Below are 48,938 nucleotides of genomic sequence, written 5' to 3' on the forward strand. Positions count from 1 at the left end.
CAATGCCTAAGGATATGGGGTGTTTGCCACTGCGTATCGGGCGCACGACGATGGGTTCACCACCGATGCGCACGTTGTTGGAAACTCTGACGCCACCCTCGCAGTTGTCGGTAACTTTGGCTTCACAGGTGCTGCGGTCGTTGCTGCGTACGGCGGGCTGGCTGTTGATGTAGACTTTGCTGGAACCTTCGGCCATGTATTCATATGTACCGGGTAGATGTGGATGCTTGGCACAGGTGATTTTGTCGTTATCTTTGGGTACTGCCCGTGGGTCGGCTGTAGCTACGGTAGGTCTGAAAATTTCTTTGGCCATTTCCCACAAGCCACTGAGTATACCTGCGGCTATGTCGAGGAATTCTGTGGGTTGTTGTGGTTGTTCGCTGTCTTCGGTCAGTTCGATGCTTGGGTCTATTGTGCCTGCGGCACGGGCTGCCGGTTTGCTGTTGATACGGGTATTGGGTGAGCCGGTGGTGATTTTGCCATCTTCGTTGAGGGGAAAGATGCTACTGACCCAGTCGGCGAGATTGGATACGACGTTATCGCCGCCAGTCATGGTCATGACGATGCCTACGACAAGGCTGAATGCCAGTCCACCGGTGGTTATGGAGCCGAAAACGAGGAAGGCTGCGGCTGCGGTAATGGCAGCATAGGTGGCGATTTCTACGGCAGCGCCAACGATGTCTGCGAGCATGGAGGTGTGTAAAAGGATGTCTCCCTCGCGGGCAGCCCAGTAGGCTTCTCCCATGGCAATCCCCTTAAATGATTGGTTTTTGGATTATGTTTGTTGGTAAGCTATTTTCTCTTTCCGAAAGGTATGCAGGTTACTTAATTGCTAATGTGGTTTGGGCAGATAAATAGAACTTACCAGCTCATGTGAGTAGGTTGTGTAATTTGCTATTCCAGTTTGCTGTAGTGATTTCTTTTGAATAAATATATCAAAAATTTACTTTAATTAATCATATTGTTCAGATTGATTCAATATTAGTTGATGTATATCAAAATATTATTTGAAATCCAGCTCAGAGTTGGTGGTCTGGCTGGATTATTAGATTTTTTTAATTTGGTATCTGGTTCTGTATTTTTTCTAAAATTAATATAAAAAACCGGTTTTATTCGATTTTGGCTTGTTTTTTGTCAATAAATTCTGTTTTGTTAAATGTTTTAATCTCGCGCTTGTGCAGGGTTGTGATGCCTGTGTGATGCTGGCGGGATATTTGTTATTTGCTGGCTGTTGATTGGTGTTTTTGTGTATGGGGTTGGTGGGAGCGAATGAATAGGAAGATTCCCGAGCTGGTGTGTCCGGCAGGTAATTTGCCGGCGTTGAAGATGGCGGTAGAGCATGGGGCGGATACGGTTTATATGGGGCTGAAGGATGCGACTAATGCGCGTAATTTTGCTGGCCTGAATTTTGACCGAAAGTCGGCCGCCGAGGGAATTGCGTATGCACATCAGAGAGGGCGTAAGGTATTAATGGCCATTAATACTTATGCGCAGGCTGGTGAGGTAAAGAAATGGCAGCAGGCGGTGGATACGGCGGCTGAGCTGGGGGTGGATGCGGTGATTCTGGCGGATATGGGTTTGCTGGCCTATGCACGTAAGACGCATCCGCAGTTGGCCTTACATATGTCGGTGCAGGGTTCGGCTACGAATTATGAGGCGATTAATCTGGCACAGGAGCTGTTTGGGATCCGGAGGGTGGTATTACCTCGGGTGCTGACTTTGCCACAGGTAGAGCAGGTGATTAAGCACACTACGGTAGAAATTGAGGTATTTGGCTTTGGCAGTTTGTGTGTAATGGTGGAAGGGCGCTGTTTGCTGTCAAGTTATGTAACGGGAGAATCGCCGAATACGTTTGGTGTGTGTTCGCCAGCGAAGTATGTGCGCTGGGAACAACATGCTGCGGGGATGGATGCGCGTCTGAATAATATTCTGATTGACCGCTACGGCGCGGATGAACCGGCAGGCTATCCTACTTTATGTAAGGGGCGTTTTCAGGTGAATGAGGAAACGTATTATGCATTGGAAGAGCCTACTAGCCTGAATGTGCTGGAGATTTTGCCGCAGTTGCTGGGGATGGGAGTAGCAGCGATTAAGGTAGAAGGCCGGCAGCGTAGTCCGGCTTATACGGCGCAGGTGACGAAGGTGTTGCGACAGGCTCTTGATCTGGCGGTGCAATGCCCTGAGCAGTTTGCGGTGAATCCGTTATGGCAGCAGGCGCTGGCAAAGGTGTCGGAAGGGCAGCAGGTAACGCTGGGTGCGTATAACCGGCCGTGGAAATAATGAAGGAATGTGAATGATGCAACAGGATAAGCTGGCTTTGTCTCTGGGGCCGATTCTGTTTTTCTGGCAGAAGCAGCAGATTGTGGATTTTTACCAGCAGATAGCTGGAGAGCCGCTGGCGACGATTTATATGGGCGAAACGGTATGTTCGCGCCGGCAGGAGCTGAAAGTGGCCGACTGGATTGATTTGGCGCGGGATGTGGCGGCCAGTGGCTGTGAGGTGGTGTTGTCTTCGCAGGTGCTGCTGGAAAGTGAATCTGATTTGAAGCGTTTGCGTAAGCTGGTAGAACAGGAGGATTTCCGGGTAGAGGCTAATGACCTGGCTGCGGTACGACTGCTGCATGCGAAAGGTATTCCTTTTGTAGCCGGACAGGCGCTGAATGTTTATAACGAGCAGACGCTGGCTTTGATGCAGTCGCTGGGGGCTTGCCGCTGGGTGGCTTCAATTGAGCTGGCGGCTGACAGGCTGGCACAGATGATTGCGGCAGTACCGGATATGGCTTGTGAGGTATTTGGCTGGGGCAAGTTGCCGCTGGCGTATTCTTCACGCTGTTTTACGGCACGGCACTACAATCTGAAAAAGGATAGCTGTGAATTCAAGTGTCTGGAACATGCAGATGGTTTGCCGCTCTATACGCGCGAGGAGCAGGCTTTTCTGACGATTAACGGTATTCAGACGATGTCTGCCGGCTGCCATTCGCTGCTGGCACGCTACCAGCAGTTGTTGGCTATGGGGGTGAAGTATTTCAGGATTTCCCCACAAGGGCAATATATGGCGGAAGTTATCTGGCTGCATCAGCAGATGCTGACTGGAACAATGGCGGAAAAAACTGCTTTGTCTGAACTGAGTAGGTATGCAGGTGGTACGCTAGTGGATGGCTACTGGCAGGGTAGGGCTGGAATTAATCAATGTGAAGAGGTGATGCATGCAGGTGCCTGATAAGGTGATGCCGGTATTTTTGAAAAAGGTGGTTGGGCTGTTGCCAATGAAGCCGCCGGCATGGTTGTTGATTAATACGCTGAATCAGTTGCTGAAAAAGCAGATTTTGCTGGCGGATATGTCTTTGCTGGCCGGACGCTGTTTTCGGATTGTGGTGGCAGATTTGGGTTTGAATTTGTGTTTCAGTGCCACTGAGGAGCGTTTTGTGGTGGCTGATGCTGCTGCGGTGGATTTGTGCCTGAGCGCAAATACGGCTGATTTTGTGAAGATGCTGCTGCGGCAGGAAGACCCGGATACGCTGTTTTTTAATCGCAGGCTGAAAATTGAGGGCGATACGGAGCTGGGGCTGGTGGTGAAAAATTTGCTCGACAGTATCGACTGGTCGACTATTCCGGTGATGAAATCGCTGGTGGGGCAGTAAGGTTTATTTGTTGCGGTAAATTAAGGTGATGTTGTTGCCGGTATCTGGCTGATACCGGCTTTTTTGTGCTGCTTTCTGGCTGTTAGTCCAGAGGACGACGGCAGGCTATCATGTAGTTGACGTCTAGTCTGTCGGTGAGGTGGTAGCGTCTGGTTAGCAGGTTGTAGGTGAAGCCGCTACTGCCCAGCCATTCGAGGCCGGCCTGTCGGCACAGGCGTGCCAGTTCGGCTGGGGTGATGAATTTGCGATGATCATGGGTACCTTGTGGCATCAGTTTTAGGATGTATTCGGCAGCTATGATGGCTTGCAGGTAGGATTTGGTGTTGCGGTTGATGGTGGAAAAGCAGACTACGCCACCGGGCTGTACTAGCTGGGCACAGGCACGCACTACGCTGCCAGGATCGGGCACGTGTTCCAGCATTTCCATGCAGGTAACGGCGCCAAAGCTGGCCGGTATTTCTGCGGCTAAATCTTCCACACTCACCATGCGGTAGCTAATGTTGCCAATCTGTTCCTGCATAGCATGCAACTGGGCAATTTTCAGAGATTTTTTGGCTAAATCGATACCGGTAACGCTGCTGGCTCCGGCTTTGGCCATGGCCTCGCTCAGAATGCCGCCTCCGCAGCCTACATCAAGTATTTTTTTGCCGGCTAGCTGGGCATAGTTGTCGATAAATTCAAGCCGCAATGGGTTGATGTCGTGCAATGGTTTGAATTCGCTGTTTTTATCCCACCATTTATGTGCCAGTTGGCTGAATTTGTCGATTTCGCTGGCGTCGACATTGGTGGATGTGGCCGGAAGATGTTCTTGTTCCTGTGCTTGGGTATTCATGGTTGCTATTCCTTTGTTGCGGTGGTTTTTACCCACAAGGCGATGATTTTGTTTTTTTCGCGCGGGCGTGCACCTGCCCAGATTTCGTGCCATTGAGCCGGTGGTGTGGCTTTGAGGTCGCGGGTAATCAGGCGATAGTCACAATCTGGATTATCTGCTTGTAGTGGAATCCAGCCGTATTGCTGCCAGGCGATGCGGGTACTGAAATTGTCGTGATTGATGCTAATGCAGGCACGCCTGTCGCTAAAGGCCTGTAGTTGATCTTCACTCAGGCTGTTTTGCATTTGTTGAACTACCGGGCGGGCTGATTTGGCTGCATCCAGCCATGGTAAGAACAGGGTAAGCAGCAGTGACCACACTAGTAAAACACCAGCTGCCCAGTTGGTGACAGCTTGCCGGCCACGAATATGCTGGCGGGTAATTGCCCACAGCCACAGTGGTGTAAGTATGCAGGCTACGATTACTGGAAAGTAGTTCACGTCGTAGCGATAGTACGGGCTGAAATATACTGCTCGTTCTGCCAGTTTGGCTGGCCAGCCATAATTCATGGCGATAAAGCCCAGCCACAGAAATACGGCCAGAAAGCCAAAGGCCATGATGCCGAACCAGTTAAGGAATGCGATGGCGCCGCGCCGCAGGGCATCAAGTTGTGCTGCACCCAATACGGCCAGTGGTGGCAGGATAAATACAAGTAAATCCTGATATTGCTGCGGCAGGAGGGCAAATACTGGCAGGCTCAGGCCTAGCCATACGATAGCCAGAATGCCCCAGCACTGGTTTTTTAGCTTGCCGCGTGATGCAGTCCAGATGGCCAGCGGCCACGCCGGAAAGGCAAACCAGAGCAGGTTTTTCAGATAATAGCCGAGGGAGAAATGTATCTCAAAATGGCGAAACCCGCCGAAAGGTGCTAATGCATGATATTGCCACCACAGATTAAATATATTGGCGGCGGTTTGATATAAGGCCAGTGGCCAGATCAGCATTAATGGTAATGCACATAATAGGGAAATCAGCAGTACCAGATGATAACGCCGGTGCCGCCACTGTGGATACAGAAGCAGGCTGAATGCTACCAATATCAGCAATAATGGCCAGAGTAGGCTGCCGGTTAGCGACAGCACTGTCCAGCCACCGCCCAGCATCATACTGGCCATCATGATGCGCTGGTTAGCCAGAGAGAAGCCATACCAGCACATGGCTGCGCCAAGGCAAAGAATAATACTGTCGTTGATAAAGTGTGCCGGTATCAGGATACCGGTACAGCCCAGTAAAATCAGTACTGCAATACGACCATAGCCGCGCCCGAGAAACTGGCGGGCGGAGCCGCCGATGCAGGCAAACGTACATACTATCAGGATGACATTGGTGAGGCGGGTGGCTTCATAAGCATCCATCTGTTTCGGGCTGAACAGGTGCTGGCACAAGGTGGCCAGCCATATATAGAGAGGTGATGCTTCCCAATTTATTTCGCCAAAAATGGTGGGAATTGCCCAGTGTGCTGTCTGCCACTGATTGACTGTGGTAAACAGATAAGGTTCACCCGGTGTCCATAAATCATGATGCAGTACGCCTGGCCACAACCATACAAATACCAGTAACAACAGTAGCCATGAACGTTTTTTGTTCATGCCTTGCGGGCTGGGTTTGTTGGGGGTATAGGTGAGCATAGGATTCTGACTGCAATAAGTAAAGCGGTAAACGGGCTTTATGTTAGCGGAAAATGCAGCAGGCAGCCAGATGTGGCTGCCTGTAGTAGCTGTGATTAATACAAGTATTGGCTTTAATCAATATATTTGCTGAGATTTACCTGTTCCAGCGGCACTTTACGGGTACGGTAGCGCAGTTTGTGATACAGGTAGAATGCGGCAAATACTGGTAGCCCCATGTAGGTAATGGCAAAGCGCTGCCATTTGAAATCACCATGCAGCAATAATTGGCTGTCTTGTCCGATAATCACCAGAATACAGAGTAATAGCGCCAGAATCGGCCCAAACGGAAACCATTTAGCGCGATAAACCAGTGAGTTGATATCGTTACCCTGCCGCACAAAGGCACGGCGGAAGCGGTAGTGGCTGATGGCAATACCCAGCCAGGCAATAAAGCCGGTAAGGCCGGAAGCAGCCACAATGTATTCGTAAGCTCCTTCATCGACACTTTCCAGTAGGAAAATAGCCAGTACTACGATCGCGGTTGCCAGCAACGCTGGCACGGGTACACCACGACGGTTTACTTCGGAGAAAGTGCGGTGTGCCATGCCACCTTTACCCATGGCATATAGCATGCGTGTGGAAGCATACAGGCCTGAGTTACCGGCAGACAGAATAGATGTGAGAATAACTGTGTTCATCACGGCAGCGGCAAAGGCCAGACCAGCGCGTTCAAATACTAGGGTAAAGGGGGATTTGGCGATCTGATCCACGTCTGCACCGAGCAGGGCATCACTGTTATAAGGAATCAGTAGACCAATCACCAGCATGGCCAGAATATAGAAAATCAGAATACGCCAGAATACTTGCTTGATTGCTTTGGGAATGCTTTCCTGCGGATTTTCTGATTCGCCAGCAGTAATGCCAATAAGCTCCGTACCCTGAAAGGAGAAGCCGGCAATCAGGAACACGCCAAGCACAGTAAAAAATCCGCCCGACCAGCCATGTCCGAGTATTGGTGCATCGCCAATGGTGAAATTGCTCAAACCCACATACTGGCCGCCCAGAATACCGAAAATGGTCAGTACGCCTACGCCCAGAAAAACGATAACTGTGACTACTTTAATCAAGGCAAACCAGTATTCGGATTCACCATAGGCACGCACGGATAAGATATTGAGCAGAAAAACCAGTGTAAAAAACAGCAGGCTCCAGCACCATGCTGGCATAAAACGCAATGGTTCCCAATAGGTAATCACTAGTGAGGCTATGGAAATATCGGCGGCAACAGTAATCACCCAGTTAAACCAGTAATTCCAGCCCAGTGCAAATCCCAGTGACGGGTCGACAAAGCGAGCCGCATAGGTGGAGAATGAACCGGAAGTGGGTAGGTAGGTGGCCATTTCACCGAGTGAGGTCATGAGGAAATACACCATAATCCCAATAGCCATATAGGCCAGTAAGGCACCGCCCGGCCCGGCATCGTGAATGGCACTGCCACTCGCCATAAACAATCCTGTACCAATACTGCCACCAATGGCAATCATTGATAGATGGCGGGTTTTCAGATGGCGTTTAACTTGGTTGGAAGAGGAGTTGGCGTCTGTCATTCTGATATTGAGTAAATATAAGCTTTAGTATGCCTGAATATTTAGCTGTATCTGCTAAGTATTCATTGCCCGAACGGCTTGAATAAGGCTCAAAAGCGCCCTGCATGCTATCCTTTGACACACTAAAGTGGATTGCAGATTAAAGTATAAACAGCATTTGCTGGGACTTTTACCCTTTTTGCATATGCTGTTTTGTTGTAAAAGTGTTCATTATAGCAAATTGTATTGTTTACTGGCATGATTATTCAGTAAGAACGTTTACCCGAGTAATATTTACCGTTATTTAGCATAATCAGATTTTCCGGCCAGCGCAGTGCGGCCAGATGCATCTGGCTGTCTGCTGGTAAAATTGCTTTTTTGCGTTCACGCCAGCGTGCGCCAATGGAAAAGTCGACGCAGAATACTTGTTGCCGCTCGCCCAGCCAGTGTGTTGATGGTTCCTGAAACAGTTCTTTGCGGTGTTCGGCTACACCTGTACCGTACCAGCTGCGCCAATAGTGTCCGATAATGACTGCCACTGGATCGCTATACTGTTGCCACCACGGTTTTCTCACCGTAAAGCGCCAGCGGCCATTGATATAGAATGGCTGCTGTGTGATGGCCTGAATCCCACTGGTGAGTGCGCGTAGCGGGTTGTGACAACTGCGCAGTAAATCGTAATGTGCTACACCCGGCTGAAATGTCATGGGGTAATGTTCATTTTCCAGTTCTGCATTCAGTTGCTGCTTTTCCTGCATATAGTGTTCGTACCATTCGGTATGGCGGAAATCATCGAAAAAGCGGTCTTCCCAGTAGTGATACTGTTTAACCAGTGAGGTTTCGCTACACTGGAAAAGTTTATTGATACTGTCTGGCAACCATGCGGCATGGACAATACGCAAATCATGCCGTTGCAGAATTAATGGCCATTGTGACAAGGTATCCTGCAATTGCTTGCGCTTTGCGCTGCTGTAATGCTGCCACGGTGCGAAGCGTGCTTCATCCTGTGGCCTGTTATCAAAATACCAGCCGGAACCATCTTTAGGGTCGTCAATGAGTAAATTCAGTTCGTGATTGCCGATAATGGTAAAAGCGTTTTCTGCGGCTACTGCCTTAATTACCCAGTCTAGCACGGCCGGACTATCCGGACCGCGGTCACATAAATCACCGACAAATACCAGTTTACGACCGTGTTTATGCCGGCCAGATTCATCGTAGCCGAGAAAATGTAACAATTGCTGTAAAGCTTCCCATTCGCCATGTACATCGCCAATCACATCCAAAGCAGTATTGGCGGGCAGGGGGTGAATAAATGAGCATTTGTCAGAATACATAATATTGGTGACCTGCTTAATAGACCTGACAGCTGTCTGTGAATATATTTATTTGTTATTAAATAATATTTAATTAACTAAATCTGCTAAACATAGCACAAAAATTTTACGTATGCCAATTTTGCCGCTATAAATCCCTATTTTTGTATTATTATTACCAGTATGAATAAAAGTATTTAATTTCAGTAGTTTGTTTTTTATGGTGATTGCTGGGCTCAGTTTTGGTGCGCTATGAGTGCGGATAGCTTTTGCCAAGTTGGCCAATTTGGGCTAAAATCTGCCATTCTCTATTCGTATTGCACCTATAGCTCAGTTGGAAGAGTGTCGGTTTCCGAAGCCGGAGGTCACAGGTTCGATCCCTGTTGGGTGCACCAGATATATATTTAAGGGTTTCAGCTTGGCTGAAACCCTTATTTTTTGCAAAAAATATCATGTAATCGCTCTAATCGCTACTTCAAATGCAAATCAGAAATTGCATCGTGTAGTTGATTGGCTCGTCTGTTATTCAGCTCGGCTACACAAGCTAAACGTTGTATTTCAAGTGAATTGCCTGCTGCTCCTGCGCCCAGAGAAGAGGCAAATTTGCACTGGGTATCACGATATCTGGCGAAATCCTGATTTGCAGCTATTAAATTTGCTTTGGCCAGACTAATGTACTTGGGTTTTTCATCCCATTCGGAAAGTGTGTTAAGCGCTTTTTTCTCAGCCATTTGTAAAGCTTTCTGACTCTTTACGGCTTCCTTCTCCAGACATTCCCGCATTCCTGCCTGCGAAAAGGCGCTGCATTCCTCGCGCAAAGCCCGTTCGTCAAGAATAGTTGTAGTGGAGGCAGCAAAGCTTGTGACTGGCAATAAGGCTACCAGACATGATCCGATAAATTTTATGCAATTCATTTCTTAGCCGTTTCTTCTTAAATGTTTTAATACATAATCAAGTTTTTCTGCGTATTTCTTATCAGGATTTCTATTATATAGACTGGCTATCATTGCTGTAGATATGCTTTGCCAGCCAGAGATGACATGTTGTAGTGATGCTTTTTGATATTTCAATACCTGCTCCAGTTTAAGTTTACGCTCATCAATATCTGGATTGGATGTTCTCAATACGTCTATTATGGTACTTTTTTCTTGGCAATTTTTTCCAGAGTGTCATTGGATTCGACGGTAATCTGATAGATATTGGTGTCCGCGTCTGAATTGGTTTGGTAAGCAAATTTGGCCAATCGCTTAAGAAGATAGGCAATTCCTGCACGTATATTATGAATAGGCATGATTGTGACTGATATTTTCGTTAATTGTGACCGCTAGCTTTTTGGCGCAATTAATTTATAGTCTTCTTTAGTAGGTGATTTGTTTAATAAATCACCAGATACATTTATCTGAATACTGTATTAAATTTTAATCATAACGATTTAGTTTGTATTTTATTTCTCAATGATTAAATTCTTCGATAATGTTCTTGATATTTACTTTAGAATGCAGTTATTGATTACTGGCAAAGATTTTTAATAGTATTTTATTTATGTGGATTAAGAGAGTTTTTTGTGGCGATTTCAAAAAGAGCACAAGGGCATTTAATTGCGCTAATCACTATATTTATCTGGGGAACGACTTATATTTCTACTAAAGTGCTGTTAACGGATTTTAAGCCAATAGAAATTCTCTTTTTCCGGTTTGTGCTGGGTTATTTCACACTCTGGATTTTATCACCTCGTTTGTTTGCCTGGCAGGGGATCAGGCAGGAACTGATGTTTCTGGCTGCTGGGTTTTGTGGGGTAACCAGTTATTTTTTATGTGAAAATATTGCATTAACTTATACGACTGCCTCTAATGTGGGGGTGATTGCCAGTCTGGCACCGGTGTTTACGGCCATTTTGGCCATATTCTTTTTAAAAGCGGAAATACCTCCTGTGCGCTTTTATATTGGTTGTCTGCTGGCTATTTTGGGGGTTGCATTGATTAGTTTTAATGGCAAGTTTGTGCTCTCTCTTAATCTGCTGGGTGATTTGCTGGCGGTTATTGCCTGCTTGTTTTGGGCTGGCTATTCGATTTTGACTAAAAAGAGTAGTAGCTATGATTACAATATTATTTTGCTTACCAGACGCTTCTTTTTTTATGGTTTGATTTTAATGTTGCCGGCTTTGTATATATTTGATTTTGAATGGGGATTGTCAAGATTTGCCAAGCTAACCAATGTGTTTAATATTTTATTTTTAGGTTTGGGGGCTTCGGCAATCTGTTTTGCTTCTTGGAATTATGCGGTTAAATTGGTGGGTGCGGTTAAAATCAGTATTTATATTTATCTGGTGCCGATTATCACTATTGTGACTGCGATGCTTATTTTAAAAGAATCTTTTACCTGGATTGCTGCTGTAGGGACATTGCTTACGCTTAGTGGCGTGCTGTTATCGGAAGGTAAGATAAGAGTTAAAAGGAAATAGCCTGAATTTTAATGCTCAGAATTTAAATAGCTGAAAAAGCAAATTTGTTCTAATGCTGTTATTGTCTGAACTTATTGTTTTTATAATTAATTTAGCACAGTATTATCAGCAGTATCGTTATTGTAGATGCTGCTGAAATGCTGTGTTTTGCTGGCTTTCTTTGTGTATATTTATTGCCTGTTGATGCTATTCATTAGCAAAGCTTGCAATACAATAAGAGTCTGCTGGTTTGGGGGTATGAGGATTGGTAATTAATATGTGGGTACGCTGGCATCAACTTCTCGGGACCAAGCGTCAATGCCTCCATGGAGATTGTAGAGGTTGTCAAAGCCGGTTTCCTGTAGATACAGTGCTACCTGCATACTGCGCATACCATGATGGCAGTACAGAACGATAGGTTTGTCATCCGGTAATTCATTCTGGCGCAAGGGAATCATGTTCATGGGGATATGGTGGTGGCCGGGTATGGCAGCATACTGAACTTCGTTATCTTCGCGCACGTCGAGTAAGATAAAATCCTGATTCTGCTGTTGCCATTGCTGTAATTGTGCGGCGCTTAGTGTCTGGATAGTCATGATGATAAGTTGATGATGTGTGAAATTAATTTATGATTTGAATTGTGAAACCAGATTTGATGCTCAGGTTGCAACTGTTTCTCTTTAGGGTGCAAATGATACCCGGGTTATGCTGCATATTACAATGGCTGTTAAGTTTGCCGTGTACAGCCCATTAGCTACGGTACTATTGTGTCCGTAGAGGTTGAACTTGTGTTTAGATGGTGTGAGTAAGTAATGCGTAGCTGGTTATTTAGGCTGCCATTTGCCATCTTTACCTTTGTGGTACAGCTTTTCTACTGCTGCCCAGGCCACTTTAAATGCGATGGTTTCTGCGTCGCTGTTATCACGGCGTTTTTTCGGGTTTTGATATTCTTTAATGGCATGATTAAATGCTTCTTTGAAGATATCCTGTGCATGTTCGGGCAATGCATGCTGTACTGCTGCTGGCAGGTCGGTGCGATTTTGATAAGGCATGGTTCTGCTCCTGATAATTGGTTTATGCCTTAGTTAATACCAGAGTGATGGCTTAAGCAATAAATTTTCTAAATATATTATTGATTTTAATATTATTTAACTGTTTTGTTGCTGCTTTGTCATTGGTTTGGGTGTGGTTGCTGCGGACGTTATTATTCAGGTTGCAGTGGGAAAAAGAAAACATATTCGTTTCTATCAGGAAACAAAATATGGATGATGGGAATCGAATTATTTTTGGTGTATTTTGCGCTGAGATATGAAAAGTTTGTTTGATATCGGAGCACAGATATATGTTGATGCAACACGATATCTGGCTGGTAACGGTTATCACGCAAATGATTACAGCTAGCAGTGGCTATTGCTGCAAATAAAAAAGTTACATTGTTGTAAGTAGCAGCACAAGCTGTGGCAATAACAAGTTGTGCTGCTGATATGAACTTAATTTAATTAGAATTTAAACCGGTTTGGTGCTGATATTTCCAGACTGTGCAGGGCAGGAGCTACTGTTTCAAACAGGATGGTTTCTTTAAGCTGATTGTTTTGCCGTTCAAACAGAATGGCACGCATTACTGGTGCTTCGCCAATAATGGCTACCATGCGACCATCTTCTGCCAGTTGGTCGAGCAGGGTGGTGGGTAATGTTGGTAAGGAACCGCCGACATAAATGGCACTGAAAGGTGCACCGGGCAGTTTATCTGCGAGCCCGTCGCAGGTTTTGTAGCTGATGTTGGTGTAGTCGAGGTCGCTGAGGACAAGTTGGGCACGCTGCTGCTGTTCGGCGTCGATATCAACGGTGATGACTTTACCAGCCATTTTTGCCAGAATGGCTGTGGCATAGCCGGAGCCGGTACCAATTTCTACTACGGTATCGGTTAGATTCAACTTCAATGCCTGAATCATGCGTGCTACTACTTTGGGTTCGAGCATTTTGCCACCGTTGGCTAGTCCAAGCGCCTGATCGGTGTAGGCTACTTCCTGTTGCTGTGGCAGGACAAAGCGTTCACGTGGAATATCGGACAAAACATCCAGTAAGTCGAAATCTAATACGTCCCAAGGACGGATTTGCTGCTCAACCATGTTATAGCGGGCGGTATTGAAATCCATATCTGCTCCGAAATGCGCACACCCGCTGAACGGGTGAGTGGTAAAGAGGTTTATAAAAGCAAAGTGCTGTATTTTGGGACTATTGCACACGAATACAGCTTTGGTGAATTATAAAGCTATTTAGGTTGCGACAATAGGGTAATTGTGAATTGGTACGCTGAGAATGCGGATTAATATACTGATTAATGTATTAAAACATGAATAAATAAGGATTTATACATGTTTTTTGTTCGATTTATGATGAATGTTGTCATCTGTAGTAATGCAATCAGGAGATTTAAGCATTAGTTTAAAGCTATTAACCATGAAAGTTTTTTTATCTTTAAAAGTCCCTTTAAATTAATAGATATAATATATTGAATTTGTACCTTGCTGATTGAGAAACCGCTTTCTGTCTTTATCTTTGTTAAAGGATATATCCATATATCTACTCTAAAATATGTTATACGACGGGCATTCGCACGCATATAACATATCATAGGCGTAAATACCTATTTTTTTGCGAGGGCGTGGTGCTATTACATCCGCTTATAATAAATAATATACACAACACTACTATTGTATAAATTTTTCTCATTTTATTGAAAGAAAATATGTACAAATAATACTATGGTACTGTTGATTTATTTCTATTGGCTAATATCGTTTTTATTATAAACATTAATTGTTTAAATAGCTTTGTTGTTAATAAATTCAAAGTTATGTTTTTCACTGTTTTATGGCATTGGATCATTGTGTAAATCCCTCTACTGTTAGTATGTAGGAAAATATAGTTAGAATGGGTGTAAAAAATTTATGCTTAATTAGCAGGTAATATTATTAAAAAAATATTTATTAAATTCTAAACATTTGTTTTTAAATAATTAGTGATTGCTGTGGTTGGCAGTGTCTTTTTTTTATTTGGTCGCTAAATTAGGATGGATGTCGATTTTTAGTTTTATATTTTAGTTTTTGATTAGTTTTTTATAGGTTTTGCCATTTAATTTTATTAAACAATTAATTATATTGGTAATTGTTCTGCTATTCTTTATGGTATTTCAAGTGGCATTAAGAAGGTGGGTAATTCTCTCAATGGATAATAGAGCGGGCTTTTTGAGGCTTTGTTTACTTTGGTTATAGAAAATCGAATTTCATATTGTTTAAACCTAAAAAATGGTAAGTTGGTGATACCATTAAGATCAAGGAATTCAAGTTTGCTATAAAGTTTCTGTAGGTTTTAGAATTTTTAGAATGAGAAAATATTTGCTGTCGCTTGAAAAGTATTATCGCGGATCAGAAATAAATCGAAAGTTGACGGTTGTAAATTAATCCTGAGCAATCATGGGACGCAGACGGTAGTTTTCCGCTACAATGCCGCCATTTTGAAGCTGATGTTAATTTGTGGCATGGATGGTAAACACCGGTCATGGCCATTTGTTCAGGTTTGGCATGTTATTTGTCAGTAAGGGAAAAATATATGTGGCAGCATAAATGGGTAATTGGCAATTGGAAGATGAATGGCACTAATGCGACTAACCAGGCGCTGCTGCAAGCGTTGCTGAAACCTGTGGATGCAGCAGTGGCGCATGTATATTGTGGTGTGGCGGTGCCGAATGTTTATCTTGCTGCGGCCAGTGAGTTTGCTGCTGATACAGCATTGGCGGTTGGGGCGGAAGATGTGAGCCGTTTTGCTGCCAATGGTGCATTTACCGGAGAGGTAAATGCACGAATGCTGGCGGATGTGGGGGCACAGTTTGTGCTGATTGGTCATTCGGAGCGGCGGCAGTATTTTCAGGAAGACAATGAAGAGTTGCTGGCCAAGGTACAGAATAGTGTTGCTGCGGGCGTGCTGCCGATTCTGTGTGTGGGTGAAACACTGGCTGAACGCGAAGCCGGACAGGAGCAACAGGTGGTTAGTGCGCAACTGGCACTGCTGGCGCAGCTGGGCTTGAAAGAAGTTGTGGTGGCGTATGAACCGGTATGGGCGATTGGTACGGGTAAAGTTCCTGCTGTGGCACAGATTGAGGCTATGCATAAGTTAATTTATCAGGAAATCTTGTCTTTATGTGGGGAAGATGTTAAAATCCGCGTCCTTTATGGCGGTAGTGTCAACGCGAGCAATGCAGCTGAAATTCTGGCTGTGTCACATGTTGACGGTGCTCTGGTTGGCGGTGCCTCTTTGCAGGCTGACAGTTTTACCGCTATTATTCAGGCTGCATATGCGCCTGCTTGATAAAAGTTGATATCATGGAAGCATTTAAAACCCTTATTTTAATCGTGAATATTTTCGCGGCGCTGAGTGTCATTGTGCTGGTGCTGATGCAGCAGGGCAAAGGTGCGGATGCGGGCGCAGCATTTGGTTCCGGTAGTGCTCAGGGTGTTTTTGGTGCAGCGGGCAATGCAAATTTCCTCAGCCGCAGTACCGCAATTGCTGCCACTATATTTTTTATTAGCTGTCTGGCGCTAGGCTATATATCCACGCACCGGCATAGCGGTCTGGATTTCAGCAATGTGAAGCAACAGCAGGTGGTTGTACCGGCGAACCCGGCAGCGGCCAGTGCACCAGCCGTACCGGCGAAACCAGCACAGAAACCGTTGATACCGGAATAGAAAGTTTTTACAGTTAATTGCCGACATGGTGAAATTGGTAGACACGCCATCTTGAGGGGGTGGTGACCACAGGTCGTACGAGTTCGATTCTCGTTGTCGGCACCATATTTAAAATCAACAGTTTATATTTTTACATATGATGTATGCGTGCTAGTAGAATTGTGTAGCAGATTGTAATTTATATTGTTGGTTTAATTTGGATAATAGGGCAGCCTATAGGGGCTGCCCTTTTTGTTTGTATTGATAACGCGGTGCTGGCTCGGGTATTCAGCGGGCTGGTGTAGGCAAAGTGTTGGTGGTACCTTATGCTGGTGCAGCGGCTTGTCTGGCTGGCCGATTGTTGATGGTGTAAATTTCTGGAAATGAGTTTAGATGATGAATACTGATCCTTTTGCATATTTAGAAGACCTGGATAGTGAGGAGACTCAGGCTTTTATTCAGCAGGCAAATTCTGCTGCTCAGGCTGAGTTTGCTACGGGTACTGAGTATGCGGCGGTGCGTGATGATATCGTGACAGTATTGCGGGATGAGCAGCAGATTCCTTTTTGTCAGGAACATCGTGCACGCATGTATCATTTTTATCAGTCTGCTGAATTTCCGAAAGGTGTATACCGGGTATGTTCTGCGGCCAGTTACCGTGCCGGTTTGCCGGAGTGGGAGATTCTGTTTTCAGTTGCTGATTTTGACGCTCTGCTTAATGATGATGTGTATTTGCAAGGAGTAGCGCATTATGTGCAGGCTCCGGAACATGTGTTAATCAGTTTGAGTGCTGGTGGTGCGGATGCGGCATATACAATTGAGTTCAATCTGGCTGAAGGTAAAGTGGTTGAGGGTGGTTTTCATTTTCCGTTAAGTAAAAGCATTATCAGTTGGCGTGATACAGAAAGTGTGTGGGTATCTCCTGCATGGGATGAACGACAGTTAACTCAGGCCGGCTATCCGCGGCAGGTATGGCTGATGCAGCGTGGACAGTCTTTTGCGGAGGCGGTACCGGTATTGGAAATGCCTGCCGACGGCATGATGGTTAATGCATGGCGTTATCTGGATAGTCAGGGGGCGCCGATTGATTTGGTTGAAGCCGCGAGCGGGTTTTATCACAAGCAGTATTATCAGGTAATGGCAGATTTGAGCGTTAAGCCGCTGGCGTTGCCGGATGATTGTGAGCTGATGGGCTATCTGTATGGGCAATTGTTGGTGCAGTTACGCAGCGACTGGCAGCGTGCAAACCGGTTTTATCCGGCAGGCAGTCTGGTGGCAGTGAAGTTGCATAAAGGTGAGCTGGGCGCGGCTGAGGTGATTTTTCAGCCAGCAGCTACTCAGGCTATTGAAAGTATTGAAACCACACGACGTTTTGTCCTGGTGTCGATACTGGATAATGTGCATAGCCGTTTGCTGGCTTGGCGTTTTGCAGAAAATCGCTGGCAGGAGGTTACTGTGCCAGATCTGCCTGCCGGGGCGCTGGAAATTACTGACCAGCCATGGGGTGGTGATGTGGTGTATCTGGCCATCAGCAGCTTTCTGGAACCACTGACGCTATATACGCTGGATGTGCATCTGGGCGAGTTGTGTGTTATGCGCCGGCAGCCGCGACAGTTTGACCCTATGGATATGCAGGTGCAGCAGTTTAGTGCGGTTGCGCAGGATGGTACATTTATTCCTTATTTTCATGTTGGTAAAAATATAGATAAGGATACGCCAACTATTGTTTATGTGTATGGCGGCTTTGGTATGCCACAACTGCCTTATTATCTGGGCAGTATTGGCCGGCACTGGCTGGCGAAAGGTTATGCTTTTGTGCTGGCAAATATTCGCGGCGGTGGTGAGTTTGGGCCGGCATGGCATCAGGCTGCACGCGGGATTCACAAGCATGTCAGTGTTGATGATTTGCTGGCAGTGCTGCATGATTTGTATAGTCATCAACGCGCCAGTGCGGTGCATACGGCGATTCAGGGCGGCAGTAATGGTGGTCTAGTGGTGGCAGCAGCTTTCTGCCGGCAGCCGCAGAGTATGGGTGCGATGGTGTGTGAGGTGCCGTTAACGGATATGTTGCGCTATTCTTCTCTGTCGGCAGGGTCTTCATGGATGGATGAATATGGAAATCCTGATGATTCTATTCAAAATCAAGCATTAAGGCGAATTTCTCCCTATCATAACTTGGGTGATTCGCAACACTATCCGCCGGCACTGATTACCACTAATCTGCATGATGATCGTGTGCATCCGGCACATGCACTGAAATTTTATGCGCGTTTGTGTGAGCTAAAACAGCGAGTATGGCTGGCGGCGCCGGATACAGGTGGGCATACTGGTGGTAGTACACAGGAAAATACGGCAGCAGAGCTTGCTTTGATTATGAATTTTTTATATAAAGCTATCGTTAATAATGATTCAATATAAATCATATAGCTTGTAGCTAAAAATCAGGCTGTGCTAATATGGCTGCCGCTTGCTGTTTAATTTGTATCCGGTGATAAGTAAAAGTGCGTTGAAAATCGCTGAAATCCATGGAAAATACGGCAAAAGGCAATTTGAATGGAAAACTCTATTTTTATTAGGTACAATAATATCAACAACTAAAAAGTTGATTAATTCAATTAACCCTGTCCGCACTAGTGCTGGGCAAAGCAAAGAAAGATCTGTCAATGGATAACAATATCGAACAACGTGTAAAAAAGATTGTTGCAGAACAATTAGGTGTGAGTGAGGCAGAAGTAAAAAATGAATCTTCTTTCCAGGAAGATCTGGGTGCTGACTCACTGGACACTGTTGAATTGGTAATGGCACTGGAAGAAGCTTTTGGTTGCGAAATTCCAGACGAAGAAGCGGAAAAAATTACTACCGTACAACAAGCTATTGACTTTGTTGGCGCTCACTTGAATTAATTTCGTGTAGTGTTGGTCAAATTCAAATTCCTCTGTCGAAATTAAGGTGTATTTTTTTCGCCTGATTCGGTAGAGGTTTTTTCTTACGAGCAAATTATGAGTAAAAAAAGAGTAGTCATTACCGGCCTGGGTCAGGTATCTCCTGTGGGTAATGATGTAACCACAGCATGGCAAAATCTACTTGCAGGCAAAAGCGGCATTGGCACTATTACCCATTTTGATGCTTCGTCTTTAGTTTGCCAGATTGCCGGTGAAGTTAAGAATTTTGATGTTACTCAGTACATCAGTGCGAAAGAAGCACGACGGATGGATTCTTTTATCCATTTTGGTGTGGCTGCTGCCTTACAAGCCATTGCCGATGCTGGACTGGATGACATACCGGGTCTGGATAAAACCCGGGTAGGGGTAAATATTGGATCCGGTATTGGCGGCCTGCCCGCGATTGAGGCTACTACGCGGTCTGTTCTAGAGCATGGTGCGCGCAAAATTAATCCATTTTTTATCCCTAGTTCTTTGATTAATCTGATTGCCGGCCATGTGACGATTCTGAAAGGTTATCAGGGACCAAGCTATGGCATGGTTTCTGCCTGTACTACTGGTGCACACAGTATCGGTGATTCTGCCCGTCTGATTAAGTATGGCGATGCAGATATTATGATTGCTGGTGGTGCTGAGGGCGCTATCTGTGAGTTGGGTGTGGGTGGTTTTGCTGCCATGAAAGCGCTGTCAACCCGCAATGATGATCCAGCTACAGCGTCCAGACCCTGGGACAAGGAACGTGACGGCTTTGTTATGGGCGAGGGTGCTGGTGTGATGGTGCTGGAAGAGTATGAACATGCACGTAAGCGCGGTGCCAAAATCTATGCCGAGCTGGTGGGCTTTGGTATGAGCTCGGATGCCTATCATATTACTGCACCAAATACGGAAGGTCCGGCACTGGGCGTAACACGTGCGCTGAAAGATGGCGGCCTGAATCCGGAAGATATCGATTACGTGAATGCACATGGTACATCAACACCACTGGGTGATGTGAATGAAACCAATGCATTGAAACTGGCTTTAGGCGAACAGGCCAAAAAGCTGGTTGTGAATTCAACTAAATCCATGACTGGCCACTTGTTAGGCGGCGCAGGCGGTGTGGAAGCGGTATATACGGTAATGGCTATCCATACGCAAAAATCTCCGCCAACCATTAATATCTTTGAACAGGATATTGAGGCTGGATGTGATTTGGATTATTGTGCCAATGAAGCGCGTGATTTGCAGATTCGTGCGGCTATTTCAAATTCATTTGGCTTTGGTGGTACGAATGGTTCGCTGGCGTTTAAGCGCTTTGAGGATTAATCATTCTTAGAATCCACTATGAACACAGGTTGTCTGACGAGCAGGCAGCCTGTGTTTTTGTGTTGGTTGGTTATGCTTTAAGTTGCATAGCTTGTTGTTGTGGTGATTGCTGTTACGTAATATGTTCAGCTTAAGACTGAATTTTTGGATACAATGTGCTGCCAGTAGCTTTGGTAAATTATTTCGTGCTGCTACCTGATATTTTTAAGATGGTATGGCATTTTTACGTGTAATTTAAAATTAACTAGTGGTCAAAGTATAGGCCAGTTGTCTGCCGGTAGTTTGTTAAAGGGAATATTTGTCATGAATATTGGTGTACTGGGTGCTGGTGCGTGGGGAACGGCGCTTGCCATTCATTTTGCCTTGCATTCGCATAAGGTATGGCTATGGACACATAATGCCCGGCATGGGCAACAATTACAGCAGGAAAGGGTAAACAGGCGGTATCTGCCTGATTTTGTTTTACCGGAGAATCTTTCTGTTGTTGATAAGTTTGCACCGGCAGATCTGATTATTATTGCCACACCGGTGGCTGCGTTGCGCGAAAGTGCGCAAAAACTGGTGGCTGCTGGCTTGGGTGAGGTGCCGGTAATTGCTGCCTGTAAAGGGTTTGAGCAGCAAACCGGCTTGTTGCCGCAACAGGTATTGGCAGAAGTGATGTCGGCTAATAAATGTATCGGGGTATTGTCTGGTCCGAGTTTTGCGCAGGAGCTGGCACAGCAGTTACCTTGTGCAGTTACGCTGGCTTCGGAAAATTTTGTCTGGATTCAGGCTCTGGCAGCGACACTGAATAATACAGTTTTGCGTCTGTATGCCAATGCTGATGTGATTGGTGCGGCAGTTGGCGGTGCCGTGAAGAATGTTATGGCTATTGCTACAGGTATTGCTGATGGGCTGCACTATGGTATCAATGCACGAGTGGCATTAATGACACGCGGCATGGCAGAAATTTCACGCCTGAATCAGGCTCTGGGTGGACAGGCAGCTACTTTGATGGGGTTGTCTGGTATGGGGGATTTGATTCTTACCTGTACGGGCTCGCTATCGCGCAATCGCAGGGTAGGTTTGCTACTGGCTGAAGGAAAATCGTTGCCTGAAGCGTTAACTGAGCTTGGACATGTTGCCGAAGGTGTATATACTGTCGAAGAAGTGTGCCGACAGGCTGCTTCACTGGGAGTGGACATGCCGATTGCCACTATTTTGCAGCAGCTGTTTGAGGGTCGGACAGAAGTGCAGGCGCTGGCAGAAATATTGATGGAACGGGCGCCCAGAGCGGAATAATAATTTAAGTGTTATAACAAATAACAATTTGACTGGCGGATGGCTAAATCAGGCAACCATGCTGCGTATTTTACGGATGGAAGCGGGTAGGGAATGGAAAATCAACTAGAACAATTGGAAGGCAGTGTTAAACGGCTGGTTATACATTTTAATTCTCTTTTAGCTGAAAAGCATCAGCTGACCCAGCAGTTATCAACTGTAAAAAAACAGTTGCAACAACAGGGTGAAAATTTTCAGGCAGAACGTGAGCGGATGCGTAAACAGCATGAACAGGATAAATTTCATTTACAGGAAAGCATGCAAACTACAATTGATGAACTGATTGCTGAAAAAAAACGCTATACCACGATATTACAGGCATCCAGTGATGAATTACAGCGATTGCTGCAACGCTTACCACAGGTGCAGGAGGATTCTTAATGGATGAAATTCAGCAGGTTCGTGTGGAGATTCTCGGCCGTCCTTTCAATATAGGTACGCCCAGAAGTGAGCATGAAACGTTGATGCAGGCTGTAAAGATGCTGAATGAAAAAATTGCTGCCATTCAGAGTTCTGGACGAATTGTTGAGACAGATAAAATTGTGATTATGGCTGCGCTGAATCTGGCACACGATTTACTTAAACTTACGATGCATGGTAGTTTGGAAATCGGAGATTTTGAGCGTAAGATGCAGGACATGATCCAGTTGTGTGAAAGTACACTCACACTTGTGGTAAAATAGTTCTTTCTTCCCCTGCTGTGTTCGTAAGGACATATATTCCTTTGAACCAATAATTCGCTTTTTTTGGCGGTTGGGTAATGGTGGGCGTGAGCATTCCTTGTGAATGAACCCGAAACCATTCGATACTGCCAGCCTTGTCCTCAAGGTTCAAGCGGATGGCGTCCAACGCGGCACATGCGGGGGAAACCTGTTTCAACAGGCTGCCTGATTTCAGGCAGCCTGTTTTTCATTGGATGGTGCGTTCAGTGTATCCGGCTTGGCGATATTCATTGTGATGGTATTCTGGTTGTGAAATTTGATTGATATATATTTTGGTAGTTTTATGCTGTCAAATGTCACTAAAAGATGCTTTTTTTTCGCAAAAATCCAGATTAACTGGAATTTTCCTGTTTTTGGAAAATGCAGTTTGTGCTTATATTAAGTGCAAATGCGTAAATCTATGCTGTTTGACCTGTAAGCCAGGAATGCTTGTACAGTTATGCCCGCTTTTCTGTTGCTGAATAATAAATCAATCAGTTTTGTATCCCATATTTATTGCTGTGCGATTGAGCAAATCAGGTAAAATTAACGCTGTAACGATGTGCTTGTGCATTGGCTGAATGTGCAGAAATAGTGCCATTTGTATTTTTCACTATACTGCTGATGAAGTTGCCAGTTTAGTCCACCAGTTTTATCTCTTTTTTATTTCCGATAAACCAGACAATTATTGTTCTGGTATGAAAAGTGCTATGTCCAACAATTTTCCCTATGTTCCGTTACGTCTGCATACTGAGTTTTCTATTGAAGACGGTATTGTGCGAATTAAAGAAGCAGTCAAGCGAGCCAGTACTTTAGGAATACCGGCGCTCGGTATCAGTGATTTGATGAATGTATTTGGCATGGTGAAGTTTTATAAGGCCTGCCGTAATGCTGGTATCAAGCCCATCATGGCAGTAGATGTGCGTGTGGAAAATCCGGAGCAGCCTGACAAACCTTTTCGTCTAATGCTGGTGGTAAGAAATCATGCAGGTTATCTGCGCCTGAATGAATTGCTGACAGATGCCTATGTAGGCGAAGACCGCCACCCGCATCAGCCTCTTATTCGGCAGCAATGGCTGGCAGAAGGAGATAACAGCGGGCTGATTTGTTTGTCAGGCGCACAGTATGGTGAAATTGGGCAGGCTTTGCTGGCGCGTAAGCCAGAACTGGCGGCACAGGCCTGTGCTAAATATCAGCAATGGTTTGGCGACCGTTTTTATCTGGAAATTCAGCGCTTGCCGGAACGGCCGGAATGGGAAGCCGTGGTGGCGGGTAGTGTGGCACTTGCTGCTGAGCAACAGTTACCGGTGGTGGCCACACATCCAGTGCAGTTTATGGATGCTGAAGATTTTCAGGCACATGAGGCCAGGGTATGTATTGCCAGTGGCTATGTGCTGGCAGATAAGCGCCGTCCGCATGATTTTGTGCCTAGTCAGTATTTTGTGACACCAGAGGAGATGGTGGCGCGCTTTGCTGATATTCCTGAAGCGCTGGCTAATACGGTAGCGATTGCACAGTGTTGTAATCTGACGCTGACTCTGGGTAAACATTATCTGCCACAGTTTCCGACACCAGAGGGTATGACGCTGGACGACCTGCTGATACATCTGAGTAATGAAGGATTGCAGGAACGCATGGCTTTTCTGTATCCGGATGAAGCTGAGCGGGCACAAAAAATGCCTGAATATCAGCAGCGACTGGATTATGAGCTGGGCATTATTATCCAGATGCAGTTTCCCGGTTATTTTCTGATTGTGCAGGACTTTATTAACTGGGCCAAGCAGAACGGTTGTCCGGTGGGCCCCGGGCGTGGTTCCGGTGCTGGTTCGCTGGTGGCGTATTCGTTGAAAATTACTGATTTGGATCCGCTGCGTTATAACCTGCTGTTTGAACGTTTTCTGAATCCGGAGCGGGTTTCGATGCCGGACTTCGATATCGATTTTTGTCAGGAAAACCGTGGCCGTGTGATTCAGTATGTCCGCCATAAATATGGTGTACCTGCGGTAAGCCAGATTGTAACTTTTGGTACGATGTCGTCTAAATCTGTGGTACGTGATGTCGGGCGTGTGCTGGATTTACCTTTCGGCTTGTGTGACCGTTTGTCCAAGCTGATACCGGTAGAAGCAAATAAGCCGTTGAGTCTGACCAAAGCGCAGGAAGCCGAACCGCAGATTCAGCAGTTATTGCGTGAAGAAGAAGCAGAAGAGCTGATGACACTGGCGCTAAAGCTGGAAGACCTAACTCGCGGTTTGGGTATGCATGCCGGCGGGGTGCTGATGGCACCCGGAAAAATTGCTGATTTCTGCCCGATTTATCAGGCAAGTGGTGAGGATGCGTCTCCGGTTTCCATGTTTGACAAGGACGATGTTGAGCAGATTGGTCTGGTGAAATTCGACTTTCTTGGACTGCGCAACTTGACCATTATCGAGATGACGCAAAAATTTATTTTCGAGACTACTGGACAGAAGGTTGATGTAAATCATATTCCGCTGGATGATGCGGCTACTTACGCCAATATTTTTGCCAAAGGCAATACTACTGCGGTATTCCAGTTTGAGTCGGTAGGGATGAAGAAGATGCTGGTGACAGCACGCCCGACCAAATTTGAGGAAATTATCGCGTTTGTGGCCTTGTACCGCCCGGGGCCGATGGATCTGATTCCCGACTTTATCCGGCGTATGCACGGTGAGGAAAAGGTAGAATATCTGCATCCCAATCTGGAACCAGTACTGGATTCCACCTATGGGGTGATGGTGTATCAGGAACAGGTGATGCAGGCGGCACAGGTTTGCGGTGGCTATACGCTGGGGGGCGCCGATTTACTGCGGCGCGCCATGGGTAAGAAAAAGGTGGAGGAAATGGTGAAGCATCGTGCCATTTTCGAAGCTGGGGCGGCAGAAAAAGGTATCGATAAGCAAACGGCCAACGAGATTTTCAATTATATGGAAAAATTCGCTGGTTATGGTTTCAATAAGTCGCATGCTGCGGCTTATGCGCTGGTATCGTATCAGACTGCCTGGCTTAAATGTCATTATCTGGCTGAATATCTGGCGGGTACGATGTCCAGCGAGTTAACCAATACTGACCAGCTGAAAATCTTTGTTGATGATGGTATTGAAAATGGTATTACTTTCCTGCCACCCAGTATCAATGAATCGTTTTATCGGTTTACACCAAATAATAATAAGCAGATTCGTTATGCGCTGGGTGCGATTAAAGGTACGGGTGAGGGGGCGGTAGAGGCAATTGTGCGTGCTCGTGAAACAGGTGGTGCGTTTACTGATCTGTTTGATTTCTGCCAGCGCGTCGACCGCCAGCATCTGAACCGCCGCACTATGGAAGCTCTAGTACGAGCCGGTGCATTTGATGAACTAAATCCGAATCGTGCTCAGTTGCTGGCTAATATTGGACTGGCGATGGACAATGCAGAACAGGTGGCCGCCAATGCTAATCAGGGTGGCTTATTTGATATGGTGGAAGATGCTATAGAGCCCCTGCAAATGGAAGAAGTGGCACCATGGCCACTGGCGGTAAAACTGGCGGAAGAAAAGCAGGCAATGGGCTTCTATTTTTCCGGCCATCCTTTCGAACCTTACGCTGATAAGGTGCGCGCACTGGTGAGCAGTAAACTGGCGGCACTTAAGCCATCCAATAATAAGCAGAAAGTGGCCGGATTTGTAACTGCGGTGCGTTATATTATGGGTAAACGCGGTAAATTTGCCGTAGTGCAACTGGAAGATGGAAGTGCCAAGCAGGAGGTAGTGGTAGCTGGTCAGGCGTTGGAAGAATATGGTGCTAGTCTAAAGGCCGATCAGGTATTGATTATGGAATGCAAGGTTGCGGTAGATGAATACAATGGCGGCGATGGCTTACGCATTACTGCTGATGATGCATTTACGCTTGCTGAAGCCAGTGCCCGTTATGCGCGCAGTCTACAATTGCATATCGCTGCGGATACACCCGTTAGTCAACTGGCGGCGTTGTTACGGCCTTATTGTGAGCAGCAGGCGCATGTGCCACTGAAATTCTGCTGCCAGTATCAGCAGGCTTATGGTGAATTGCGCGCGGATAAAAGCTGGCTAATTAAGCCTGAAGCAACTTTATTCGACAGCCTGTACACATTACTGGGTGATGAAGCGGTGCAGGTAAGTTTCTGAGTGTGCTCAACGGTAGTGGCAGGTGTGCAGATTAAGCACTGCTACTACCACTATACCGATATTTTTAGCAGACTAAATGGGGTTGTAGCACAATTATTTTTTAGTATTGGTATTGTTGTTACCCATGGCACTATCCAGTTCCTGTTGCCGTGCTTTGACAACATCTTCGAGGCCTTTAATGCGTTCCTGATAACGCGCGTAATTGCGTTCGCTGCCCAGACGTACTTTTTTGCCTTCTTCCAGAGCTTTCTGCGCATCGGCGAGGTTTTTGCGAGCCGTGGCGACAGCGGCCGGATTGGGCTGGTTGCTGGCAGTTGAGTCTGTTTCTTTAGCGATGGTTGTGCTGTAGCTTGGGGCGGGTTTGTAGGCGGAAGTTGTTGAGAAATTTACGCCCAAATTGCTGGCCGGATGACAGTTCTTGCCTTTGGGAATTTCGACATAGCTGTGATTGCCACGGCTGTCGATACATTCGTATACCTGTGCCATGGCAGAAGTACTGATCAGAGTGGACAGGGCAACAGAAATTAAGCGTTTTTTCATGATTTATCCTTTGTTTGGGTTTTACATGCGGCCAAGTTCTCGCTGGATGGCCTGAATGTTTTGCTGCCGGTCAAGTACAGCACTTTGTAGCTCGGTGATATTGCCGCCTTTGCCGGTACGACTGCGGTTGAGAGCCTGTTGTGCCTGTGCCAGAGCGTTGCGTTCATTGGTCAGTTCCTGTTGCAAAATGGCACGACGGGTATTGTCGCTGCCTTTGGGAACGATGTTAACCGTGGGTTGCGGGCCGCTGTAGGCCGTGGCTACCCGGGTTGCCGGGCGCGGCCGGCTACGTATGGCTGCTGAGGGGCTGCTGCGGCGACTATCGCTGTAGCTGCCGATAGGCGGCAGATTAGCTACTGCACAGTTGCCCTTTGGTTTGGAGGTATAGACAATTTCGCCGTTTTCAAGACAGGTATAAACTTTAGCATAGGCACTGTCTCCCATGAATAGGCCGCCGGTCAATATCAGTATGGGAAGGAATTTGTTGTATGTCATTATTGAACCTTGTACATCATTAATTCACGTGTTCAGGTTGATGTCTTCTACTTGTTGTTGCCATTCAAGCCATTTTTCTTCAGTTTGGGTTAATTTTACTTTGAGCTCGGCCAATTGGGTAATGATTTGTTGTAATTTTTCCCGGTTTTCGTCAAGGTAGGCCTGTTCGCTGGCTAGAAATGCTTCACATTGTTGTTGCTGCTGTTGCCAGTTTTCCATGTCGCGCTCGGCTTTTTCGATGTTTTTTAGTAAAGGTTTGGCCAGACGGGCGCGTTCTTGTCGCTGTTGAGCTTCGATGCGTTTCTGTTCTTTGCGATTAAGGCTATCGTTGGAGTTTTGTGGCTGTTCACCATTGTGCTGTTGCTGAGTTAAACGCCACTGGCGGTAATTGCTCAGGTCGCCATCAAAATGTTTAAGTTCTCCCTGATTGAGGTAAATCAGGGCATCGGTAGTGGATTCGAGCAGGCTGCGGTCGTGGGATACGACTATCAGTGCGCCCTGAAAGCTTTGCAGGGCCAGTGTCAGGGCATGGCGCATGTCGAGATCAAGATGGTTGGTCGGTTCGTCCAGTAGTAACAGATTGGGCTTCTGCCACACAATCATGGCCAGTGCCAGACGTGCTTTTTCACCACCAGAAAAGGGAGCAATTGGCTGTAAGGCCATGTCGCCGATAAAGGCAAAGCTGCCAAGAAAGTTGCGGATTTCCTGTTCGCGCACTTCGGGTGACAGTTGCTGAATGTGCCAGATCGGGCTCTGGTCAGCACGCAGTGTTTCGAGCTGGTGTTGGGCAAAGTAGCCGATTTTGAGCTTTTCCGCGCGTACAATCTGGCCGCTTATCGGTTGCAGGCTGCCGGATATGGCTTTGATAAGAGTGGATTTACCACTGCCATTTACGCCTAGCAGGCCATAGCGGGCACCAGATTCTACCGACAGGTCGATATTGTGCAGAACGGTTTTGTCGCCATAGCCAAGGTTGATGTGTTCCAGTTTCAGCAGGGGATTGGGCAGGTGGTCGGGCTGAGCAAATTCAAAGGAGAATTCGCTGTCCAAGTGTGCTGGTGCGATGCGTTCGAGCCGTGCCAGTGCCTTAATGCGGCTTTGTGCCTGTACCGCTTTGGTGGCTTTGGCCTTGAAGCGGTCGATAAAGGATTGCAGGTGCTGGATATGTGCCTGCTGTTTGAGATAGGCTGCCTGTTGCTGTGCCAGCCGCTGTGCACGTTCCTGCTGGTAAAAATCATAGTTGCCACCATAGAGTGTAAGTTGCTGCTGTGCCAGTTCAACTGTTTGGGTGGTGGTGGCGTTGAGAAAGTCGCGGTCGTGCGAGATGATGATCTGGGTGGTGTTCAGATTGGACAGATGTTGTTCCAGCCACAGCACAGTTTCCAGATCCAGATGGTTAGTGGGTTCGTCCAGCAGGAGTAAATCGGTACGGCACATCAATGCCTGTGCCAGATTCAGGCGCATACGCCAGCCACCACTGAATGATTTTACCGGCTGCTGCTGTTCATGCTGTGAAAAGCCAAGGCCGTTGAGCAGTTTGGCAGCACGAGCCGGAGCGCTGTAGGCGCCGATTTCGTCCAGCCGTGCATGGTATTCTGCCTGTTTGAGGCCATCGTTGCAGGCTTCTGCCTGTTGCAGTAGCTGTTGTAGCTCCTGTAATTCGCCATCGCCCTGCAAGACGTAATCCAGCGCAGGGGTATCCAGTGCCGGTGTTTCCTGTTTGACGGTCGCCAGCCGCCAGTGTTTGGGCAAGCGAATGTCTCCGCTGTCGTGGCTGATTTTACCTTCCAGTAAGGCAAACAGACTGGATTTACCTGTACCGTTTTTGCCAATCAGGCCGATGCGCTGGCCAGGATAGATAGTCAGGCTGGCGTTGTGCAGAAGCTGTTTGCTGCCACGCTGTAAGCTGAGGTTTTTGATTTCGATCATATGAATCAGTGTGATGGAATAGTGCTATCGGGGTATGGCGTTACTGGACAATCTGGCTTAATGGCCAGCGTGGTTTGACGTTGAAACCGGCAGCCGGCTGGGCACTAGCCAGATGCATGGCGCCGGCAAAGGCAATCATGGCGCCATTATCAGTACAGTAGGCCATTGGCGGAAAGAATGTACGCACTTTAGGCAGGCTGCTCAGGCTCTGACGCAACTGCCAGTTGGCGCCCACGCCGCCGGCAACCACTAGCTGCTGATAGCCAGTTTGTTTTAGTGCCTGTTTGGCTTTGCTGGTGAGTACGTCTACTACGGCATCCTGAAATTCGCGGCAGATGTTATTGCGGATTTGTTCGGGCAGCTCTGTGCCGCAACCGGTTTCTGTGCGGATTTTGTTTACGGCGGTGAGTACGGCGGTTTTCAGGCCGGAAAAGCTCATATTCAGGTCGTGTGAATGCAGCATCGGGCGCGGAAAATGCAGGCTGCCCGGTTGCCCCAGTTTGGCCAGCTCGGACAGTTTTGCGCCACCCGGATAGGGCAGGCCGAGCAGTTTGGCGGTTTTATCAAATGCTTCTCCGGCGGCATCATCAATGCTTTCGCCCAGCAGAGTATAGTCGCCGATGCCTTTTACCGCCATGAATTGGGTATGGCCGCCAGAAACCAGCAGGGCGACAAAGGGAAAGGCCGGTTTTTCTTCGCTAAGCAGCGGCGATAACATGTGACCTTCAAGGTGGTGTACTGGAATGATGGGTTTGTTGAGAGCAAACGCCAGTGCGTTAGCAAAGCTGGCGCCAGCCAGCAAGGCTCCGCCCAGACCCGGCCCCTGTGTATAGGCAATGGCATCGATGTCGTGGTAGGTTTTGCCAGCCTGTTGCAGGCAGGCATTAGTAAGCGGGGTGAGACGACGGATATGGTCGCGGCTGGCCAGCTCGGGTACGACGCCACCATATTCGGCATGCATGGCAATTTGTGTATGCAGTTGATGCGCCAATAGTCCGTGCGTGCTGTCGTAGAGGGCTACGCCGGTTTCGTCACAGGATGATTCGATTCCCAATACCAACATGTTTGAATACTTGAATTTTAAGCAGTAAAGCCGATTATTTTACCTCTTTTACACGCTTTCGTGGTCAGACTGTCAGTATGGGAGAGCAAATGTTTTATAATAAGTGACTGCGTGGTTCGCAAACTTCCCACGTCAGACGGTTGGAAAATGGGTTTTTCGGCCGCTTCTGAAATCAAAACTAAGGAATCTGGATAATGAAACAACATGCTCAAGCGCTGGTGATTTTTTCCGGCGGTCAGGACTCAACTACCTGTCTGTTGCAGGCTATTGCGACTTACGGACGCGAGAATGTACAGACGATTACTTTTCAGTATGGCCAGCGTCACGCGATTGAACTGCAAAAGGCGCGCTGGATAGCGCAGGACTTAGGTGTGGCGCAAACGGTGATGGATTTATCGCTGTTGCAAAGCATTACCCATAATGCGCTGATGGATGAACAGCAGGCGATTGAGGCGCCGGCTGAGGGTCTGCCGAATACCTTTGTTGATGGGCGCAATGCGCTGTTTTTATTATATGCGGCGATTTTTGCCAAGGGGCAGGGGATTCATGATGTGATTGCCGGCGTGTGTGAAACCGATTTTTCCGGTTACCCGGATTGCCGCAATGTGTTTGTGCAGTCGATGAATGTAACGCTGAATTTGGCGATGGATTATGAATTCAGGCTGATTACGCCGCTGATGTATCTGGATAAAGCGCAGACTTGGGCGCTGGCTGATGAACTTGGATATCTGGATTATGTGCGCGAGCATACGCACACCTGTTATAACGGGGTGGAGGGCGGTTGCGGTGAGTGTCCGAGCTGTGTGCTGCGTGAACGGGGTTTACAGACTTATCTGGCGCAGAAGGCTGTTGCTTAGCATAAGCTTATTACCGCTGTTAGCTTTGGATTAAAATTTTTTACGTGAATAAGCCTGTTTTGCATGGGATTTAAATGGTACAAACGTGTGCAGACAGGAAAGGTATAGATATGAGTGATAATCTGAAAACCAGTATTATTGAATTTCCGCTGGATTTCCCGGTTAAGGTAATGGGTGCGCAGCATCCTGAGTTTGCGGCCACGGTATTGGGTGTAGTACAGCAGCATGCGCCGGCAACGGCAGCAGCAGATATCAATACCCGCCCGAGCAGTAAGGGAAATTATATTAGTGCAACGGTGGTTATCCGCGCGGAAAGTCAGGAGCAGCTGGACAATATTTATCGTGCTTTAAGTAGCCATCCCATGGTGAAGGTTGTGTTATGAAGGTGGTGCAGCTGGGCTTGCGCGCTTATCGGCCGGTTTTTGAGGCGATGCAGGATTTTACGGCGAATCGCACAGCTGAAACGGAAGATGAATTATGGGTTGTAGAACATCCGCCGGTGTTTACACAGGGGATGGCCGGCAAGCCAGAACATATTCTGGTGCATGATGAAATTGAAGTGGTGCAGATTGACCGTGGTGGACAGGTAACTTATCACGGTCCGGGGCAATTGGTAGTGTATACGCTGATTGATTTCAAGCGGCGCCATATTACCGTACGGGAGCTAGTGAGCCGGTTGGAAAACAGTATTATTGCTACACTGGCCGATTACGACATTGCGGCAGAGAATGACCCGAAACGCCCCGGTGTTTATGTAAATGGCCGGAAAATCGCTTCGCTGGGGCTACGCATCAAACAGGGTGCGGTGTATCACGGGCTGGCGCTGAATGTGAATATGGATCTGACTCCGTTTACACATATCAATCCGTGTGGCTATGCTGGTTTGCACATGACTCAAATTGCTGATCTGGCAGAGCCTTGTCCTTCGCTGGCTGAAGTTGCCGAACGTTTAACCGGCTACCTGACTTTGCAATTGAATGCACCGCCGCCTGAGCGGCCATCTATACAGAAAGTGGTACTATGAATCAAGATAACAGCCAAGGGATAAAACATAAGGGTGCGGAAAAAACTGCGCGTATTCCGATTAAGGTTGTGCCGCTAGAAGAAAAACTGAAAAAACCGGAATGGATTCGGGCGCGGTTGCCCAGCAGTCAAAAGTTTTTTGAGATCAAAAACATTGTTCGTGAGCAGAAGCTGCATACGGTATGTGAGGAAGCCAGTTGCCCAAATATTGGTGAGTGCTTCAGCAAGGGCACGGCAACGTTTATGATTATGGGCGATATCTGTACCCGCCGCTGTCCGTTTTGTGACGTGGGGCATGGCCGTCCGAATCCGCTTGATCCTCAGGAGCCGAAACATCTGGCCGCTTCGGTGAAAGCGATGAATCTGCGTTATGTAGTGATTACTTCGGTAGACCGTGATGATTTGCGTGATGGTGGGGCACAACACTTTGCAGATTGCATTAGTGCAATTCGCGAATCCAGCCCGCATACCCAGATTGAGGTGCTGGTACCGGATTTTCGTGGCCGTCTGGATACGGCGCTGGATATTCTGGCACAAACTCCACCAGATGTACTCAACCATAATCTGGAAACGGCTCCGCGACTGTATAAACAGGCGCGACCCGGGGCAGATTATCAGCATTCGTTGAAGTTGCTGAAACAGTATAAGGCGTTACGACCGGAGGTGGCGACGAAATCCGGTTTGATGGTGGGGCTGGGTGAGCGTGATGAGGAAATTCTGGAAGTGATGCAGGATTTGCGCGCCCATGATGTGGAAATGATTACCATCGGCCAGTATTTGCAGCCCAGTAACAGCCATTTACCAGTATTGCGTTATGTCACGCCGGAACAGTTTAAGGTATTTGAAAAACGTGCTTATGAGATGGGCTTTAAGCACGGGGCAATCGGGGCGATGGTACGCTCCAGTTATCATGCCGATGTTCAGGCTGAACACGCTGGTGTGGTCAGTGAATAAAATATAACGGGGGGATGCTTGCATCTCCCTTTTTTTATCTATAGGCAGTATGAGAAAAGGAAGATGACTGGATAATGGACATTATTAATTAGGTATCTGATGTTGAGGTGAAGCTCTCGGAAAATATATTTTCCGAATGCAAAAACGGGAAGACATGACAAGATTTTGGACGTACTGCCAGTATTGCAGCCATAGAGTAATGGCTGGCAGGATTTTAAAGATAGCGAAACTTTTTAGGTTGCTTGCCGGCGAATTCTTCAAGGTGAGGGGAACTCAGAATCCTGTTTATCTCGGTACTTATGATCAGGAATAAATTTATTTGAAAGGTTGTCTTAAATATAATTGAATTAAAATATTAACTGATTATTATTCTCATACAAGTGGATTGCAGATGGCATGATTTGTGCCTTCTGCAAATTTTTTTGCTTTTTAAAGCTTTATTGCCATAAATGTGTAATTTGGTGAAATATGGCATCTTTTCAGCCGAATGCCGTTTTAATATGCACAAATCTGGGTATATGTAGTGATTTAAACTAAAATTCAATGAAATTATAGAGTTTTTTTTGTCGAGCTGAACAAAAAAGTTTTTGACGCATATAGGTAAATTTTTGTATGTTTGTTATCTTGACTAATTAATTTGTGCTTTGCAGTTAGCGCAGCAAGCGAGGTTTCCTGATGTCCGGCTTATACGACCACTCTCTGGTAAAAGAAAACTGCGGTTTTGGATTAATTGCCAATATTGAAGGCGAGCCCAGCCACAAGGTGGTGCGTACCGCAATATTGGGGCTGTCACGCATGCAGCATCGCGGAGCGATTCTGTCGGATGGTAAAACGGGGGATGGCTGTGGCCTGCTGCTGCAAATGCCGAAAAAATTCTTTCAGGCGGTAGCGGAGGAAGCAGGCATTACGCTGGCAAAGAATTTTGCCGTGGGGATGATTTTTTTTCCGCGCGATGAAGCATTGATACAGGAATATAAGGCTATTATTGAGGAAGAGCTGACACGTGAAACGCTGAATATTTCATTGTGGCGGCCTGTGCCCACCAATCCGAAAATGCTCGGTGCCATTGCACTGGCAGATATGCCGCATATTGAGCAGGTATTTATCAATGCGCCCGCTGGCTGGCTGCCGCGGGATTTGGAACGGCGGCTGTTTATGACCCGCCGACGCATTGAAAAGCGCATTAATCACCGTGATTTTTATATTTGCAGCCTGTCTAATCAGGTGATGATTTATAAAGGGCTGTGCATGCCCAAGGATTTACCGCGGTTTTATCCTGATCTGGCTGATTTACGCATGCAAAGTGCGATTTGTCTGTTTCACCAGCGTTTTTCTACCAATACACTGCCGCGCTGGCAGCTAGCGCAACCATTCCGTTATCTGGCGCACAATGGTGAAATCAATACCATTTCTGGTAATCGGGCTTGGGCAAAGGCACGCTCATATAAATATCACACTCCGCTGATTCCAGATTTGCAGACGGCCGCACCATTTGTGAATGAAACTGGCTCAGATTCCAGCTCACTGGACAATATGCTGGAGCTGTTTGTAAATGGTGGTATGGATTTGTTTCGTGCCATGCGCTTATTGGTGCCGCCGGCCTGGCAACACAATCCGGATATGGATGAGGACTTGCGCGCCTTTTATGATTTTAATTCCATGCACATGGAACCGTGGGATGGTCCGGCGGGGATTGTGCTCAGCGATGGCCGCTATGCAGCCTGTACGCTCGACCGTAACGGCCTGCGGCCGGCTCGCTATGTGATTACTCAGGACAAGCTGATTACCATTGCATCGGAAGTGGGTATCTGGGATTACGCGCCGGATGAAGTAGTGGAGAAAGGCCGTGTTGGCCCGGGTGAACTGTTGGTGATAGATACGCGTGAGGGTAGGCTGATGCAATCGGCTGACATCAACACCGAACTGAAAACGCGCCATCCGTATAAGGAGTGGCTGGACAGAAATGTTCTATCACTGGTTCCGTTTGAGAAACTGCCGGATGAAGAAGTGGGCGAATCCAGTTTTTCAGCAGACAGATTGCTGGTGTATCAGAAGCTGTTTGGTTATGACTTGGAAGAACTGGAAAGTGTGGTGCGGGTGCTGGGCGAAAATGGTCAAGAAGCGGTAGGCTCGATGGGAGACGATACGCCGTTTGCGGTGTTGTCGCAGCGGCCTCGGGTGCTGTTTGATTATTTTCGCCAGTATTTTGCCCAAGTAACCAATCCACCGATAGATCCCTTGCGTGAAAAACATGTGATGAGCCTGAATACCTGTATCGGGCGCGAAATGAGTGTGTTTTTTGAAGCTGAGGGAATGTCACACCGGGTGAATTTTAAATCGCCGGTACTGCTGTACTCTGATATGCAGCAGTTGCTGCAATTATCAGCCGAATACTATCAGCATCATCATCTGGATGCAGTGTATAACCCGAATGAAACCAGCCTGAAAGAGGCTCTGGTTCGCTTATGTGATGAGGCTGTGGCCGCAGTCAGAAATGGAGCAGTGCTGCTGGTGATTTCAGACCGTAATGTCAGTCGTGATGCTATGCCGATTCCGGCTGTTCTCAGTGTTGGCGCGATTCAGCAGCGACTGGTGGAAACCAATCTGCGCTGCGATGCAAATATTATTGTTGAAACCGCTTCAGCACGTAACCCGCACCATTTTGCCGTACTGATAGGTTTGGGTGCCACGGCAGTGTATCCCTATCTGGCCTATGAGAGTCTGGCCAGAATGGTAAGCATTGGCGCGATTACCAAACCACTACGGCAGGTAATGATAAATTTCCGCAATGCCATCAATAAGGGCTTGTATAAAATTATCTCTAAAATGGGCATCTCGACTATTTCTTCCTATCGTTGTGCCTGTCTGTTTGAAGCAATCGGCTTTCATCATGAGGTGATGGAGCTGTGCTTTAAAAATATGCTTAACCGTATTGAGGGAGCAACTTTTGCCCAGCTAGACGCAGAACTGCGCTGGTTTCATAAACGTGCCTGGCAGAAAAGTCGAGGGCTGGAAATCGGCGGTTATCTGAAATACAAGCCACAGGGTGAATTTCACGCCTATAACCCCGAAGTGGTCAATACTTTGCAGGCAGCCGTCAACAGTGGCGATTATGCCCGCTATCGTTGCTATGCCGATGCTGTAAATAAGCGACCTCCCTCTATGCTGCGCGATTTGCTGCGTCTGAAAACCGAAACCGCCACACCGGTAGCGCTGGAACAGGTGGAAGCAGCGGAGAATCTGTATAAGCGCTTTGACAGTGCGGCCATGTCGATAGGGGCATTAAGCCCGGAAGCACATGAGGCACTGGCCACAGCGATGAACCGGCTGGGCGGTTTTTCTAATTCCGGTGAGGGCGGCGAAGATCCGCGCCGTTATGCCACCGAACGGGTATCGCGGATTAAGCAGGTGGCTTCCGGCCGTTTCGGGGTAACACCGGCCTATCTGATGAGTGCTGATGTTATTCAGATTAAAGTGGCGCAGGGTGCCAAACCGGGTGAAGGCGGCCAGTTACCGGGAGACAAGGTTACCCCGTATATCGCGCAACTGCGCTTTGCGGTGCCCGGTTCTACCCTGATTTCGCCACCACCGCATCATGATATTTATTCGATTGAAGATTTAGCACAACTGATTTTTGATTTAAAACAGATTAATCCGCGGGCACTGATTTCAGTAAAGCTGGTGTCTTTACCGGGTGTTGGCACTATTGCCACCGGCGTAGCCAAAGCTTATGCCGATCTGATTACCATATCCGGTTATGATGGTGGTACAGGCGCTAGCCCGATTACCAGCGTGAAATATGCTGGCAGCCCGTGGGAGCTGGGGCTGGCCGAAGCACAGCAGGCGCTGGTGGAAAATAATCTGCGCCACAAAGTGCGTCTGCAAGTGGATGGCGGCCTCAAAACCGGTCTGGATATTGTTAAAGCAGCGATTCTGGGCGCAGAAAGCTTTGGCTTCGGTACCGGGCCGATGATTGCACTGGGCTGCCGTTATCTGCGCATCTGTCACCTGAATAACTGTGCTACCGGCGTGGCCACTCAGGACGATACCCTGCGCCAGGAACATTTCCATGGTTTACCGGAAAAAGCGATGAATTATTTCAAATTCATTGCACAGGATGTGCGCGAAATCATGGCACAGCTTGGGGTAACCCAGTTAACCGATTTAATCGGCCGTACCGAGTTGCTGGAAGTCATATCCGGCATTACGCCGAAACAAAGTACGCTGGATTTAAGCAAGTTGCTGTATTCGCCGAAAGTGCCGGATGGCAGCTCGCGCTACTGTACCCAGACCAATCCACCATTTGATAGCGGCCGCCTCAACCGCACCATCATGCAGGATATTGGCGACGCGGTACAAAGCGGGGCTGATGTAGATTTAAGCTATGACATCAATAATACCGATCGCTCGGTAGGTGCCACTTTATCCGGCCAGATTGCTGCTGCTTATGGCAATCGCGGCCATGCACCACAGCGCTTTGATATATATCTGAATGGTACAGCGGGACAGAGTTTCGGTGTATGGCTGGCCGGAACGGTGAACCTGTATCTGACCGGAGATGCCAACGATTATGTGGGCAAAGGAATGGCCGGCGGCAAGATTGTGATTCATCCGCACGGCGGTACAGCATTCCAGCCGGAAGACACCACGATTATTGGCAATACCTGTCTGTATGGTGCTACCGGTGGCAAACTGTTTGCTTCCGGTAAGGCCGGTGAACGTTTTGCTGTGCGCAATTCCGGAGCCACGGTGGTGGTGGAAGGTATTGGCGACAATGGCTGTGAATACATGACCGGCGGCGTGGTGTGTGTACTGGGCAAAACCGGAATCAACTTCGGTGCCGGTATGACTGGCGGTTTTGCCTATGTGCTGGATGTGGACGGCGGTTTCCGGCAGCGCATCAATCCCGAGCTGGTGGAAGGGCTGGATATCAGCACACTAACCATGCATCAGGAAAATCTGCGTGGCCTGATTGCTGAGCATGTGGAAAATACCCACAGTCCGCTGGGGGAACGCATTCTGGCCAAATGGGACAATTATGTTAATCGCTTTGTGCTGGTTAAACCGAAAGCCAATGATGTAGATGCGCTGCTGGGACATAAACCGCGTACCGTTACCGAGTTGCGCGCTGTTACCCAGTAAGGCCGCCGGACAATGCAGGAATAATTAGAAATAGTGCAAGGAACACCAGATGAGTCAACGCGAAAATGTTTACCAGTTTATCGATGTCCCGCGTGTCGATCCCCCGAAAGAGCCGCTGACCGTGCGTCAGCATGAGTTTGCGGAAATCTATCAGCCGTTTACTACCGCACAGGCGATTGCACAGGCCGACCGCTGTCTGGCCTGCGGCAATCCGTATTGCCAGAACAAATGTCCGTTACACAATAATATTCCCAACTGGCTGCGGCTGGCGAATGAAGGGCGGATTATCGAAGCAGTGGAACTGGCGCATACTACCAACAGCCTGCCGGAGGTGTGCGGACGAGTGTGCCCGCAGGATCGTCTGTGCGAAGGTGATTGCACTCTGAATGCTGAATTTGGTGCGGTTACCATTGGTGCCATCGAAAAATACATTACTGAACAGGCTTTTGCGCAGGGCTGGCGCCCTGATATCAGCGCAGTAGAAAAAGTAGGCAAAAAAGTGGCCGTAGTGGGTGCCGGCCCGGCCGGACTGGGCTGCGCCGATGTGCTGATTCGCAACGGTGTAGACGTTACAGTATACGAACGGGCGCCAGAAATTGGTGGCCTGCTCACATTTGGCATTCCGGCTTTCAAGCTGGAAAAAGAAGTGATGATGCGCCGGCGCCATGTACTTACCAATATGGGTATTGAATTCAAGCTGGGCGTGAATGTTGGCACAGATATCACCCTGCAACAGCTAGAACAACAGTACGATGCTGTATTTTTAGGCGTAGGTACTTATCAGGGGCTGCGTGCCGGCATTGAGAATGAGGATGCCAGCGGCGTCTATCTGGCCTTGCCGTATCTGATTGGCAATACCGAAAATCTGCTGAATATTGCCAGTAAAGATTATGTTTCCATGGCCGATAAGCGCGTAGTGGTACTGGGAGGCGGTGATACTGCCATGGATTGTGTGCGTACAGCTTTGCGTCAGCAGGCAAAAGAAGTTATCTGTGCCTATCGCCGCGATGCCGCCAATATGCCCGGCTCCAAAAAGGAATTCAATAATGCGCGTGAAGAAGGCGTGCAGTTTAAATTCAATGTGCAGCCGCAGGCCGTAGTGACCAATGCAGAAGGTGCCGTTACTGGTATTCAGGTGGTGAAAACCAGTATGGGCGCAGCGGATGAACGAGGGCGCCGCCGCGCTGAAATCGTTGCCGGCAGTGAAGAAGTAATTGCCTGCGATGCCGTGATTTTGGCGTTTGGTTTTGCTCCGCACAGCATGCCGTGGTTAAGCACTGTCGGCGTAACCGTGGATGAACGTGGCCGCATTCAGACTGGCGGCGAATATAAACAGCAAACCGCCAATCCGAAAATTTTTGCCGGCGGTGATATTACCCGCGGTTCAGATCTGGTGGTTACCGCCATAGCCGAAGGACGTGATGCGGCACAAAGTATCATGGATTATCTGGAAGTCTGTTAAACTGATGACCAGATAAAACTGCCTGTGGCCAACTGTATGGCCACAGGCAGTTTTGTTTTTCTGGGATTGTGGGGTAGTGCTTTCTTTTAGATTTTTCTACTACGCACATAAAAAAGGCCAAAATCCAGAAAATACAGGGATTTTGTCAGGAAGAAAGGGAGAAAATCCGCAATTCAATTTCCCAAATACCAGCACACTAACCCATTTCTATATACATCAATTATTAATAAAATTAGATAAAAAAGGTTAAATTGTGGCATAATTTATGCTTAATAGGAATGGTTAGCACCTGCCAACTTAACTGCTTTCCATTACCCAATACAACGTTTCCAATAAACACAGGGACGCATACCCAGTTTTCGGAAACGTAATTACCCTACAGGCAGGTAAATAAACAAAATTCTGAATTTAAAAACCAATCATTTAAGGGGATTGCCATGGGAGAAGCCTACTGGGCTGCCCGCGAGGGAGACATCCTTTTACACACCTCCATGCTCGCAGACATCGTTGGCGCTGCCGTAGAAATCGCCACCTATGCTGCCATTACCGCAGCCGCAGCCTTCCTCGTTTTCGGCTCCATAACCACCGGTGGACTGGCATTCAGCCTTGTCGTAGGCATCGTCATGACCATGACTGGCGGCGATAACGTCGTATCCAATCTCGCCGACTGGGTCAGTAGCATCTTTCCCCTCAACGAAGATGGCAAAATCACCACCGGCTCACCCAATACCCGTATCAACAGCAAACCGGCAGCCCGTGCCGCAGGCACAATAGACCCAAGCATCGAACTGACCGAAGACAGCGAACAACCACAACAACCCACAGAATTCCTCGACATAGCCGCAGGTATACTCAGTGGCTTGTGGGAAATGGCCAAAGAAATTTTCAGACCTACCGTAGCTACAGCCGACCCACGGGCAGTACCCAAAGATAACGACAAAATCACCTGTGCCAAGCATCCACATCTACCCGGTACATATGAATACATGGCCGAAGGTTCCAGCAAAGTCTACATCAACAGCCAGCCCGCCGTACGCAGCAACGACCGCAGCACCTGTGAAGCCAAAGTTACCGACAACTGCGAGGGTGGCGTCAGAGTTTCCAACAACGTGCGCATCGGTGGTGAACCCATCGTCGTGCGCCCGATACGCAGTGGCAAACACCCCATATCCTTAGGCATTGGCATATTAGCCTCCCTTAAGCGCCCCAATAAAAGATGTGTCCAAATTGGCTGTCTGCTGGTCAACCTCGCCATTAATGGCGCCACCAGCTATGTCATCGCCAGCGCGACCAAAGCCGTAACCCGCGGTAACCCCGTTCACCTGCCCACCGGTGCCAAACTCCTTGCCGGCACCGAAGAGCTCGACTTCACCATCCCCGCCCATTTCCCCATCGAATGGCAGCGTTTTTACAGCAGCATCGATACCCGCACCCACAACATGTTTGGTGCCGGCTGGAGCGTCCCCTATGAAGTAGAAATGGAAATCAATCCGCAGTCAGACGGCTCCTGCACCGCCTTCTACATTAACGAACAGGGAAGGCGCATCGAAATCGAAGCCTTGCAGCCGGGTGAAGGTATCCGCATTGTCAGTGAAAATATCAGCATCCGCCGTGGCCAACAGAATCGCTGGGTGATCGAAGATGACGACGGCACCTACCGCCTGTTTGAACCCGATCCCAACCAGCCCAATCGCCTCTACCTTACCCTGCTGCAAGACCGCAACGACAACCACCTGTTTATCTACCGTGATCAGCACAGCCGTATCAGCCACATCAGTGACGACAGTAAGGCTGCCACCATCTCCCTGCATTATCAGGATAAACGCCATCCCCAGCGCGTCACCCACATCAAACGAGAACTATCAGACGGCAGCAGCCAGCTACTGAACCAGTACCACTACAACGAACAGGGCGATTTACAACAGGTCATCGATGCTGAAAACCGCCCCACCAGAGAATTTGCCTACGACAACGGCCGGCGCATGAACTACCACCGCCTGCCCACTGGTTTGCAGTGCTATTACCAGTGGCAGCACTTCGACGGGCCAGCAGAAACCGCATGGCGCGTCATCCGCCACTGGAGCGAAGCCGACGGTAAACGTCTGGAAGACTACCGCTTCCAATATGATCTCGAACAACGCCTCACCACTGTATATGACAGTCTAGGTCGAGTAAGCCAGCATTACTGGAACGAAGTCTACCAAATCACCCGCTACATCGACCCCCTCGGCCAGACTACCGAATTTGAGTGGAACGAAGACCAGCAACTGGTCAGCGTCACCAATCCCCAAGGCGGGAAATGGCGCTACAGCTATGACGAACAGGGACGCGAAACCGCAGAAACCGATCCCCTCGGCCGTACCAGCCAAACCCAGTGGCTGCCACACTGGGCTTTACCCACCATCAGCGTCGACCCCGATGGCAGCACCTGGCGTTACTACTACGACCAGCGTGGCAACCTGCGCAGCGTTATTGACCCCCACAAACAGCGTACCCACTACCAGTACGACCTGCATGGCCAGATAGTTCAAATCACCGATGCGCGCGGTGGCAACAAATACCTGCGCTGGAACCAGAACGGTCAACTGATTCAGCACAGAGACTGCTCCGGTACCGCCACCCATCTCTATTACGATGCATCAGGCAATCTCAGCAGTATTTCCGACGCCCAGTGCAACAGCAGCAAATACCAGTACAACGCCGCCGGCCAGCTTACCGGCGTAACCTTATCCGACGGCAGACAGGAACATTATCGCGTCAACAGTGCCGGCCAGCTACTGACCTATACCGATCCCGCCGGCCACAGCACCCACTACCAGCGCGACCCGCGCGGATTGGTGCATACCCGCATCGATGCTGCCGGACGCAAACTCGGCTTTAACTACGATGCCTATGGCCGCCTCAACACCCTCACCAACGAAAACGGCGAACACTACCAGTTTCAATACGATGCCGCCGACCGCCTCATCGAACAAACCGATCTGGACGGGCGTAAACAGAAATACAACTACGATGCACTGAATAACGTCAGCGCCGTGCACTTTGCTGCCGGCAGCAGTGCCGAAATCACCCACCGCTTCAAACGCGATGCCATCGGCCGCCTCATCGGCAAATACACCACCGACGGCACCACCGCCTACCAGTACGATAAAGCCGACAACCTTATCAAAGTCGGCTACAAAAAAGCCGGCCTGCCCGCAGAAGCAGAACCCGACCTCATCGCCTTCAGCTACGACCAACTGGGTAACCTGCTGAGCGAAACCACCGCACAGGGCACCCTCAGCCACCAGTACGACCCACTGGGCAACCGTATCGCTACCACCTTGCCGGATGGGCGCACCATCAACAACCTCTATTACGGTTCCGGCCACCTGCACCAGATAAACATCGACGGCCATATCATCAGCGACATCGAACGCGACAACCTGCACCGCGAAGTATTACGTACCCAGGGACGCCTGAACACCCAGTTCAAATACGACCGCAACAGCCGCCTACAACACAAACAGATACGGCGCAATCAGAATCCCATCCTGCCCGATATCCTCATCGAACGCAGCTACCAGTACGACAACCTCGACCGGCTGGTAAGCAAAAGACACAGCAAACACGGCCAGACCGATTACTACTATGATCGCACCGGCAGAATCGAAGGCTGTCGTAACCAGAGATACTGGGAAACCCTGCAATATGATGCTGCTGCTAACCTATTAGACCACAGACGGCCAATAGAATTAGACCCTAGCAATCAGAATGTCATCCGCTGTAACCAGCTCCTGAATTTCAGAGAACACCACTACAGCTACGACGAGCACGGCCGAACCCAAACCAAACAGAGCATCGGCGCCACCCAGCACTACCACTACGATGCAGAACACCGTCTGAGCGAAGTACGCATCGAACAACTAAACCGCAGCCAGCGTTACGGCTACGTCTACGATGCCTTAGGCCGGCGTATCGAAAAGCATCAGATAGACCGCGACGGCCAACCTTACAATCGTACCCGCTTCCTGTGGGACGGCTTAAGAATGATTCAGGAAACCGGCCCGAATCACCCCACCAGCCTGTATATCTATACCGACCAGAACAGCTACGAACCACTGGCACGCATAGACACAGACGGCAACCATGAACAACATATCCGCTACTTCCACACCGACCTGAACGGGTGTCCGGAAGAGTTGACCGATGCAAACGGTAAAATACTGTGGGAATGTAGCTTTCAGCTCTGGGGAAAACGGATTCATGAAATCGAACACGAACCCATAGAGCAAAACCTCAGATATCAGGGACAATATTTAGACAGAGAAACCGGCTTACATTACAATACTTTCAGGTATTATGATCCGGATATAGGTCGCTTTACTCAGCCAGATCCGATAGGATTGCTGGGCGGGTTTAATCTGTATCAGTATGCGCCTAATGGGTTGACTTGGGTCGATCCGTGGGGATGGGCTAAAGCTCCGTGGCCAAGAGGAGGTTTTGATGACTGGTTTAATAATGCAACACCCGAAGAGATTAATCAGAATATCAAATCTGTAAAAGGAGCACTAAGAAATGGTGGCGGTAAACATGAAATGTTTCCAGTTAGCCTTGCTGCCAAAGCGAAGTCTTTAGGTTTTACTGCTGAGGAATTAAAAGCATTGACCGTACCGACAAAGGATATTTATTTTACCGGTGTTAAACATGGAAAAACAGGAGAAATACTTGAAGGAGCTCATCATGGCACTGATGCTGGCAGTTGGTTCCATAAGGAGCTAATAAGAAAATTGAAGGGAGCCAAATCGAAAACAGAAGCAAAATCCATTATAGACAGAATGCATAAGAAACATATGCGATATAAATCTAAATGTTAATAGAATAGGAGTAGTCAGCATGAATAAAATTGATTTGAATAAAGTTACTATTCAGCTATGGATAGGCAATAACTTTTCGTCAGATGAAGAATATCAACACTATTTTCATCAAAATTTTGAAATACCTGCATCATTTTTTGATAATAAACCATCATGTTTATTCTGTGCTGACCTAGATGAACCTTGTTATATCGAAAAAAGTATGGTTATACCTGATAGATTCTCTTCGCCTCAGGATATCAATCTTATTATTGATACAATAGAGGTGAATGAAAGTGAAAAGAAAAAAATCTATGAACAATGTATTAAATTAGGTATTACAACAGCCAATGCGGTATTCTGGTACATTAATAATAATGTTTCATTAAATTTAGAGGTACAAAAACCTTATAAAGAAAATTATAACGGACTTAAATATATAGGCGAATTTAACGCGGATACTAAATATCCACTAGAGGTATATGATCCAACAAGTGATTCCCACCTGTGGATAGGAACAAACCATATGCCGGTTGATGAGTTCAACCAATATTTTGAGCTGGATTATACAGCAGAATTAGGTAGCCCTGAATATAAAATTTGTGGCTTTTGTAAAGACACAGGTAATGACTGGTACGACGAGGATTTTGTCGGCTATCCAGAACCGCTGAAAGAGGAGGTTGACATTGCAACCCTTGTTGACCAATTGATTGCCTCTGACTTGGACTGCAAGAACCAGATAGTTCAGGCCTGTAACAAACTGGGTATAACTAAAGCAAATGCTGTAATTTGGTATACGGCTGAGAGCGAGTATGATAGCGAATTCAAACTTCAAAAACCCTATAAAGACAGCTATAACGGTCTTAAATACATAGGAGTGTTTAAATTCTAATATCAACACGCAAATAGTTGGTAAGCTTCACACTAATCTATCACACAAGCCTGAGTCTTATCGCTCAGGCTTTTTAATTGAATTAATCTTGTACGTTATTTTAAGAATATAACTATTGAAGATGATTTACCGATATCCTCATCGAACGCAGCTACCAGTACGACAACCTCGACCGGCTGGTAAGCAAAAAACACAGCAGACACGGACAGACCGATTACTACTATGATCGCACCGGCAGAATCGAAGGCTGCCGCAACCAGAGATACTGGGAAACCCTGCAATATGATGCTGCTGCCAACCTGCTGGACAGCAAACACAGAGAAGAATACAGCAACCACAATCTGATCCGCTGTAACCAACTGCTGCATTTCAGAGGACACCGCTACCGCTACGATGAACACGGCAGAACCCAGACCAAACAGACCATCGGTGCCACCCAGCACTACCACTACGACGCCGAGCACCGCCTGAGCGAAGTACGCATCGAACAAGCAGACCGCAGTCAGCGTTATGGCTACGTCTACGACGCCCTTGGCCGGCGTATCGAAAAACATCACAGGTAAACCCTGCAACCGTACCCGCTTCCTGTGGGATGGGTTAAGAATGATTCAGGAAACCGGCCTGAATCAGCACAGCAGCCTGTATATCTACACACCGACCAGAGCAGCTACGAACCACTGGCACGGATAGATAAAAGAGGTAATGACCACGAAAAAGTCATGTACTTCCACACCGATCTGAATGGCTGTCCGGAAGAGTTGACCGACGAAAACGGTAAAATACTGTGGGAATGCAGCTTTCAGTTATGGGGGAAACGGATTCATGAAATCGAACACGAACCCATAGAGCAGAATCTCAGATATCAGGGACAATATTTAGACAGAGAAACCGGCTTACATTACAATACCTTCAGGTATTATGATCCGGATATAGGTAGATTTACTCAGCCAGACCCGATTGGACTGCTGGGTGGCTTTAATCTGTATCAGTATGCGCCTAATGGGTTGACTTGGATTGATCCGTGGGGATGGGCTAAAGCCCCGTGGCCAAGAGGAGGTTTTGATGACTGGTTTAATAATGCAACACCCGAAGAGATTAATCAGAATATTGAAGCTGTAAAAGGAGGATTAAGAAATGGTGGCGGTAAACATGAAATGTTTCCAGTTAGCCTTGCTGCCAAAGCGAAGTCTTTAGGTTTTACTGCTGAGGAATTAAAAGCACTGACCCTACCGACAAAGGATATTTATTTTACCGGTGTTAAACATGGAAAAACAGGAGAAATACTTGAAGGAGCTCATCATGGCACTGGTGCTGGCAGTTGGTTCCATAAGGAGCTAATAGGAGAATTGAAAGGAGCCAAATCGAAAACTGAGGCCAAAAAAATTATAGAATCAATGCATACAAAGCATATGAGATACAAACTCAAATGTTAATTAATTAAGGAGTAGTCATCATGAGTAAAATTGATTTGAATAATGTTACTATTCAACTATGGATAGGCAATAACTTTTCGACAGATGAAGAATATCAACACTATTTTGAAGAGATAGAAGATAAACCAATTGATTTCGTTACACCATCATGCTTATTCTGTGCTGATATAGGCGAAATTCATTATATGCCAGAACGTTTGGTTATATTAGATAGATTCTCTTCACCACAGGATATCAATCTTATTATTGATACAATAGAAGTGAATGAAAGCGAAAAGAAAAATATCTATGAACAATGCATTAAATTGGGTATTACAACAGCCAATGCGGTATTCTGGTATATAAATAACGATTATTCATTAAATTTAGAGGTACAAAAACCTTATAAAGAAAATTATAACGGACTTAAATATATAGGCGAATTTAACGCAGATACTAAATATCCATTCAAGACATTTGATCCAACAAGTGATTCCCACCTGTGGATAGGGACAAACCATATGCCGCTTGATGAGTTCAACCAATATTTTGAGCTGGATTATACTGAAGAATTAGGTAGCCCTGAATATAAAGTTTGTGGCTTTTGTAAAGACACAGGTAATAACTGGTACGACGAGGATTTTGTCGGCTATCCAGAACCGCTGAAAGAGGAGGTCGACATTGCAACCCTTGTTGACCAATTGATTGCCCCTGACTTGGACTGCAAGAACCAGATAGTTCAGGCCTGTAACAAACTGGGTATAACTAAAGCAAATGCTGTAATTTGGTATACGGCTGAGAGCGAGTATGATAGCGAATTCAAACTTCAAAAACCCTATAAAGACAGCTATAACGGTCTTAAATACATAGGAGTGTTTAAATTCTAATATCAACACGCAAATAGTTGGTAAGCTTCACACTAATCTATCACACAAGCCTGAGTCTTATCGCTCAGGCTTTTTAATTGAATTAATCTTGTACGTTATTTTAAGAATATAACTATTGTGTACTAGCTTAAACTTAATCTGACAGACACTACCTACTCATCGGCATTCGTTCTAACACAATGACTGTCTGATGAGTAAAATAAATTCTCTAGCTGCTTTTCTTTAGCCAGTCCTTTTGTCTCTACCCAAGTTTGCCAAGGTGTCTTACCATAACAGTATTTCCCTGAATGTGCTCTTTCCCGATTGTAAAACTCTAGCCAAAGCTCAATATCTTGTTGTATCTCTTTCAGTTCTGTATATATTTTACGTCTAAACATAATATCATAACACTCGGTCTTCATCGTCTTATGGAACCGCTCACATATACCATTCGTTTGCGGACTGTAGGCTTTTGTTTTCGTATGCTCTATATCCTCCAAATTCAGATATAGTTCGTATGCATGACGCTCTTTATGACCGTTATACTCACTTCCTCTATCCGTCAGAATTCGTAAAAGCGCTACCTGCTCATTATCAAAAAATGGTATCACTTTATCATTGAGCATATCCGCAGCAACTAAACTGTTTTTCTCCGTATATACTTTAGCAAACGCCAGTCTTGAATAGGTATCAATAAACGTTTGTTGGTATATTTTCCCAATCCCTTTAATATGACCAACATAATATGTATCTTGTGCGCATAAGTATCCAGGATGCTGGGTCTCAATTTCACCCTGTGCCTCTCGCGCTGCTTTCGCTTTCTCTAAAGCCTGTAGCTGGCTTTCTGTTAACACAAGC

General features: G+C 47.3%; 41 protein-coding genes, 2 tRNA genes and 1 other RNA gene. 27 read left to right on the forward strand and 17 right to left on the reverse strand.

The features are described 5' to 3' along the window. The coding region (locus tag BGI33_RS07985; RefSeq protein WP_180298976.1) for a PAAR domain-containing protein at positions 1-745 on the reverse strand (745 nt) is incomplete at its 3' end. A gap of 524 nt (positions 746-1,269) precedes the next feature. On the opposite strand from BGI33_RS07985, the gene ubiU reads away from it, so the two are divergent. From ubiU to ubiT, 3 genes are read left to right on the forward strand one after another with little or no spacing between them, the layout of a single operon-like run. Further along, positions 1,270-2,280 carry a ubiquinone anaerobic biosynthesis protein UbiU gene (gene ubiU / locus BGI33_RS07990; protein WP_100090690.1) on the forward strand — a complete coding sequence of 337 codons (1,011 nt, stop codon included), beginning with the start codon at positions 1,270-1,272 and terminating at the stop codon, positions 2,278-2,280. A 16-nt stretch (positions 2,281-2,296) separates the two neighbouring features. After that, on the forward strand, positions 2,297-3,220 hold the full coding sequence (locus BGI33_RS07995) for a U32 family peptidase (protein WP_100090722.1): 924 nt from the start codon (positions 2,297-2,299) through the stop codon (positions 3,218-3,220). Next, on the forward strand, positions 3,207-3,641 hold the full coding sequence (gene ubiT, locus BGI33_RS08000; RefSeq protein WP_100090691.1) for a ubiquinone anaerobic biosynthesis accessory factor UbiT: 435 nt from the start codon (positions 3,207-3,209) through the stop codon (positions 3,639-3,641). Before BGI33_RS07995 ends, ubiT begins: the two co-directional genes overlap by 14 nt. An 82-nt stretch (positions 3,642-3,723) precedes the next feature. Here the strand turns inward: ubiT and ubiG are convergent, their stop codons facing one another. The 4 genes from ubiG to BGI33_RS08020 form a co-directional block, all read right to left on the reverse strand. Then, a complete protein-coding gene (gene ubiG / locus BGI33_RS08005; protein WP_100090692.1) occupies positions 3,724-4,473 on the reverse strand; it encodes a bifunctional 2-polyprenyl-6-hydroxyphenol methylase/3-demethylubiquinol 3-O-methyltransferase UbiG in 750 nt (249 codons plus the stop codon). Between the two features lie 5 nt (positions 4,474-4,478). After that, entirely contained in the window at positions 4,479-6,140 is a 1,662-nt protein-coding gene (locus BGI33_RS08010) for an ArnT family glycosyltransferase (RefSeq protein ID WP_100090693.1), read from the reverse strand. Positions 6,141-6,253: 113 nt separating this feature from the next. Then, the gene (locus BGI33_RS08015) at positions 6,254-7,666 is read right to left on the reverse strand and encodes an amino acid permease (RefSeq protein WP_238791277.1); all 1,413 of its coding nucleotides are present in this window, start codon (positions 7,664-7,666) and stop codon (positions 6,254-6,256) included. A gap of 308 nt (positions 7,667-7,974) precedes the next feature. Next, positions 7,975-9,042 carry a metallophosphoesterase gene (locus BGI33_RS08020; protein ID WP_100090695.1) on the reverse strand — a complete coding sequence of 356 codons (1,068 nt, stop codon included), beginning with the start codon at positions 9,040-9,042 and terminating at the stop codon, positions 7,975-7,977. A gap of 298 nt (positions 9,043-9,340) precedes the next feature. Between BGI33_RS08020 and BGI33_RS08030 the strand changes: the two genes are divergently transcribed. Continuing rightward, positions 9,341-9,416 (forward strand) — tRNA-Arg (locus BGI33_RS08030). 75 nt (positions 9,417-9,491) lie between these two features. On the opposite strand, the gene BGI33_RS08035 is transcribed toward BGI33_RS08030, so the two are convergent. The 3 genes from BGI33_RS08035 to BGI33_RS13175 form a co-directional block, all read right to left on the reverse strand. Next, positions 9,492-9,935 carry a lysozyme inhibitor LprI family protein gene (locus BGI33_RS08035; protein WP_100090697.1) on the reverse strand — a complete coding sequence of 148 codons (444 nt, stop codon included), beginning with the start codon at positions 9,933-9,935 and terminating at the stop codon, positions 9,492-9,494. Between the two features lie 3 nt (positions 9,936-9,938). Further along, on the reverse strand, positions 9,939-10,091 hold the full coding sequence (locus BGI33_RS13170; RefSeq protein WP_180297060.1) for a hypothetical protein: 153 nt from the start codon (positions 10,089-10,091) through the stop codon (positions 9,939-9,941). 62 nt (positions 10,092-10,153) lie between these two features. Continuing rightward, the gene (locus BGI33_RS13175) at positions 10,154-10,312 is read right to left on the reverse strand and encodes a hypothetical protein (protein WP_180297061.1); all 159 of its coding nucleotides are present in this window, start codon (positions 10,310-10,312) and stop codon (positions 10,154-10,156) included. Between the two features lie 273 nt (positions 10,313-10,585). Here BGI33_RS13175 and BGI33_RS08040 point away from each other — a divergent pair, with 273 nt between their 5' ends. After that, on the forward strand, positions 10,586-11,482 hold the full coding sequence (locus BGI33_RS08040) for a DMT family transporter (RefSeq protein WP_100090698.1): 897 nt from the start codon (positions 10,586-10,588) through the stop codon (positions 11,480-11,482). 251 nt (positions 11,483-11,733) lie between these two features. On the opposite strand, the gene BGI33_RS08045 is transcribed toward BGI33_RS08040, so the two are convergent. The 3 genes from BGI33_RS08045 to BGI33_RS08055 all read right to left on the reverse strand — a co-directional run bounded on the left by BGI33_RS08045 (position 11,734) and on the right by BGI33_RS08055 (position 13,617). Then, positions 11,734-12,057: a rhodanese-like domain-containing protein gene (locus BGI33_RS08045; RefSeq protein WP_100090699.1), complete on the reverse strand. Its 324-nt coding sequence runs from the start codon at positions 12,055-12,057 to the stop codon at positions 11,734-11,736. Between the two features lie 228 nt (positions 12,058-12,285). Further along, complete coding sequence (locus BGI33_RS08050) at positions 12,286-12,513, reverse strand: ChaB family protein (protein ID WP_100090700.1); 228 nt, start codon at positions 12,511-12,513, stop codon at positions 12,286-12,288. A gap of 447 nt (positions 12,514-12,960) precedes the next feature. Beyond that, entirely contained in the window at positions 12,961-13,617 is a 657-nt protein-coding gene (locus BGI33_RS08055; RefSeq protein WP_100090701.1) for a protein-L-isoaspartate O-methyltransferase family protein, read from the reverse strand. 1,456 nt (positions 13,618-15,073) lie between these two features. Here BGI33_RS08055 and tpiA point away from each other — a divergent pair. The 12 genes from tpiA (at position 15,074) to dnaE (ending at position 26,610) form a co-directional block, all read left to right on the forward strand. Beyond that, entirely contained in the window at positions 15,074-15,829 is a 756-nt protein-coding gene (tpiA, locus tag BGI33_RS08060; RefSeq protein ID WP_100090702.1) for a triose-phosphate isomerase, read from the forward strand. Positions 15,830-15,843: 14 nt separating this feature from the next. Continuing rightward, complete coding sequence (secG, locus tag BGI33_RS08065; RefSeq protein ID WP_100090703.1) at positions 15,844-16,206, forward strand: preprotein translocase subunit SecG; 363 nt, start codon at positions 15,844-15,846, stop codon at positions 16,204-16,206. 19 nt (positions 16,207-16,225) lie between these two features. After that, a tRNA-Leu gene (locus tag BGI33_RS08070) sits at positions 16,226-16,311 on the forward strand. 267 nt (positions 16,312-16,578) lie between these two features. Continuing rightward, complete coding sequence (locus BGI33_RS08075) at positions 16,579-18,603, forward strand: prolyl oligopeptidase family serine peptidase (protein ID WP_373885314.1); 2,025 nt, start codon at positions 16,579-16,581, stop codon at positions 18,601-18,603. An 88-nt stretch (positions 18,604-18,691) separates the two neighbouring features. After that, positions 18,692-18,856, forward strand: coding sequence for a hypothetical protein (locus BGI33_RS13180; protein WP_180297062.1), 165 nt, complete (start codon positions 18,692-18,694; stop codon positions 18,854-18,856). Then, positions 18,849-19,088: an acyl carrier protein gene (acpP, locus tag BGI33_RS08080; protein ID WP_025331393.1), complete on the forward strand. Its 240-nt coding sequence runs from the start codon at positions 18,849-18,851 to the stop codon at positions 19,086-19,088. The genes BGI33_RS13180 and acpP overlap by 8 nt, the downstream gene beginning before the upstream one ends. Positions 19,089-19,184: 96 nt before the next feature. Then, positions 19,185-20,432: a beta-ketoacyl-ACP synthase II gene (gene fabF, locus BGI33_RS08085; RefSeq protein WP_100090704.1), complete on the forward strand. Its 1,248-nt coding sequence runs from the start codon at positions 19,185-19,187 to the stop codon at positions 20,430-20,432. A gap of 303 nt (positions 20,433-20,735) precedes the next feature. Beyond that, on the forward strand, positions 20,736-21,713 hold the full coding sequence (locus BGI33_RS08090; RefSeq protein WP_100090705.1) for an NAD(P)H-dependent glycerol-3-phosphate dehydrogenase: 978 nt from the start codon (positions 20,736-20,738) through the stop codon (positions 21,711-21,713). Between the two features lie 93 nt (positions 21,714-21,806). Then, on the forward strand, positions 21,807-22,133 hold the full coding sequence (locus BGI33_RS08095) for a hypothetical protein (RefSeq protein ID WP_100090706.1): 327 nt from the start codon (positions 21,807-21,809) through the stop codon (positions 22,131-22,133). Next, positions 22,133-22,435, forward strand: a complete 303-nt coding sequence (locus tag BGI33_RS08100) for a cell division protein ZapA (RefSeq protein WP_100090707.1) — start codon at positions 22,133-22,135, stop codon at positions 22,433-22,435. Before BGI33_RS08095 ends, BGI33_RS08100 begins: the two co-directional genes overlap by 1 nt. A 6-nt stretch (positions 22,436-22,441) precedes the next feature. Beyond that, positions 22,442-22,622: non-coding RNA, 6S RNA (gene ssrS, locus BGI33_RS08105), on the forward strand. A gap of 541 nt (positions 22,623-23,163) precedes the next feature. After that, positions 23,164-26,610 (forward strand): DNA polymerase III subunit alpha, encoded by a 3,447-nt coding sequence (gene dnaE / locus BGI33_RS08110; protein WP_100090724.1) that lies wholly within the window; start codon positions 23,164-23,166, stop codon positions 26,608-26,610. Between the two features lie 93 nt (positions 26,611-26,703). Here the strand turns inward: dnaE and BGI33_RS08115 are convergent, their stop codons facing one another. From BGI33_RS08115 to tsaD, 4 genes are read right to left on the reverse strand one after another with little or no spacing between them, the layout of a single operon-like run. Further along, on the reverse strand, positions 26,704-27,150 hold the full coding sequence (locus tag BGI33_RS08115) for a lipoic acid synthetase (protein ID WP_100090708.1): 447 nt from the start codon (positions 27,148-27,150) through the stop codon (positions 26,704-26,706). A 21-nt stretch (positions 27,151-27,171) separates the two neighbouring features. Continuing rightward, positions 27,172-27,645 carry a hypothetical protein gene (locus tag BGI33_RS08120; RefSeq protein ID WP_180297063.1) on the reverse strand — a complete coding sequence of 158 codons (474 nt, stop codon included), beginning with the start codon at positions 27,643-27,645 and terminating at the stop codon, positions 27,172-27,174. A gap of 24 nt (positions 27,646-27,669) precedes the next feature. Beyond that, the gene (locus BGI33_RS08125; protein WP_100090709.1) at positions 27,670-29,574 is read right to left on the reverse strand and encodes an ATP-binding cassette domain-containing protein; all 1,905 of its coding nucleotides are present in this window, start codon (positions 29,572-29,574) and stop codon (positions 27,670-27,672) included. 40 nt (positions 29,575-29,614) lie between these two features. Next, positions 29,615-30,637 carry a tRNA (adenosine(37)-N6)-threonylcarbamoyltransferase complex transferase subunit TsaD gene (gene tsaD / locus BGI33_RS08130; protein ID WP_100090710.1) on the reverse strand — a complete coding sequence of 341 codons (1,023 nt, stop codon included), beginning with the start codon at positions 30,635-30,637 and terminating at the stop codon, positions 29,615-29,617. A gap of 194 nt (positions 30,638-30,831) precedes the next feature. Between tsaD and queC the strand changes: the two genes are divergently transcribed. The 8 genes from queC (at position 30,832) to BGI33_RS08170 (ending at position 45,802) form a co-directional block, all read left to right on the forward strand. Continuing rightward, entirely contained in the window at positions 30,832-31,494 is a 663-nt protein-coding gene (gene queC, locus BGI33_RS08135) for a 7-cyano-7-deazaguanine synthase QueC (RefSeq protein WP_100090711.1), read from the forward strand. 110 nt (positions 31,495-31,604) lie between these two features. After that, complete coding sequence (locus tag BGI33_RS08140; protein WP_100090712.1) at positions 31,605-31,877, forward strand: YbeD family protein; 273 nt, start codon at positions 31,605-31,607, stop codon at positions 31,875-31,877. Next, positions 31,874-32,518: a lipoyl(octanoyl) transferase LipB gene (gene lipB / locus BGI33_RS08145; RefSeq protein ID WP_100090713.1), complete on the forward strand. Its 645-nt coding sequence runs from the start codon at positions 31,874-31,876 to the stop codon at positions 32,516-32,518. Before BGI33_RS08140 ends, lipB begins: the two co-directional genes overlap by 4 nt. Next, the gene (gene lipA / locus BGI33_RS08150) at positions 32,515-33,471 is read left to right on the forward strand and encodes a lipoyl synthase (protein ID WP_100090714.1); all 957 of its coding nucleotides are present in this window, start codon (positions 32,515-32,517) and stop codon (positions 33,469-33,471) included. The genes lipB and lipA overlap by 4 nt, the downstream gene beginning before the upstream one ends. A 675-nt stretch (positions 33,472-34,146) precedes the next feature. Then, positions 34,147-38,613, forward strand: coding sequence for a glutamate synthase large subunit (gene gltB / locus BGI33_RS08155; RefSeq protein WP_100090715.1), 4,467 nt, complete (start codon positions 34,147-34,149; stop codon positions 38,611-38,613). Between the two features lie 49 nt (positions 38,614-38,662). After that, entirely contained in the window at positions 38,663-40,075 is a 1,413-nt protein-coding gene (locus tag BGI33_RS08160; RefSeq protein ID WP_100090716.1) for an FAD-dependent oxidoreductase, read from the forward strand. Between the two features lie 437 nt (positions 40,076-40,512). Then, the gene (locus BGI33_RS08165; RefSeq protein ID WP_100090717.1) at positions 40,513-44,931 is read left to right on the forward strand and encodes an RHS repeat-associated core domain-containing protein; all 4,419 of its coding nucleotides are present in this window, start codon (positions 40,513-40,515) and stop codon (positions 44,929-44,931) included. Positions 44,932-44,950: 19 nt separating this feature from the next. Next, entirely contained in the window at positions 44,951-45,802 is an 852-nt protein-coding gene (locus BGI33_RS08170) for an immunity 22 family protein (protein WP_100090718.1), read from the forward strand. Positions 45,803-45,897: 95 nt separating this feature from the next. On the opposite strand, the gene BGI33_RS08175 is transcribed toward BGI33_RS08170, so the two are convergent. Next, positions 45,898-46,374 (reverse strand): hypothetical protein, encoded by a 477-nt coding sequence (locus tag BGI33_RS08175; protein ID WP_144235407.1) that lies wholly within the window; start codon positions 46,372-46,374, stop codon positions 45,898-45,900. 15 nt (positions 46,375-46,389) lie between these two features. Here BGI33_RS08175 and BGI33_RS08180 point away from each other — a divergent pair, with 15 nt between their 5' ends. Further along, entirely contained in the window at positions 46,390-47,235 is an 846-nt protein-coding gene (locus tag BGI33_RS08180; RefSeq protein WP_218965173.1) for an RHS repeat domain-containing protein, read from the forward strand. 20 nt (positions 47,236-47,255) lie between these two features. Further along, positions 47,256-48,101, forward strand: coding sequence for an immunity 22 family protein (locus BGI33_RS08185; RefSeq protein WP_100090720.1), 846 nt, complete (start codon positions 47,256-47,258; stop codon positions 48,099-48,101). Positions 48,102-48,253: 152 nt separating this feature from the next. Here BGI33_RS08185 and BGI33_RS08190 read toward each other — a convergent pair. After that, on the reverse strand, positions 48,254-48,938 hold a 685-nt coding region (locus BGI33_RS08190; protein ID WP_143557166.1), incomplete at its 5' end, for an integrase core domain-containing protein.

This window comes from Snodgrassella alvi, assembly GCF_002777425.1.
Classification (GTDB): Bacteria; Pseudomonadota; Gammaproteobacteria; order Burkholderiales; family Neisseriaceae; genus Snodgrassella; species Snodgrassella alvi_B.

Excerpts from the sequence above, each read along its gene's own strand:
- BGI33_RS08020 (WP_100090695.1), bottom strand. The coding sequence starts at position 9,042 with ATGTATTCTGACAAATGCTCATTTATTCACCCCCTGCCCGCCAATACT.
- BGI33_RS08115 (WP_100090708.1), bottom strand. The coding sequence starts at position 27,150 with ATGAAAAAACGCTTAATTTCTGTTGCCCTGTCCACTCTGATCAGTACT.
- BGI33_RS08035 (WP_100090697.1), bottom strand. The coding sequence starts at position 9,935 with ATGAATTGCATAAAATTTATCGGATCATGTCTGGTAGCCTTATTGCCA.
- tpiA (WP_100090702.1), top strand. The coding sequence starts at position 15,074 with ATGTGGCAGCATAAATGGGTAATTGGCAATTGGAAGATGAATGGCACT.
- BGI33_RS08125 (WP_100090709.1), bottom strand. The coding sequence starts at position 29,574 with ATGATCGAAATCAAAAACCTCAGCTTACAGCGTGGCAGCAAACAGCTT.
- BGI33_RS08090 (WP_100090705.1), top strand. The coding sequence starts at position 20,736 with ATGAATATTGGTGTACTGGGTGCTGGTGCGTGGGGAACGGCGCTTGCC.
- BGI33_RS08160 (WP_100090716.1), top strand. The coding sequence starts at position 38,663 with ATGAGTCAACGCGAAAATGTTTACCAGTTTATCGATGTCCCGCGTGTC.
- ubiG (WP_100090692.1), bottom strand. The coding sequence starts at position 4,473 with ATGAATACCCAAGCACAGGAACAAGAACATCTTCCGGCCACATCCACC.
- BGI33_RS08050 (WP_100090700.1), bottom strand. The coding sequence starts at position 12,513 with ATGCCTTATCAAAATCGCACCGACCTGCCAGCAGCAGTACAGCATGCA.
- BGI33_RS08170 (WP_100090718.1), top strand. The coding sequence starts at position 44,951 with ATGAATAAAATTGATTTGAATAAAGTTACTATTCAGCTATGGATAGGC.
- tsaD (WP_100090710.1), bottom strand. The coding sequence starts at position 30,637 with ATGTTGGTATTGGGAATCGAATCATCCTGTGACGAAACCGGCGTAGCC.
- ubiT (WP_100090691.1), top strand. The coding sequence starts at position 3,207 with ATGCAGGTGCCTGATAAGGTGATGCCGGTATTTTTGAAAAAGGTGGTT.
- gltB (WP_100090715.1), top strand. The coding sequence starts at position 34,147 with ATGTCCGGCTTATACGACCACTCTCTGGTAAAAGAAAACTGCGGTTTT.
- BGI33_RS08015 (WP_238791277.1), bottom strand. The coding sequence starts at position 7,666 with ATGATTGCCATTGGTGGCAGTATTGGTACAGGATTGTTTATGGCGAGT.
- BGI33_RS08095 (WP_100090706.1), top strand. The coding sequence starts at position 21,807 with ATGGAAAATCAACTAGAACAATTGGAAGGCAGTGTTAAACGGCTGGTT.
- BGI33_RS08045 (WP_100090699.1), bottom strand. The coding sequence starts at position 12,057 with ATGACTATCCAGACACTAAGCGCCGCACAATTACAGCAATGGCAACAG.
- secG (WP_100090703.1), top strand. The coding sequence starts at position 15,844 with ATGGAAGCATTTAAAACCCTTATTTTAATCGTGAATATTTTCGCGGCG.
- BGI33_RS08100 (WP_100090707.1), top strand. The coding sequence starts at position 22,133 with ATGGATGAAATTCAGCAGGTTCGTGTGGAGATTCTCGGCCGTCCTTTC.
- BGI33_RS08075 (WP_373885314.1), top strand. The coding sequence starts at position 16,579 with ATGATGAATACTGATCCTTTTGCATATTTAGAAGACCTGGATAGTGAG.
- acpP (WP_025331393.1), top strand. The coding sequence starts at position 18,849 with ATGGATAACAATATCGAACAACGTGTAAAAAAGATTGTTGCAGAACAA.
- BGI33_RS08140 (WP_100090712.1), top strand. The coding sequence starts at position 31,605 with ATGAGTGATAATCTGAAAACCAGTATTATTGAATTTCCGCTGGATTTC.
- BGI33_RS07995 (WP_100090722.1), top strand. The coding sequence starts at position 2,297 with ATGCAACAGGATAAGCTGGCTTTGTCTCTGGGGCCGATTCTGTTTTTC.
- BGI33_RS08165 (WP_100090717.1), top strand. The coding sequence starts at position 40,513 with ATGGGAGAAGCCTACTGGGCTGCCCGCGAGGGAGACATCCTTTTACAC.
- lipB (WP_100090713.1), top strand. The coding sequence starts at position 31,874 with ATGAAGGTGGTGCAGCTGGGCTTGCGCGCTTATCGGCCGGTTTTTGAG.
- BGI33_RS08185 (WP_100090720.1), top strand. The coding sequence starts at position 47,256 with ATGAGTAAAATTGATTTGAATAATGTTACTATTCAACTATGGATAGGC.
- lipA (WP_100090714.1), top strand. The coding sequence starts at position 32,515 with ATGAATCAAGATAACAGCCAAGGGATAAAACATAAGGGTGCGGAAAAA.
- queC (WP_100090711.1), top strand. The coding sequence starts at position 30,832 with ATGAAACAACATGCTCAAGCGCTGGTGATTTTTTCCGGCGGTCAGGAC.
- BGI33_RS08120 (WP_180297063.1), bottom strand. The coding sequence starts at position 27,645 with ATGACATACAACAAATTCCTTCCCATACTGATATTGACCGGCGGCCTA.
- dnaE (WP_100090724.1), top strand. The coding sequence starts at position 23,164 with ATGTCCAACAATTTTCCCTATGTTCCGTTACGTCTGCATACTGAGTTT.
- fabF (WP_100090704.1), top strand. The coding sequence starts at position 19,185 with ATGAGTAAAAAAAGAGTAGTCATTACCGGCCTGGGTCAGGTATCTCCT.
- BGI33_RS13175 (WP_180297061.1), bottom strand. The coding sequence starts at position 10,312 with ATGCCTATTCATAATATACGTGCAGGAATTGCCTATCTTCTTAAGCGA.
- BGI33_RS08055 (WP_100090701.1), bottom strand. The coding sequence starts at position 13,617 with ATGGATTTCAATACCGCCCGCTATAACATGGTTGAGCAGCAAATCCGT.
- ubiU (WP_100090690.1), top strand. The coding sequence starts at position 1,270 with ATGAATAGGAAGATTCCCGAGCTGGTGTGTCCGGCAGGTAATTTGCCG.
- BGI33_RS08010 (WP_100090693.1), bottom strand. The coding sequence starts at position 6,140 with ATGCTCACCTATACCCCCAACAAACCCAGCCCGCAAGGCATGAACAAA.